The 54,670-nt window shown below is 71.7% G+C and carries 61 protein-coding genes (2 of these 61 cut by a window edge); 28 read left to right on the top strand and 33 right to left on the bottom strand.

The features are described from left to right. Both OG344_RS11365 and OG344_RS11360 read right to left on the bottom strand, forming a co-directional pair. Nucleotides 1-36, bottom strand: the 5' end (the start) of a protein-coding gene (locus tag OG344_RS11365) for a polyprenyl synthetase family protein (RefSeq protein WP_405088181.1). 954 nt of this gene lie to the left of the window's left edge; the window shows 36 of its 990 coding nt (coding positions 1-36); its start codon is at nt 34-36; its stop codon lies off the left edge, out of view. Further along, nucleotides 29-256 (bottom strand): hypothetical protein, encoded by a 228-nt coding sequence (locus tag OG344_RS11360; RefSeq protein ID WP_405088180.1) that lies wholly within the window; start codon nt 254-256, stop codon nt 29-31. Before OG344_RS11360 ends, OG344_RS11365 begins: the two co-directional genes overlap by 8 nt. Before the next feature lie 170 nt (nt 257-426). Between OG344_RS11360 and OG344_RS11355 the strand changes: the two genes are divergently transcribed. Then, complete coding sequence (locus tag OG344_RS11355) at nt 427-1,065, top strand: Uma2 family endonuclease (protein WP_405088179.1); 639 nt, start codon at nt 427-429, stop codon at nt 1,063-1,065. Nucleotides 1,066-1,097: 32 nt separating this feature from the next. Continuing rightward, nucleotides 1,098-1,709 (top strand): phosphotransferase, encoded by a 612-nt coding sequence (locus OG344_RS11350; RefSeq protein ID WP_405088178.1) that lies wholly within the window; start codon nt 1,098-1,100, stop codon nt 1,707-1,709. Here OG344_RS11350 and OG344_RS11345 read toward each other — a convergent pair. The 3 genes from OG344_RS11345 to tnpA all read right to left on the bottom strand — a co-directional run bounded on the left by OG344_RS11345 (nt 1,679) and on the right by tnpA (nt 3,591). After that, nucleotides 1,679-1,930 carry a hypothetical protein gene (locus OG344_RS11345; protein WP_405088177.1) on the bottom strand — a complete coding sequence of 84 codons (252 nt, stop codon included), beginning with the start codon at nt 1,928-1,930 and terminating at the stop codon, nt 1,679-1,681. The genes OG344_RS11350 and OG344_RS11345 overlap by 31 nt on opposite strands. A gap of 22 nt (nt 1,931-1,952) precedes the next feature. Then, complete coding sequence (gene hemL, locus OG344_RS11340; RefSeq protein ID WP_405088176.1) at nt 1,953-3,248, bottom strand: glutamate-1-semialdehyde 2,1-aminomutase; 1,296 nt, start codon at nt 3,246-3,248, stop codon at nt 1,953-1,955. Between the two features lie 130 nt (nt 3,249-3,378). Continuing rightward, nucleotides 3,379-3,591, bottom strand: a complete 213-nt coding sequence (gene tnpA / locus OG344_RS11335) for an IS200/IS605 family transposase (protein ID WP_405088175.1) — start codon at nt 3,589-3,591, stop codon at nt 3,379-3,381. 245 nt (nt 3,592-3,836) lie between these two features. Here tnpA and OG344_RS11330 point away from each other — a divergent pair, with 245 nt between their 5' ends. After that, complete coding sequence (locus tag OG344_RS11330) at nt 3,837-5,033, top strand: RNA-guided endonuclease InsQ/TnpB family protein (protein WP_405088174.1); 1,197 nt, start codon at nt 3,837-3,839, stop codon at nt 5,031-5,033. 43 nt (nt 5,034-5,076) lie between these two features. Here OG344_RS11330 and OG344_RS11325 read toward each other — a convergent pair whose 3' ends face one another. From OG344_RS11325 to OG344_RS11300, 6 genes are all read right to left on the bottom strand, one after another. Further along, nucleotides 5,077-5,721 carry a bifunctional DNA primase/polymerase gene (locus OG344_RS11325; RefSeq protein WP_405088173.1) on the bottom strand — a complete coding sequence of 215 codons (645 nt, stop codon included), beginning with the start codon at nt 5,719-5,721 and terminating at the stop codon, nt 5,077-5,079. 204 nt (nt 5,722-5,925) lie between these two features. Further along, the gene (gene hemB, locus OG344_RS11320) at nt 5,926-6,912 is read right to left on the bottom strand and encodes a porphobilinogen synthase (RefSeq protein WP_405088172.1); all 987 of its coding nucleotides are present in this window, start codon (nt 6,910-6,912) and stop codon (nt 5,926-5,928) included. Nucleotides 6,913-7,002: 90 nt separating this feature from the next. Then, nucleotides 7,003-8,592: a uroporphyrinogen-III synthase gene (locus tag OG344_RS11315; protein ID WP_405088171.1), complete on the bottom strand. Its 1,590-nt coding sequence runs from the start codon at nt 8,590-8,592 to the stop codon at nt 7,003-7,005. Beyond that, nucleotides 8,589-9,500: a hydroxymethylbilane synthase gene (hemC, locus tag OG344_RS11310; RefSeq protein ID WP_405088170.1), complete on the bottom strand. Its 912-nt coding sequence runs from the start codon at nt 9,498-9,500 to the stop codon at nt 8,589-8,591. The genes OG344_RS11315 and hemC overlap by 4 nt, the downstream gene beginning before the upstream one ends. Then, nucleotides 9,497-10,876 (bottom strand): glutamyl-tRNA reductase, encoded by a 1,380-nt coding sequence (locus OG344_RS11305; RefSeq protein WP_405088169.1) that lies wholly within the window; start codon nt 10,874-10,876, stop codon nt 9,497-9,499. The genes hemC and OG344_RS11305 overlap by 4 nt, the downstream gene beginning before the upstream one ends. A 25-nt stretch (nt 10,877-10,901) precedes the next feature. Next, complete coding sequence (locus tag OG344_RS11300) at nt 10,902-11,600, bottom strand: redox-sensing transcriptional repressor Rex (RefSeq protein ID WP_327049186.1); 699 nt, start codon at nt 11,598-11,600, stop codon at nt 10,902-10,904. Nucleotides 11,601-11,830: 230 nt separating this feature from the next. On the opposite strand from OG344_RS11300, the gene OG344_RS11295 reads away from it, so the two are divergent. Next, nucleotides 11,831-12,079 (top strand): glutaredoxin family protein, encoded by a 249-nt coding sequence (locus tag OG344_RS11295; RefSeq protein ID WP_327049185.1) that lies wholly within the window; start codon nt 11,831-11,833, stop codon nt 12,077-12,079. A gap of 65 nt (nt 12,080-12,144) precedes the next feature. Here OG344_RS11295 and OG344_RS11290 read toward each other — a convergent pair whose 3' ends face one another. Next, nucleotides 12,145-13,779, bottom strand: coding sequence for a putative quinol monooxygenase (locus OG344_RS11290; RefSeq protein WP_405088168.1), 1,635 nt, complete (start codon nt 13,777-13,779; stop codon nt 12,145-12,147). A gap of 316 nt (nt 13,780-14,095) precedes the next feature. Here OG344_RS11290 and OG344_RS11285 point away from each other — a divergent pair, with 316 nt between their 5' ends. From OG344_RS11285 to OG344_RS11275, 3 genes are all read left to right on the top strand, one after another. After that, on the top strand, nt 14,096-14,782 hold the full coding sequence (locus OG344_RS11285) for a sigma-70 family RNA polymerase sigma factor (RefSeq protein ID WP_405088167.1): 687 nt from the start codon (nt 14,096-14,098) through the stop codon (nt 14,780-14,782). Between the two features lie 110 nt (nt 14,783-14,892). Next, nucleotides 14,893-15,594 (top strand): DUF5667 domain-containing protein, encoded by a 702-nt coding sequence (locus tag OG344_RS11280; protein WP_405088166.1) that lies wholly within the window; start codon nt 14,893-14,895, stop codon nt 15,592-15,594. A 55-nt stretch (nt 15,595-15,649) separates the two neighbouring features. Further along, entirely contained in the window at nt 15,650-16,519 is an 870-nt protein-coding gene (locus tag OG344_RS11275) for an HAD family hydrolase (protein ID WP_405088165.1), read from the top strand. A 29-nt stretch (nt 16,520-16,548) separates the two neighbouring features. On the opposite strand, the gene OG344_RS11270 is transcribed toward OG344_RS11275, so the two are convergent. The 7 genes from OG344_RS11270 to proC all read right to left on the bottom strand — a co-directional run bounded on the left by OG344_RS11270 (nt 16,549) and on the right by proC (nt 22,255). Then, nucleotides 16,549-17,451 carry a lysophospholipid acyltransferase family protein gene (locus OG344_RS11270; RefSeq protein WP_405088164.1) on the bottom strand — a complete coding sequence of 301 codons (903 nt, stop codon included), beginning with the start codon at nt 17,449-17,451 and terminating at the stop codon, nt 16,549-16,551. Nucleotides 17,452-17,456: 5 nt separating this feature from the next. Beyond that, nucleotides 17,457-18,518 (bottom strand): NAD-dependent epimerase/dehydratase family protein, encoded by a 1,062-nt coding sequence (locus OG344_RS11265; RefSeq protein ID WP_405088163.1) that lies wholly within the window; start codon nt 18,516-18,518, stop codon nt 17,457-17,459. Nucleotides 18,519-18,590: 72 nt separating this feature from the next. Then, the gene (locus OG344_RS11260) at nt 18,591-18,689 is read right to left on the bottom strand and encodes a 30S ribosomal protein bS22 (protein ID WP_018654693.1); all 99 of its coding nucleotides are present in this window, start codon (nt 18,687-18,689) and stop codon (nt 18,591-18,593) included. Between the two features lie 157 nt (nt 18,690-18,846). Further along, nucleotides 18,847-19,050 carry a helix-turn-helix domain-containing protein gene (locus OG344_RS11255; protein ID WP_030456159.1) on the bottom strand — a complete coding sequence of 68 codons (204 nt, stop codon included), beginning with the start codon at nt 19,048-19,050 and terminating at the stop codon, nt 18,847-18,849. 310 nt (nt 19,051-19,360) lie between these two features. After that, nucleotides 19,361-20,197 (bottom strand): phosphatase, encoded by an 837-nt coding sequence (locus tag OG344_RS11250; protein WP_405088162.1) that lies wholly within the window; start codon nt 20,195-20,197, stop codon nt 19,361-19,363. Between the two features lie 42 nt (nt 20,198-20,239). Further along, nucleotides 20,240-21,403: an acetoin utilization protein AcuC gene (locus OG344_RS11245; RefSeq protein ID WP_405088161.1), complete on the bottom strand. Its 1,164-nt coding sequence runs from the start codon at nt 21,401-21,403 to the stop codon at nt 20,240-20,242. Nucleotides 21,404-21,460: 57 nt separating this feature from the next. Further along, nucleotides 21,461-22,255 (bottom strand): pyrroline-5-carboxylate reductase, encoded by a 795-nt coding sequence (proC, locus tag OG344_RS11240; protein ID WP_405088160.1) that lies wholly within the window; start codon nt 22,253-22,255, stop codon nt 21,461-21,463. Nucleotides 22,256-22,492: 237 nt separating this feature from the next. Between proC and OG344_RS11235 the strand changes: the two genes are divergently transcribed. Then, nucleotides 22,493-24,064 (top strand): alpha/beta hydrolase, encoded by a 1,572-nt coding sequence (locus tag OG344_RS11235; RefSeq protein WP_405088159.1) that lies wholly within the window; start codon nt 22,493-22,495, stop codon nt 24,062-24,064. Nucleotides 24,065-24,152: 88 nt separating this feature from the next. Here OG344_RS11235 and OG344_RS11230 read toward each other — a convergent pair whose 3' ends face one another. From OG344_RS11230 to OG344_RS11215, 4 genes are all read right to left on the bottom strand, one after another. Beyond that, the gene (locus tag OG344_RS11230) at nt 24,153-24,887 is read right to left on the bottom strand and encodes an ABC transporter permease (RefSeq protein WP_405088158.1); all 735 of its coding nucleotides are present in this window, start codon (nt 24,885-24,887) and stop codon (nt 24,153-24,155) included. After that, nucleotides 24,884-25,612 carry an ABC transporter ATP-binding protein gene (locus tag OG344_RS11225; RefSeq protein ID WP_405088157.1) on the bottom strand — a complete coding sequence of 243 codons (729 nt, stop codon included), beginning with the start codon at nt 25,610-25,612 and terminating at the stop codon, nt 24,884-24,886. The genes OG344_RS11230 and OG344_RS11225 overlap by 4 nt, the downstream gene beginning before the upstream one ends. A 117-nt stretch (nt 25,613-25,729) precedes the next feature. Further along, complete coding sequence (locus OG344_RS11220) at nt 25,730-26,272, bottom strand: GNAT family N-acetyltransferase (RefSeq protein ID WP_405088156.1); 543 nt, start codon at nt 26,270-26,272, stop codon at nt 25,730-25,732. A gap of 11 nt (nt 26,273-26,283) precedes the next feature. Beyond that, on the bottom strand, nt 26,284-27,621 hold the full coding sequence (locus OG344_RS11215; protein ID WP_405088155.1) for a helix-turn-helix domain-containing protein: 1,338 nt from the start codon (nt 27,619-27,621) through the stop codon (nt 26,284-26,286). 186 nt (nt 27,622-27,807) lie between these two features. Between OG344_RS11215 and OG344_RS11210 the strand changes: the two genes are divergently transcribed. The 12 genes from OG344_RS11210 (at nt 27,808) to OG344_RS11155 (ending at nt 40,474) form a co-directional block, all read left to right on the top strand. After that, nucleotides 27,808-28,059, top strand: a complete 252-nt coding sequence (locus OG344_RS11210; RefSeq protein WP_405088154.1) for a hypothetical protein — start codon at nt 27,808-27,810, stop codon at nt 28,057-28,059. A 119-nt stretch (nt 28,060-28,178) separates the two neighbouring features. Next, the gene (gene amcB / locus OG344_RS11205; protein ID WP_405088153.1) at nt 28,179-29,312 is read left to right on the top strand and encodes a cyclophane-forming radical SAM peptide maturase AmcB; all 1,134 of its coding nucleotides are present in this window, start codon (nt 28,179-28,181) and stop codon (nt 29,310-29,312) included. Beyond that, on the top strand, nt 29,309-29,485 hold the full coding sequence (gene amcA, locus OG344_RS11200) for a multiple cyclophane-containing RiPP AmcA (protein WP_405088152.1): 177 nt from the start codon (nt 29,309-29,311) through the stop codon (nt 29,483-29,485). The genes amcB and amcA overlap by 4 nt, the downstream gene beginning before the upstream one ends. A gap of 70 nt (nt 29,486-29,555) precedes the next feature. After that, complete coding sequence (locus OG344_RS11195; protein WP_405088151.1) at nt 29,556-30,233, top strand: pentapeptide repeat-containing protein; 678 nt, start codon at nt 29,556-29,558, stop codon at nt 30,231-30,233. 15 nt (nt 30,234-30,248) lie between these two features. After that, nucleotides 30,249-30,980, top strand: a complete 732-nt coding sequence (locus tag OG344_RS11190) for a hypothetical protein (RefSeq protein WP_405088150.1) — start codon at nt 30,249-30,251, stop codon at nt 30,978-30,980. Between the two features lie 115 nt (nt 30,981-31,095). Then, complete coding sequence (locus OG344_RS11185) at nt 31,096-31,575, top strand: hypothetical protein (RefSeq protein ID WP_327049167.1); 480 nt, start codon at nt 31,096-31,098, stop codon at nt 31,573-31,575. Nucleotides 31,576-31,765: 190 nt separating this feature from the next. Next, on the top strand, nt 31,766-33,640 hold the full coding sequence (gene dnaK, locus OG344_RS11180) for a molecular chaperone DnaK (protein ID WP_405088149.1): 1,875 nt from the start codon (nt 31,766-31,768) through the stop codon (nt 33,638-33,640). Further along, on the top strand, nt 33,637-34,287 hold the full coding sequence (gene grpE, locus OG344_RS11175) for a nucleotide exchange factor GrpE (RefSeq protein WP_405088148.1): 651 nt from the start codon (nt 33,637-33,639) through the stop codon (nt 34,285-34,287). The genes dnaK and grpE overlap by 4 nt, the downstream gene beginning before the upstream one ends. A 78-nt stretch (nt 34,288-34,365) precedes the next feature. Next, nucleotides 34,366-35,541: a molecular chaperone DnaJ gene (dnaJ, locus tag OG344_RS11170; RefSeq protein WP_204285751.1), complete on the top strand. Its 1,176-nt coding sequence runs from the start codon at nt 34,366-34,368 to the stop codon at nt 35,539-35,541. Nucleotides 35,542-35,545: 4 nt separating this feature from the next. Beyond that, on the top strand, nt 35,546-35,893 hold the full coding sequence (locus tag OG344_RS11165) for a heat shock protein transcriptional repressor HspR (protein ID WP_117409136.1): 348 nt from the start codon (nt 35,546-35,548) through the stop codon (nt 35,891-35,893). Between the two features lie 89 nt (nt 35,894-35,982). Next, entirely contained in the window at nt 35,983-38,574 is a 2,592-nt protein-coding gene (gene clpB / locus OG344_RS11160) for an ATP-dependent chaperone ClpB (RefSeq protein WP_405088147.1), read from the top strand. 97 nt (nt 38,575-38,671) lie between these two features. Further along, nucleotides 38,672-40,474 (top strand): hypothetical protein, encoded by a 1,803-nt coding sequence (locus tag OG344_RS11155; protein WP_405088146.1) that lies wholly within the window; start codon nt 38,672-38,674, stop codon nt 40,472-40,474. Nucleotides 40,475-40,792: 318 nt separating this feature from the next. Here the strand turns inward: OG344_RS11155 and OG344_RS11150 are convergent, their stop codons facing one another. Further along, the gene (locus tag OG344_RS11150) at nt 40,793-41,332 is read right to left on the bottom strand and encodes a hypothetical protein (RefSeq protein ID WP_405088145.1); all 540 of its coding nucleotides are present in this window, start codon (nt 41,330-41,332) and stop codon (nt 40,793-40,795) included. 161 nt (nt 41,333-41,493) lie between these two features. Between OG344_RS11150 and OG344_RS11145 the strand changes: the two genes are divergently transcribed. Further along, nucleotides 41,494-42,012, top strand: a complete 519-nt coding sequence (locus OG344_RS11145; protein WP_405088144.1) for a hypothetical protein — start codon at nt 41,494-41,496, stop codon at nt 42,010-42,012. Between the two features lies 1 nt (nt 42,013). Here the strand turns inward: OG344_RS11145 and OG344_RS11140 are convergent, their stop codons facing one another. The 4 genes from OG344_RS11140 to OG344_RS11125 all read right to left on the bottom strand — a co-directional run bounded on the left by OG344_RS11140 (nt 42,014) and on the right by OG344_RS11125 (nt 45,278). Continuing rightward, nucleotides 42,014-42,667, bottom strand: coding sequence for a TetR family transcriptional regulator (locus OG344_RS11140; protein ID WP_405089072.1), 654 nt, complete (start codon nt 42,665-42,667; stop codon nt 42,014-42,016). Nucleotides 42,668-42,822: 155 nt separating this feature from the next. Continuing rightward, a complete protein-coding gene (locus OG344_RS11135; RefSeq protein WP_405088143.1) occupies nt 42,823-43,923 on the bottom strand; it encodes a CapA family protein in 1,101 nt (366 codons plus the stop codon). A gap of 230 nt (nt 43,924-44,153) precedes the next feature. Continuing rightward, nucleotides 44,154-44,360: a DUF397 domain-containing protein gene (locus OG344_RS11130; protein WP_405088142.1), complete on the bottom strand. Its 207-nt coding sequence runs from the start codon at nt 44,358-44,360 to the stop codon at nt 44,154-44,156. A gap of 60 nt (nt 44,361-44,420) precedes the next feature. Then, nucleotides 44,421-45,278, bottom strand: coding sequence for a helix-turn-helix domain-containing protein (locus tag OG344_RS11125; RefSeq protein ID WP_405088141.1), 858 nt, complete (start codon nt 45,276-45,278; stop codon nt 44,421-44,423). Nucleotides 45,279-45,768: 490 nt separating this feature from the next. Between OG344_RS11125 and OG344_RS11120 the strand changes: the two genes are divergently transcribed. The 3 genes from OG344_RS11120 to OG344_RS11110 all read left to right on the top strand — a co-directional run bounded on the left by OG344_RS11120 (nt 45,769) and on the right by OG344_RS11110 (nt 47,689). Next, nucleotides 45,769-45,930, top strand: a complete 162-nt coding sequence (locus OG344_RS11120) for a hypothetical protein (protein WP_165900842.1) — start codon at nt 45,769-45,771, stop codon at nt 45,928-45,930. Between the two features lie 125 nt (nt 45,931-46,055). Continuing rightward, the gene (locus OG344_RS11115; RefSeq protein WP_405088140.1) at nt 46,056-46,658 is read left to right on the top strand and encodes an HD family hydrolase; all 603 of its coding nucleotides are present in this window, start codon (nt 46,056-46,058) and stop codon (nt 46,656-46,658) included. Between the two features lie 119 nt (nt 46,659-46,777). Continuing rightward, complete coding sequence (locus tag OG344_RS11110; RefSeq protein ID WP_327049157.1) at nt 46,778-47,689, top strand: Rieske (2Fe-2S) protein; 912 nt, start codon at nt 46,778-46,780, stop codon at nt 47,687-47,689. Between the two features lie 33 nt (nt 47,690-47,722). Here OG344_RS11110 and OG344_RS11105 read toward each other — a convergent pair whose 3' ends face one another. The 3 genes from OG344_RS11105 to OG344_RS11095 all read right to left on the bottom strand — a co-directional run bounded on the left by OG344_RS11105 (nt 47,723) and on the right by OG344_RS11095 (nt 49,608). After that, nucleotides 47,723-47,968, bottom strand: a complete 246-nt coding sequence (locus tag OG344_RS11105) for a hypothetical protein (protein ID WP_220499935.1) — start codon at nt 47,966-47,968, stop codon at nt 47,723-47,725. A gap of 6 nt (nt 47,969-47,974) precedes the next feature. After that, nucleotides 47,975-48,724: a sulfite exporter TauE/SafE family protein gene (locus OG344_RS11100; RefSeq protein WP_405088139.1), complete on the bottom strand. Its 750-nt coding sequence runs from the start codon at nt 48,722-48,724 to the stop codon at nt 47,975-47,977. 95 nt (nt 48,725-48,819) lie between these two features. Continuing rightward, nucleotides 48,820-49,608 (bottom strand): ABC transporter ATP-binding protein, encoded by a 789-nt coding sequence (locus OG344_RS11095; RefSeq protein WP_405088138.1) that lies wholly within the window; start codon nt 49,606-49,608, stop codon nt 48,820-48,822. A 66-nt stretch (nt 49,609-49,674) separates the two neighbouring features. On the opposite strand from OG344_RS11095, the gene OG344_RS11090 reads away from it, so the two are divergent. Continuing rightward, nucleotides 49,675-50,406, top strand: a complete 732-nt coding sequence (locus OG344_RS11090; protein WP_327049154.1) for a hypothetical protein — start codon at nt 49,675-49,677, stop codon at nt 50,404-50,406. Nucleotides 50,407-50,421: 15 nt separating this feature from the next. On the opposite strand, the gene OG344_RS11085 is transcribed toward OG344_RS11090, so the two are convergent. Both OG344_RS11085 and OG344_RS11080 read right to left on the bottom strand, forming a co-directional pair. Then, nucleotides 50,422-51,039 (bottom strand): response regulator transcription factor, encoded by a 618-nt coding sequence (locus OG344_RS11085; RefSeq protein ID WP_327049153.1) that lies wholly within the window; start codon nt 51,037-51,039, stop codon nt 50,422-50,424. Next, nucleotides 51,036-52,247 carry a GAF domain-containing sensor histidine kinase gene (locus tag OG344_RS11080; protein WP_327049152.1) on the bottom strand — a complete coding sequence of 404 codons (1,212 nt, stop codon included), beginning with the start codon at nt 52,245-52,247 and terminating at the stop codon, nt 51,036-51,038. Before OG344_RS11080 ends, OG344_RS11085 begins: the two co-directional genes overlap by 4 nt. A gap of 124 nt (nt 52,248-52,371) precedes the next feature. On the opposite strand from OG344_RS11080, the gene OG344_RS11075 reads away from it, so the two are divergent. The 3 genes in view from OG344_RS11075 to OG344_RS11065 are tightly spaced (at most 41 nt apart) and all read left to right on the top strand, a layout consistent with a single transcriptional unit that may run on beyond the window. Beyond that, nucleotides 52,372-53,034, top strand: coding sequence for an SDR family NAD(P)-dependent oxidoreductase (locus OG344_RS11075; RefSeq protein WP_327049151.1), 663 nt, complete (start codon nt 52,372-52,374; stop codon nt 53,032-53,034). Next, a complete protein-coding gene (locus OG344_RS11070; protein ID WP_405088137.1) occupies nt 53,031-54,191 on the top strand; it encodes an S-adenosylmethionine:tRNA ribosyltransferase-isomerase in 1,161 nt (386 codons plus the stop codon). The genes OG344_RS11075 and OG344_RS11070 overlap by 4 nt, the downstream gene beginning before the upstream one ends. Nucleotides 54,192-54,232: 41 nt before the next feature. Next, a protein-coding gene (locus tag OG344_RS11065; RefSeq protein WP_405088136.1) for a hypothetical protein crosses the window boundary here: on the top strand, nt 54,233-54,670 show its 5' portion. It continues 165 nt past the right edge of the window; 438 of the gene's 603 nt are visible here — the first part of the coding sequence; it begins with the start codon at nt 54,233-54,235; the stop codon falls past the right edge of the window.

Genomic DNA, 54,670 nt, shown 5'->3' with positions numbered 1-54,670 from the left:
CAGCGCCTCCTCCACGCGGGCCCGGAGGTCACCCACGAGAGTGCCGCTCGACGGCCCGTCTGGCCAGGATCTCCATGTGCGCCTCGGACGCCGGGGCGGCCCGCTTGAGCGCCAGCTCGCCGCGTGCTCGCAATTCCTCCCTGACCTCCGTCAGGGCGGGGAGCAGCCGGGCCGCACCGCGCAACCTCTCGGCGATCAGATCGGCCGCCCCGGCCACCAGGTGGAGCACCTCGTCCTGCCGCTTCACCCTGCTCACCTCACCTTCGGCACGCTCAGTTGATAACTCGACACCGAAAGTGATATCAGCCGAACCGTCACCCCGTCCGGCGAATGCCCCACCGCTCGACACGGCCGCACACACGTACTGGCGCTCCCCTCGCCGTCCGGATCGGGAGACGATGGGGAAGGGTCACGAGAATGAGTGGAATGACTACCGTGAGCGATGGAGAAGACGCCAAGGTGCACGACGTGAGCAGCGCACTCGAGTATTGGCCCGCACCGCCGCCCTGGGGCTGGACCGCGGACGACCTTGATCACCTGCCGTCCGAGGGCCTGGACGGAGAGCCCGACCTCTTCACCCACGTCGAGCTGATCGACGGAGCGCTCGTTTTCGCGGCACCTCAGCGACGGCTCCACCAGCTCCTGGTACGGGGGCTGACCGAACGTCTGGACGCGCAGGCTCCCGCGGCCATGACCGCAGTCCACCGGATGGACGTCAAGCTGGGGGACCGTACGCGGCCGTGCCCGGATGTGATGCTCATCGACGCCGAGGCCGGGGCGGACATGAGCCGCACGTTCTACGCCGCGCGGGAGGTCCATCTCGTGGTCGAGATCGTCTCGCCGGAGTCGGTCGAACGCGACCGCAAGCTCAAGCCCGGGCGGTACGCCGAGGCGGGTATCCCGCATTTCTGGCGGGTTGAGGAACATGACGGCAGACCGGTCGTGTACGTGTATGAGCGCGACCCGGCCACGGGCGCGTACACGCCGACCGGGATCCACCATGGGCGCCTGGCGGTGCAGGTGCCCTTCCCGATCGAGGTGGATCTCGATCAGCTGGTGAAGTGAGGCGGTCCGGCGTCCGCGAGGGATTACGAGACGTGACTCATGAGGCCGCAGGCGTGCGGGGCGGAATCGCTGATAACGATCTCGCTAAGATCGTAGCCGCATACGGCCTGGGGAAAGCCCGTGCGGTGGTGTTCCTCCCCGCGGGGATGATGAACCGCAACTGGCGTATCGAGACTGAGCGGGGAGTATTCGCGCTCGTCGATGTACCGGTGCCGAAGGCCCGTCGCAGTCTGGACGTCCTGCGGTCCCTCGCGGCCGGTGGCCTCTCTGTGTGCCCACCGCTCCTCACGGCCCAGAAAGAGCCGGTGCTTGAGATCGACGGGCGCGCCTACTGTCTGCTGCCCTGGGCTCGGGGCGTCCACCGCGAGGGCTCCCGTCTGACCATAGGAGAGGCCAACCGACTCGGCCGACTGCTTGGGAGAACCCACCAGGCTCTGGCTGCCGAAGGCAGTGGACTGGAGCCTGCGACCGGACGGCCGCAGACGAAGGTGACCACACCGGAGGCGGCGGCTGCCGATCGGTTCCTGAAGATGATCGCCGCCCTGGACGAGCCACAGGCGTTCGACCTCGCCGCCGCCCGCGCCTTGCGGCAGCGCAAGGATCTGCTTGCCGTCTACGCCGCCGACCGGCCGGGGGATGAGTAAGGGCACCTGCACCGCCAGGTGCCCGTGGGCTGGTGAAGTGAGGCGGGCCGGCTCGCCACGACGACGTGGAGGACCGTCACACGCAGGTCGCCGGTTCTCAGCGGCAGCCGGGTGACGACCGCGTCGACCCGCCGGTCGAGCAGCGCCGCACGCGGCTCGTTCCAATCGAGGTGCGGCGTGCGTACGTCGGCGTCGGGATGCCTGTGCCGCAGGTCCCGCACCGCCCGGTGAGCCTGAGCCGTTTCAGGCCTCGGCGGCCTGGGCGGCGGCCTTGGCGGCCACGGGCAGGGCCTCGGCGATCCGGGTGAGCGCCTCGTCGTCGTGGGCGGCCGACAGGAACCACGCCTCGTACGCCGAAGGCGGCAGGTAGACGCCCTGGTCCAGCATGCTGTGGAAGAACGCCCGGTAGGCGTCGGTGTTCTGGGTGCGGGCCGACTCGAAGTCGGTGACCGGGGTGTCGGTGAAGAAGATCGAGAAGAGGTTGCCCGCCCGCTGGAGGCGGTGCGGCACTCCGGCGGCGGCCAGCGCGTCGGAGGCCGCCCGCCCGATGACCAGGGCGGAGGCGTCGATGCGGTCGTAGGCGTCGTCGTCGCAGGCGCGCAGCGTGGCCAGCCCGGCCGCGCAGGCGAGCGGGTTGCCCGACAGCGTCCCGGCCTGGTAGACGGGCCCCTCGGGGGCGAGCGCGGCCATGACCTCCGCCCGTCCGCCGAAGGCCGCGGCGGGCAGCCCGCCGCCCATGACCTTCCCGAACGTCATGAGGTCGGCCTCCACGGGCTCGACGCCGTACCAGCCGGAGGCGGAGACGCGGAAGCCGGTGAGCACCTCGTCGACGATCAGCAGCGCGCCGTGCTCGGTGCACAGCTCGCGCAGGCGCGCGTTGAAGCCGTCGGCGGGGGGCACGACGCCCATGTTCGCCGGGCACGCCTCGGTGATCACGCAGGCGATCTCGAACGTGCGGAACGCCTCCTCGACCGCCTCGGCCGAGTTGTACGGCAGGACGATCGTGTCGGCGGCCGAGGCGCCGGTGACGCCCGGGGTGTCCGGCAGGCCGAAGGTGACGACTCCCGAGCCTGCGGAGGCCAGCAGCGCGTCGACGTGGCCGTGGTAGCAGCCGGCGAACTTCACGACCTTCGCCCGGCCGGTGAAGCCGCGGGCGAGCCGTACGGCGGACATGGTGGCCTCGGTGCCCGAGCTGACCAGGCGGACCTTCTCGACGGGGGCGACCCGGGAGACGATCTCCTCGGCGAGCAGGACCTCGCCCTCGGTCGCGGTGCCGAACGACAAGCCGCGCGAAAGAGCCTCCTCCAGGGCCTCCACGACGGCGGGGTGGCGGTGGCCCAGGATCATCGGGCCCCAGGAGCACACCAGGTCGACGTAGCGGTTGCCGTCCACGTCGGTGATGTACGGCCCCTCGCCGGAGGCCATGAAACGGGGTGTGCCGCCCACGGCGCCGAAGGCGCGCACCGGCGAGTTCACCCCGCCCGGGACGATCCGGCGGGCGCGGTCGAACAGGTCCTCGGAGGTCTGCGTACGTGTCACGCCCTCCAGGTTACGGGCCGGCCGGCGCGCGGGCCGTATCGGGAACCACCCGCGGAAGCTACCCGCGAAAACTACCAGATTCGTCCGCAGTGCTCCGGCTTTCAGGCCGGGGGTGACGCGTCCTGGCGGATCAGACGGGATGGTTTTGCTGCTCGATGTATTGGTGTAGGACGCTGATCGAAGCGCCGCCGACGCTCCCGGCGAAGTAGGAGCCCGACCACAGCTTGTTCGCCCGGTGGTAGTGGCGGACCAGCTCGGGGAACTCGGTCCGCATCCTGCGGGAGGGCACCCCTTTCAGGGAGTTGACGAGCCGGGACAGGGTGACCGTGGGCGGGATGTTCACCAGCAGGTGTACATGGCTGGCCTCGCGTGAACTCGGCCAGGTTCGCACTCGAAGTGCGCGCAGGCGTCCCGCGTGATCTGCTCCATGCGCTCTAGGCGCTCTATGCGTTCCGGTTGGGCGCCGGTGAACACCTGGTGCCGGAACGTGGTCACGGCAACCAGATGAGCGTGCAGGACGAAAACGCAGTGCCTGCCGGTTCTGGTATCTCGCTGTGATCGGCCGTGCGCCGTCGGTAAAATCATGGGGTGCGGCTCCGGTACAACTACCGCCTCCACCCGACGCCGGGTCAGCGTCAAGCGCTGGCCCGGGCGTTCGGGTGCGCGCGGGTGGTGTTCAACGACGGGCTGCGCGCACGGATCGACGCCCACGACGCCGGGCTGTCGTACATCGGCGACGGCGAGTTGTCCAAGCGGGTCATCACCGAGGCGAAGAAGAACCCGGAACGCTCCTGGCTGGGCGAGGTCTCAGCCGTGGTCCTGCAGCAGGCGCTGGCGGACCTGAACATCGCGTACCGGAACTTCTTCAACTCGATCACCGGTAGACGCAAGGGGCCGAAAGTGGCCCCGCCCCGGTTCCGGTCCCGCAAAGACAACCGGCAGGCGATCCGCTTCACCCGCAACGCCCGCTTCGCCATCACGGCAGGCCGGAAGCTGCGCTTACCGAAGATCGGAGACGTTGCGGTGCGCTGGTCACGGGACCTGCCCGCCGAACCGTCCTCGGTCACGGTGGTCAAGGACGCGGCCGGGCGGTACTTCGCCTCGTTTGTCATCGACGTCGCCGAACAGCCCCTGCCACCCGTCGAGCCCGAGACCGGGATCGACCTCGGGCTGGGGCACTTCGCCGTGTTGTCCAACGGGCGGAAGATCGACGCCCCGCGTTTCCTGCGCCGGGCCGAGAAGAAACTCCGCACGCTCCAGCGGGCGCTGTCCCGCAAGCAGAAGGGGTCGAGCAACCGGGCCAAAGCCCGGTCGGCGGTGGCCCGCCGGCATGCGAAGGTCGCCGATGCGCGCCGCGAGTTCCACCACCAGGAATCCACAAAGATCATTCGTGAGAATCAAACGGTGATCGTGGAAGACCTGGCCGTGAAGGGACTGGCGCGCACGAGGCTGGCCAAGAGCGTGCACGACGCGGGCTGGTCGGCGTTCGTCGGCATGCTGGAGTACAAGGCCGCCCTGTACGGGCGTGTCTTCCACCGGATCAACCGGTGGTTCCCCAGTTCGAAGCTGTGCTCCGCGTGCGGGACCGTCACTGGCACGATGCCGCTTTCCGTCCGGGAGTGGACCTGCCCCTGCGGGGCGGTCCACGATCGGGACGTCAACGCCGCACGTAACATCCTGGCCGCCGGACGGGCGGACAGGCTAAACGCCTGTCGAGGGCCGGTAAGACCGCCGCTCGCGGTGGCACAGCCCGATGAAGCAGGAAGCCACAGAGGTGCCGCATGACGCGGCACGGGCTGAATCCCCGGCCTTCAGACCGGGGAGCGCGTCAATCGCAGAAGTCGGCCAGCAGGTCGAGGACGCGCAGCGGATCTGGCAGGGGACGCCCGTCGGGAGGCCTGATCCAGCTCACGACGCCGCCGGTCGGCGTGGTGGACGGCGGCGCGAGCACGTAGCTCTCCCGGCAGTGCCAGCGCAGCCCCGGTGTGCTGGCGATGGCCTCCGGGCCCGCGTCGAGGTGGCAGGACCACCACTCGTCCTCGTCCTCGGGGGCGCCGCGCGTGGCCACGAAAAAAAGCACCCGGTCGCCGTTCTCGGCGACCGGGCCGGTGTCGAAGCCCGCGGCGTCCATGGCCGTCAGCGTGGGGCGGCCCGCCTCGGCCGCCACGTCGAACACGTCGAACACCCTGCCGGTGGGCAGGATCACGTTCGCGTCCGGTTCCTGCTTCCACCACCGCGTCAGCAGCGCGGTGTCCGTCGTGGCCTGCATCTGCCAGGCGGGCGACAGCGGGTGCATGCCGGGGTCGGGACAACCCACCCGGTCACAGGAGCACGCCCTGCCTCCCTCGGCCAGCGGATGGGCTCCCATACAGCTCGCCCAGCCCAGCTGGGCGTACTCGAGCACCGACGTCATCTTCGGTGGCGCGTGATGCGCGCGCCGTTTCGCGCGACGGGTCAGCGGTACTCCGACCATGGCGCTCCTCCCCACAAGCGACCCAAGCGGTCTCCGACGAGACACGCCCTGCCGCGCGGCCCCGGCGGCGCCTCGCCACGCTGCCCCGGCCACGCCCGACTCCGGCGGCGTGCGCCGGACATTCCGTCGCCGCCACCGCCCTGCGATAGGCACGATGGTACGTACCTGCTGATTTCCCTCGCCTGGCAGGGCCCTGATGAGAGGTCAGGATAGTGCCCGGGCGACCTCCGTGGCCCAGTACGTGAGGATCATGTCGGCCCCGGCGCGGCGGATCGCGACCAGCGATTCCATGATCACCCGCTCCCGGTCGATCCAGCCGTTGGCCGCCGCGGCCTCGACCATCGCGTACTCACCGCTGACCTGGTAGGCCGCGACGGGCACCTCGACGAGGTCGCGCACCTGGCGCAGGATGTCCAGGTAGGCCAGGGCGGGCTTGACCATGACGGCGTCCGCGCCCTCGGCCAGGTCGAGACGCACCTCGCGCAGCGCCTCACCGACCGGGCCGGCCGGGTCCTGCTGGTAGGCGCTGCGGTCGCCGAACCGCGGCGCGCACTCGGCGGCGTCGCGGAACGGCCCGTAGAACCCGGAGGCGTACTTGGCCGCGTAGGCCAGGATCGGGATCTCGGCGAAGCCATTGCCGTCGAGGGCGGCGCGGATGGCCTCCACCTGGCCGTCCATCATGCCGCTCGGCGCGATCATCGCGCTGCCGGCCGCCGCCTGGGCGACCGCCGCCGACGCGTACCGCTCCAGCGTCGCGTCGTTGTCCACCTCGCCGTCGGCGGTCAGCAGGCCGCAGTGGCCGTGGTCGGTGTACTCGTCCAGGCAGGTGTCGGTCATCAGGACCAGCGCGTCACCCAGGTCGGCGGCCAGGTCGCGCAGGGCCAGCTGGACGATTCCGTCGGGGTCGTCGGCGCCCGAGCCCCGGGCGTCCTTGTGCACCGGGACGCCGAACAGCATGATCCCGCCGACACCGGCCTCCGCCGCCTCGTGGGCGGCCTTGCGCAGCGACTCGCGGGTGTGCTGGACGACCCCCGGCATGGAGCCCACCGGCTGCGGCTCGGCGATGCCCTCCTTGACGAACACGGGCAGGATGAACTCGGCCGGATGCAGCCGCGTCCCCGCGACCATCCGCCGCATCGCGGCGGTGCGGCGCAGCCGCCGGGGCCGCGCCACCGGGTATCGGGCGTTCACAGCGATCTCCCCGCTCCAGATCGCGCCGGCCCGCGGGGTCGCCCCCGCGGGCCGCGCGGATCAGTCCACTCGCGCTTCTACTTCACGTGTCTACTTCACCCTGCGCCGCGCGCCCCGGCGCATCTGGGAGGGGCGGCGGGGCACCTCGCCCGCTGACACCGCGGCGTGGCGCATCTTCGCACCGTAGTCCGCCAGCGCCGCGGCGAGGGCCGATGCGGACGGCTTGTCGGCCATCACATCGACCCGCAGGCCGAACTCCTCGGCCGTCTTGGCCGTCTGCGGCCCGATGACCGCGATCACCGTGACGTTGTGCGGCTTGCCGGCGATGCCGACGAGGTTCCGTACGGTCGACGACGACGTGAACAACACGGCGTCGAACCCGCCGCCCTTGATCGCCTCGCGGATCGGGGCGGGCGGCGGCGCGGCCCGCACGGTGCGGTAGGCCGTGACGTCGTCGCACTCCCAGCCGAGCTCGGTCAGCCCCGCGACCAGCGACTCGGTGGCGATGTCGGCCCGCGGCAGCAGCACCCGGTTGATCGGGTCGAGCATCGAGTCGTACGGCGGCCACTCGGTCAGCAGGCCCTCGGACGACTGCTCGCCCGTCGGCATGAGGTCGGGTTTCACGCCGAACTCCACCAGCGCCCGCGAGGTGGCGTCGCCGACCGCGGCGACCTTCAGGCCGGCGAACGCGCGGGCGTCCAGGCCGTACTCCTCGAACTTCTCGCGGACGGCCTTGACGGCGTTGGCGCTGGTGAAGGCGACCCACTCGTAGCGTCCGGTGACCAGGCCCTTGATGGCGCGGTCCATCTGCTGCGGGGTGCGGGGCGGCTCGACGGAGATCGTCGGCACCTCCTCGGGCACCGCGCCGTACGAGCGGAGCTGCTCCGACAGGCCCTTGGACTGCTCCTTGGTGCGCGGCACCAGGACCCGCCAGCCGAACAGCGACTTGGTCTCGAACCACGACAGGCGGTCGCGCATGCCGACGGCGTCGCCGACGACGATCAGCGCGGGCTCGGTCATCCCGGCGTGTTTGAGGTCGGGGCCGAGCCGTCCGAGCGTGGAGACCACCGTGTACTGCTCGGTGGTGGTGCCGTCGCTGGTGACCGCCACCGGCGTCGAGTCGGGCTTGCCGCCCGCGATCAGCGCCTTGCTGATCGGGACCGCGTCCGCGACGCCGTTGTAGATCACGAGGGTGCCCGCGCAGTCGGCGTGCCGCGCCCAGTCGTCCACCTGCGCGGCGTCCACGATCCGGAACTCCGGCGCCGACGCCGCGGGCGGGATGCCGGCGTACGTCAGGACAGCCGTGGCCGGCGGCACGCCGGGCACGATCTCGAAGTCGACGTCCGCCTTGGCGCAGGCGGCCACCTCGTCGGTGACGGAGGAGAAGAAGGACGGGTCGCCCGAGCACAGCCGCACCACGGTGCGGCCCGCCTTGGCGGCCTGGATGGTCTTCAGCGACACCGGGCTCTCCGCCGCGTCGGCGGCGATGTCGACGACCTCGACGTCCTCGCGGCAGTGGCGCAGCAGCGGTCCGTACGCCCGGCAGTCGAGGACGGCGACGTCGGCCCTGCTCAGCAGGTCGGCGCCGCGCAGTGTGAGCAGGTTCTCGTCACCGGGACCGGCGCCCACGAAGGCGACGAACCCGGATCGGGCCTGGGTGCTGTGATCGGCGGGGCTCAACGGGCCTGCTCCCCCATCAACGTGTCGGCCCCTTCGGCGATCATGGCTGCCGCGAGTTCACGGCCGAGCTCCACTGCCGCCGGAGAAGGTCCGGAGGTGGACTTGCGCACCGACCGTGCGCCGTCGACGGCGACGACGGTGGCGGTCAGATTGAGAATGTGCCCGTCACCGGAGGCGAAAGCACCTAGCGGGGCCGAGCAACCGGCCTCGAGGGCGGCGAGCACCGAACGTTCGGCGTCCACGGCGGCCCGCGTCAGCGGGTCGTCGACGGCGCTCAGCAGTTCGATGAGATCGTCATGGTCGGTCAGGCACTCGACGGCGAGGGCGCCCTGCCCGGGGGCGGGCAGCATCTCGCCGGCCTCGAACACCTGGGCGATCTCCCCGTCCCGACGGATCCTGACCAGCCCGGCGGCGGCCAGCACGACGGCGTCGAGCTCGCCCGACGTCACCTTGCCGATGCGGGTCTCCGCGTTTCCCCTGATGGGGACGTATTCGAGATCCGGCCGGAGCAGGCGCAACTGGGCCACCCGGCGCGGCGAGCCGGTGCCGACGCGCGCTCCGGCGGGCAAGTCGTACAACCTCACCGGGCCGACGAGCGCGTCGCGGGGGTCGTCACGCTCCGGGATGGCCGCGAGCGCGATGCGCTCGTCCTGCTTGGTCGGCAGGTCCTTGAGCGAGTGCACCGCGAAGTCGACCTCGCCGGCGAGCAGCCGGCCGCGCAGGTCGTTCACGAAGACGCCGGTGCCGCCGAGCTGGGTCAGGTGGGCCCGGGAGACGTCGCCGAACGTCGTGACGCCGACGAGCTCGACCTCCCGGCCGGTCAGGGCGGTCAGCCGGTCGGCGACGATCCTCGACTGGGTGGTCGCCATCAGGCTCCTGCGGGTGCCGAGACGAAGAGGCGTGCTCATCGGTCCACCTCCGGGTTGTTCGGGCTCCGCATGCCGTCGAGGCTCCTCAGGCTGTCCAGGTTCTCCAAGGTCTCCAGGCCGTCCAGGCTGTCGAGACACGACACGGCGTCGGGGGCGTTCGGGTCGAGGCCGAACAGCTCGCGCAGCGCCTCGGCGTACTGGTCGCCGCCCGGCGCCGCGGCCAGCCGCTTCACCCGTACGGTCGGCTCGTGGAGCAGTTTGTCCACGACCCGCCGTACGGTCTGGGTGACCTCGTCGCGGGTCCGCCCGTCGAGGCCGGGCAGGCGGGACATCAGCCGGCCCATCTCGGCCTCCACCACTCCGGCGGCCTTGCTGCGCAGGGCCACGACCGTGGGGGTGACCAGCGCGGCGCGCTCCGCGTGCAGGTAGGCCGTGACCTCCTCGGTCACGATGCGCCCGACCTCCCGGATCGCCTCGGCCCGGCCGCCGTCGGCGACGTCGTCGCCCACGCCGTCCTGCTGCATCGACTCCAGGTCGACCAGCGTCACGCCGGGCAGGTCCCGTACGCCGGGGTCCACGTCGTGGGGCAGCGCGAGGTCGAGCAGGAACAGCGGCCGCGCGCGGTCGCCGATCATGCCGGGGTCGATCGTGCGGGTCCCGGCGCCGACGCAGGAGATCACGAGGTCGGCCGCGGCCAGTTCGGCGGGGACGCCGGCCAGGTCCGCGGCGCGCCCGCCGACCGTCTCGGCGAGCCGCTCGGCCCGCTCCCGGGTGCGGTTGGCGATGACGATGTCGGTCACGCCCGCGCGGGAGAGGGTCGCGGCGGACAGCGCGCTCATCGAGCCCGCGCCGACCACCAGGGCGCGCCTGCCGGCGATCGGCCCGAGGACCCGCTCGGCGAGCGTCAGGCCGACCCCGACCAGCGAGGCGCCGGCCCGGTCGATGCCGGTGTCGGCGTGCGCCCGCTTGCCGGCCCGCAGCGCGTGCTGGGCCAGTTCGTTGAGGGTCGTCCCGGCCGTGCCCTCCTCCTGCGCCAGGCGGAGCGCGGTCCTGATCTGGCCGAGGATCTGCCCCTCGCCGACGACCATGGAGTCGAGCCCGCAGGCGACCGTGAACAGGTGCTGGACCGCCCGGTCCTCGTAGTGCACGTAGAGGTGCGGCGCGAGCCGCTCGTGCGGCAGGCCGGAGTGCGCGGCGAGCAGGTTCGTCACGGCGCCGAGGCCGCCGTGGAAGCGGTCGACCGCGGCGTAGACCTCGACGCGGTTGCAGGTGGAGACGACCAGCGCCTCGGACACGTTCTCGTCGGCCTGCAGGTCGTGCAGCAGCTTGACGAGTGCGTCACCACTGACCGTCACGCGTTCGAGCAGGGCGACCGGGGTGGTCCGGTGGCTCAGGCCGACGACGAGGATACTCATGAGCTCGCTCCCACTGATGGCTCACTCACATGACCACCCCGTCCGGCCACTCCTCGGCCATGATGGGTCCTCCATTAGCCTTGCGCTGCTCGTGGAACGCAAGTATCTGCAGTTCGATGGATAAATCGACTTTACGGACATCTACGCCGTCAGGCACAGCCAGGACGACGGGGGCGAAGTTCAAAATACTGGTGACGCCGGCCGCGATGACACGGTCGCAGACCTGCTGGGCCGGCGCGGCGGGGGTGGCGATCACGACGATCGACACGCCGCGCTGCCCGATCACCGTCTCCAGCTCGTCGGCGTGCTCGACGACGAGACCGGCGATTCGGTCGCCGACCACGTGCGGGTCGGCGTCGAGCAGGCCCGCGATGCGGAACCCGCGGGAGGCGAACCCGCCGTAGTTGGCCAGCGCCCGGCCGAGATTTCCGACGCCCACGATCGCCACCGCCCAGTCCTGGGTGAGACCAAGCTCACGCGAGATCTGGTAGATGAGGTACTGCACGTCGTAGCCGACGCCGCGGGTGCCGTACGACCCGAGATGGGACAGGTCCTTGCGGAGCTTGGCCGAGTTGACGCCCGCCGCCACCGCCAGGTCCTCCGAGCTCACCGTCGGCGTGCCCCGCTCGGCCATCCCGTTCAGGGCACGCAGATAGAGCGGCAGCCTCGCCACGGTGGCGTCGGGGATACCGCGATCGCGTGCCTGCGGGATACGGCGGATCACTTGCCGGAACTCCTGGGGACGGACGGCCGGTGCGCCCCCGGCCGCAAGGGTGGATGCGACGGAATGAATCCAGGTTAGTGCCTTTGTGAAGCTATGCACAAAGTCGATCGTGCTCTCCAGCGTCCCAGGAGGGTGCGCCGGTCGCCGATCCGGGTCCGCCGGGGTCGTGGCGCCCATGATCGCGACGCCCGGGATCGTGGGGGCGCCGGGAGCGTGACTACGCTGACGGCATGGCTCCTGCGGATCACCGGATCACCCTGCTCGGCAAGCCCGGCTGTCATCTCTGCGACGACGCCCGGGCGGTCGTCGAGCGGGTGGCGGGCGAGCTCGGCGTCCCGTGGGAGGAACGCGACATCACCGCCTCGCCGGAGGACCAGGCCGAATACTGGGAGATGATCCCGGTCGTCCTGGTCGACGGCGTCCAGCACACCTACTGGAGGGTCGACGAGACCCGCCTCCGCGCCGCCCTCGCCCGCTGACGTCGGCTCCCCGATCACATCCGGGCCTCGGTCACATCCGGCCCTCGGTCACATCCGGGCCTCGGTCACATCCGGGTGGGGAGCGGGACGACCTTGGCGGCGTTGACGGCGAGTTCGATGACGTTGGCGGCCAGCACGTACTTCACCCGCTCGGTGGTGAACCGCTCCATGTGCGGCTGCCGCTGGTGCTCGCCGTAGCCGACCTCGTCGCGGTAGAGCTCGTAGACGATGCGCTGGAGCGGGGCCGACTTCACCGCGTGGCAGACGAACAGCAGCGTGTCGGGCTCGTTGCGCTGCACGGCCTCCACCGTCTCCTCCGCCAGCTTGTCGAACGCCTCACCCGAGCCGTCCAGCAGCGTGAACACGGTCAGCAGGCCGTAGATGCCGGGGGACGGCTTCACCGAGCCCCCCTGCCGGGCCGGGCGGCCCGCCTGCTGCGCTCCCTCCGGGCTCGCGCCCTGCCGGGACCGGCCGAAGCCCACGCCGAAGCTCGCCGCGAGGTCGGCCGGGCTGGGCAGCTCCGCCCCGCCCACCGGGGTGGCGCCGGCCGGCGCCCCCGGGTAGACCACCCCCGTCGCGGGCATCGCGCGGTCCGGCGCGGCCGCCGGGCCCGCGGGCATGGCGTAGTCGGGCCGGAGCGGCTGGCCGTACTGGTCGGCGGCCAGAAGCTGGCCGGTCGCGGGCCCGCCGAAGTCGTCGGCGAGCGGGCGTCCGTCCGGGCGGAGATCGGGGCGGCCGTCGGGGTGGCCGCCCGGAGGGCGCATGCGGGCCGCGTAGTCGACCTCGCCCTGCTCGCCCGCGCGGTATTCGGCCACCAGGTCGCCCAGCCCCGAGCGGCGCGGCGCGGCACCGGGCGGGACCGCCCCCGCCCCCACCGCCGCGCCCCGGGCGCCCGGGCCTCCCGGCGCGACGGCCGGACCCGAGGGCGCGGAGGGCACCCGGCTCTCGGCGCGCAGGGCGGCGTCGGCCCGCCCGCCGCGCGGGCCCTGCCACTCGTCCTCGGGCGCGTCGTCCTCCTCGTCCTCGTCGTCGTACGGCGCGAGTGGACGGGCCACGGCGTACCAGACGCCCCCGGCGGCGGCGGCCATGAGCGGGACGACGATCAGCCCCGGGAGCCCGAACTCCAGCGCGCCCGCGACGGCCATGCCCGCGGGCGCGAGCACCACGGTCGCGTTCATGTTGTCGGCGTCGTAGTCGTCGCCGTCGCGCCAGCTCATCAACGCGATGCCGAGGGCGAGGAGGAGCAGGAACACCACCAGGCCGTGGACGCCCCGCAGGAGCCACTCGGGCCACAGGTCCCAGTGGGTGGGACCGTCCGGCAGCGCCTTGGCGAACCCCGAGACCACGATGGGGTCCAGCACCATGATGACCGTGCCCACGACCGTGAGAGCGGCGCCGAGCAACCACCCGGCGAAGCGGGCCGCCGCCTTCTCCGCGAGAAGCTGGAGCACGCCGACGGCCAGCCAGAGCGGGGCCAGCAGCGACCCGGTGATCTGGTATGCCCGGAACGTCACGGGCCCGAAGCCGGTCAGGTGGCCGACGGCGACGGCGCCGAGCGACACCGCGAGCGCGCCCGTGGCGATGCTCCACGCGATCAGCCACCCGGCCGGCTCGTCACGGAGACGTCTGACGAGGACGCCGGTGGTGATGCCGGCGAGCAGGGCGCCGGCGAACGCGAGGAGAGCGACGAGGACTTCCATGGTGGCACCCATGCTGCCTGACAACGCCTCCGCACGGGTAGCCGGTCGCCCTGTACGGGTGCGTGATCCGGCGCCGCGGCGGGTCTCCGGCTCCGGCGGATTTCCTTCCGTCCCGTCCCCGACCGGCGACCCGATCGGCGCCCCGACCAGCACTCCCACCAACGCCCGAACACCGTACGAGCACCGTCGGCGCCGCGTTTCGGGGCGGGGCCCGTCCTCCGGCACCGAGTTCTTCCACTCGAACGGATTGTGTTATCTCCCGTTGATTTCTAGAGTGTTGCCGCACGCCGACTCCCCTTCCCCCATGGGATAACGGATGCCGAACCTGTGGCCGTTGGCCGGGCTGTCGCCTCCGGCGGCCGCCGTATCCGCGCAGCCCGCGCGCTCCGCGGATCTCACCGAGCGCGGCCGGCAACACGGCCGCGAGCACAGCCACGACCATGAACACGACGAGATGCGCGGCCTCGTGCTGCGCGCCAAGACCGGCGACAGCGAGGCGTTCGGCCTTCTCTACGATCATTACCTCGACCTGGTCTACCGGTATGTCTACTTCCGGGTGGGCAGCCACGCGCTGGCCGAGGACCTGACGAGCGACACGTTCCTGCGCGCGCTGCGGGGCATCGCCGACTTCACCTGGCAGGGCCGCGACTTCGGCGCCTGGCTGGTCACCATCGCCCGCAACCTCCTCACCGATCACTACAAGTCGGGACGCAACCGGCTTGAGGTCACCACCGCGGTGATTCTCGACACACCTCTGGACGGCCCGCACATCCCCGAGAACGCGGTCGTCACGAACATGGTGAACGAGCGCCTCATGCAGGCGCTCAAGCAGCTCGGCCCGGAGCAGCAGGAATGCGTGATCCTGCGGTTCGTGGAGGGCATGTCGCTCGCGGAGACGGCGACGATCATGGGCAAGAAGGCCGGAGCCATCAAGGCCCTGCAGTTCCGGGCGATCAGGGCGCTCGCCCGGGCGCTCCCGGACGATTTCGCTGACAGCCCGTAACCATTCCCACACCCTGTCGTTGGGCATGTCGCAGGTCCAATCTTCGCAGTACGGCCGATCCGGCCGGGAGCACAGTCGCCGACGTCGAGCGGGGGATGGCGGGAACCGTGATGGCCTGGTGGCGACCCTCGCGCCGGAAGGGCGGCCGGAGCGCGGCCCGCACCCGGCGGATCGCCGCGCGGATGACGGCCCTGCGGTCCCTGGTGAACGGCGGCCCGAACCCCGACTTCCGCGAGAGGCTGCGGGCCGATCTCATGCGCGCCCACGCCGCCGAACGCGCCGCCGGGAGGCACGCGGCGCCCCCCGCCGCCCACTCCGGGAGCCGGCGTTCCCGTCCCCACCGGTCCCTTCACGTCAGGCTGCGTCCCGTCCTGGTCTTCGGCGCCGCGCTGGCCGGGATGTTCGCCACCGGCGTGCACACCTACCACGCGGTGCCCGGCCAGGTGCTGTATCCGCTGAAGCGGCTGGCCGAGTCGACCGTGCTCGTCCTGGCGTACGACGAGAGGGACCGGGCCGAGCGGGAGATGGCCGCGGCCCGGCTGCGGGCGGCGGAGGCCGCCTCGCTGATCGGCGAGGCCGCCCCCGACCGGCGCCGGTTGATCGCCCAGGCGCTCGACGACATGGAGACCAAGACGAGGGCCGCGCTGACCCGGGTGGCGCGGCGCGACCGGACCGACGGCGAGGCGCGGCGGTTCGCGCGTCAGCAGCACACGATGGTGGAGCCGATGCTGCCGAAACTCGATGGAGAGAACCGCGACAAGGCCACGCAGTACCTGCATTACATCGACACTTTTACGGCTTCCGGACGCTGACACGTCATGTCCCGCTCACGTTCGGGACCGTGCCCGGCGGTTAAGCTGAGGAGCCATGAGGCGGCTATTGCGACGGAGGGAAGCGGCGGAGATCGCCGGTGAGGTGGCCGCCGCCGCGGCGGTGTCCGCCCCCGAGGTCGTGCCGGATCTGACCGCGGCGGCGTTTTTCGACGTCGACAACACCATGATGCGCGGCGCCTCCATCTACCACTTCGCTCGCGGGCTCGCCTCGCGCGGCCTGTTCACCACCCGCGACCTGGCGAAGTTCGCGGTCGGGCAGGCCTGGTTTCGCGTCCGGGGCAACGAGAACGCCGACCACATCGCCAGGGCCAAGGAGATGGCCCTCGCCTTCGTCGCGGGGCTCAAGGTGGACGAGGTCGTCCGGCTGGGCGAGGAGATCTACGACGACGTGATGGCCGACCGCGTCTGGGCGGGCACCCGCGCGCTGGCCCAGGCGCATCTCGACGCCGGGCAGCGGGTGTGGCTGGTCACCGCGACCCCGGTGGAGCTGGCCCGGGTCATCGCGCAGCGGCTCGGGCTGACCGGCGCGCTCGGCACGGTCGCCGAGACCTCCGACGGCGCCTACACCGGGCGGCTGGTCGGCGACCTTCTGCACGGCCCGGCCAAGGCCGAGGCCGTACGGGCGCTGGCCCGGCGTGAGGGCCTCGACCTCGGCCGGTGCTCGGCCTACAGCGACTCGTCCAACGACCTGCCGATGCTCTCGATCGTGGGCCATCCGTACGCCATCAACCCCGACAGCGAGCTGCGCGAGCACGCCAGGGACAGCGGCTGGGAGACCCGCGACTTCCGTACGGGCCGGAAGGCGACGATGATCGGGCTGCCGATCGCGGCGACGGCGGGGGCCATAGCGGGCGGCGTCGCCGCCGGCATCGCCCTGCGCCGCCACTACCGCTCCACCCTCTGAACCGCCCTCTGATCCCTGGAGCCGGGACCTCAGATCGGGGGGAACGCGGCCCCGCGGCGCAGCCGCAGGGCGTCGAGCCGCCGCTGCAGGGTCTCCCGGACGTGGTCGGTGAGGTCGAAGACCACCGCGGGGTCGTCGGCCTCCTCCGGGTCGTAGGCGTCGGTGCGGACCGGCTCGCCGAACTCGATCAGCCACTTCGACGGCAGCGGGACCAGGCCGAGCGGCCCGAGCCAGGGGAACAGCGGCGTGATCGGCAGGTACGGCAGGCCGAGCAGGCGCGCGACCGAGGGGACATCCCCGATCTTGGGGTAGATCTCCTCCGCCCCCACGATGGCGCACGGGACGATCGGCACACCGGCCCTGATCGCCGAGGCGACGAACCCGCCCCGGCCGAACCTCTGCAGCCGGTAGCGCTCGGAGAACGGCTTGCCGATGCCCTTGAAGCCCTCGGGGAAGACGCCGACGACCTCGCCCCCGCGCAGCAGGCGGTCGGCGTCCTCGGGGCAGGCGAGCGTGTGCCCCGACTTGCGGGCCAGATGCCCGAGCACGGGAAGCTGGTAGACCAGATGGGCGCCGAGGAGGCGCAGCGGCCGGCCCAGCTCGTCGTTGACCGCGACCTGGAGCATCAGCGCGTCCACGGGCAGCGTGCCGGAGTGGTTGGCCACGATCAGGGCCCCTGCGTCGGCCGGCACGTTGTCCAGGCCGAGGGTCTCGGTCCTGAACCAGTGCCGGTAGAGCGGGCGCAGCGCCTCCAGCAGCACCCGGTCGTTCAGCTCGGGGTCGAAGCCGAACTCGTCGACCTCGTAGTCACCGGTGATCCTGCGGCGCAGGAAGGCGAACAGCTCCGCGAGCCGTTCACCGGAGCCGTCGCCGTCCACGGGTCCGGCCGAAGGGCCGTTCCCGGCCGCGTGCCGGTCCCGGAAGTCGTCCATGGGGGTCACCGCTTCGTCAGGAGATCGGCCAGCCAGTCGACCGCGGCGAGGGGCAGGTGGCCGGGACCGCCCGGGACCGCCCGGGACCGCAGGAAGTCGTCGAACGCCGCCGCCGTGCCGTATTTCGGGCGCCAGCCCAGCTCGGCGGTGATCCTGGCGGTGTCCACCGCGCGGCCGTGGCTCATCAGCGTGAGCTGCTCGGGCGAGAAGTCGACCAGCCGGGCGCCCCTGGCCAGCCCGCCGGCCAGGCGGAAGGCCGGGGACGGCAGCGGAACCACCGGGCGGCCCGTGCGCCGCGCGCACTGCGAGAGCAGCAGGACGCCGTCGCCCGCCACGTTGAACACGCCGGGATGGTCCGCCCCGGCCGTACGGCACAGCACCTCGACGGCGTCGTCCTCATGGACGAACTGCAGCCGCGGATCGAAGCCGAGCACGGTGGGCAGCACGGGCTGCGAGAAGTAGCGCGTGAGCGGCGAGTCGACGCCGGGCCCCATGAGGTTGGCGAACCGCAGCGTGGTCGTCGTCACGTCGGGCCGCCGCCGGGCGAAGCCCCGGACGTACGTCTCGACCTCCGTGGCGTCCCTGGCGTACCCGTGGTGCGCGACCTCGACGGGCTCGGTGTCCTCCGTGAACACGGCGGGAGCGTGCGGCGACGAGCCGTACACGGCCGTGGTGGAGCGCACGACCACGCGGCGCACCGTGGCGGAGCGCTGGCAGGCCGCGAGCAACTGCATCGTGCCGATGACGTTGTGCTCTTTCATGGCCGGCCGGCCACCGCCCGTCCCACCGGCCCGGCCGCTGCCGCTGACCAGGCTGAGATGCACGACCGTGTCGACGTCGGCGTCCCGGATGACCCGGGTCAGGTCCGGGCCGCGCAGCGCGACACGGACGAACTCGGTGCGGCCGGGCACCGGGCCGTCCTGCTCGCCGCCCCGCCCACGAGGGGCCGGCGGCGGCGCGGTGTCCACGCCGATGACGCGGTCGATCTCCGGATCGCCCGCGAGCGCGGCCGCCACACGGGCGCCGACGTGACCGCGGACACCCGTGACCAGCACGGTACGAGTCATCGACGCCTCGCCGGGGGTGTGCGTGTTCGACGGTCGCCCGGTCCCTCGGGACCGGTGCGCGCTCCGTCTCGGCTACTTCTTGTTACGCCGCTGGATGCGGGTCTTCTTCAGCAGCTTGCGGTGCTTCTTCTTGGCCATGCGCTTGCGGCGCTTCTTGATCACAGAGCCCACGGGACCCCCAGGTGAAGGTGGTGACTGTCGAACCGGCGCGCGAGCGCACACCGGCACAACAGACTACCGGCGATCCACGGTAGATCGCTCCCCCGGGGGACCCCGCGTCGGGCGGGGGCCGACCACGCCGCCGTCAAGCGTGGTCGTCCGAAGGCGTTCAACCCGCTTCTATGAACGCGTCCCGCAAGTAGTCGTGCACCGCCTGCTCCGGCACCCTGAAGGACCGGCCGACACGGATGGCCGGTAACTCGCCCGAGTGCACGAGCCGGTACACCGTCATCTTGGACACCCGCATGACGGTCGCCACCTCGGCCACCGTCAAGAACTTCACCTCGCTGAGAGGTCTTTCGCCTGCACCCATCGGACGCCTCTTCCGCACGTGTTTCCGGGTTATCCCCACTGGTGCCATCGCTCACGCACGTGTACTGCCGTCAGCGTAAGTCCGGACTCCGAGTAGGCAAACCCCCCATTCCATCATCAGCGGAGCCGTGTGCCGTCAAAATCGGGAAAGCCGCTGGCAGCAGCAGGGCCGTGCCCCTCGCCTCAATCTTGGAACGGACCAACTTCTCTCACATAAGAGTCGCCCAGGATCAGAAAAAAGTTGGCAACCGTCCGACACACCGGTGCAAAAGCGGGCGCGAAATGACCGATTTGGGAGGTCCGTAAGGGTGTCAGAGGCTGCGGGCGATGCGCGCGACCAGATATGAGGTCAACGGTGCGTAGTGCCGGGGAAGCACGTTGTCGTCGAGCGGGACGCTGACGGCGATCTTGCCCTCCGCCTCACCCACGAACAGCGCGGGGTCGTTGCTGTCGGCGAAGCCCACCGTCTCGATCCCGGCCTCGCCCGCCGCCCCCGCCCAGCCGTGATCGGCGATCACCAGGTCGGGGCGTTCCTCGGCCAGCATCGCCCGCATCGGGTGCGGGTCGTGGGTGTGCACGAACGTGCCGCGGTCCTCCAGCATCGCCACGCCGTCGAGGTAGCGGATCCGCCTGCGGCGGCCGAGCTTGCCGACGTACGCCCACCCCTCCGCGGGGGACAGCAGGGTCGCCCCGTTGCCGGCCGCGAACCTGGCCAGGGCGAGGTGGACGGTGAGCAGGCCGGTGGGGTGGCCGGTGGCCAGCACGATCCGGGCCGAGCCGCGCCGCAGGACCTTGGCGACCCGGTCTCCCATCTCCTCCACCGCGTCGATGGTCCGCTCGGGGTCGATGGTGTCCTGGCCCTCGCGGTGGCCGGGATCGGCCGCCACCCCGGCCCGGTCGGCCATCAGCCGCAGCACGTCGTCGTAGGACCACTCGCCCTCGAACGTGAGCCCGAAAAGGTAGTGCGGGTCGCGCAGCGCGAGCGACCGATAGTGATCGAGGTTGTTCTCCCGGCTGGTCGCGACGTCGCCGGCGATGGCGGTCCGTACGAGGTGTTCGCGCAGTTCGGCCCGGGAGGGCGGGGATGCCGGGGACGGCGGGGAGGACGGGGACGGCGGGGAGGAGGGAGGGGAGAACGGTCGGGTCACGACTGGTACAGCGCTCCTCGGCTCGGCGCAATTCCGGACATGTCAGGGCATGGGATCCAGACCGTGGAAGGGGAACACCGCCTTCCTGGTCGCGATGACGGCCCGGTCGACGGCGTCGGCTGGATCGTACCCCTCGGAGAAGTCACGCCACTGTGGGTGCCGCCCGTCGGTCATCCGCAACGGCGGGATCTCTCCGGTCCGTTCCGTCACGTACGTCCGCCAGGCCGCCGGCGTGGCGGCACCGGGGTCGACGGGATGCCCGGCGGCCTCGGCGATCAGGTGCGTCCACGCCCTCGGCACGACCTGGACGAGCTCGTAGCCCCCGCCGCCCAGGGCGATCCAGCGTCCGTCCGCGGTCTCGTGGGCCAGCCGGTGCAGCGCGGCGTACGCCGTGCGCTGCCCGTCGAGGCTGAGCATGAGATGCGCCAGCGGATCGAGGGCGTGGCTGTCGCACCCCTGCTGGGTGACCAGGACCTGCGGCCGGAAGTGCCGCAGCAGCGGCGGGACGACCGCGTGGAAGGCCCGCAGCCACCCGGTGTCACCGCAGCCCGCCGGCAGCGCGACGTTGACCGCGGTGCCCTCGGCGCCCGTCTCGTGCGGGAACCCGGTGCCGGGGAAGAGCGTGCGCGGGCTCTCGTGCAGGCTGATCGTGAGCACCCGGGGATCGTCGTGGAACGCCGCCTGCACGCCGTCGCCGTGGTGCACGTCCACGTCCACGTACGCGACGCGGGACGCGCCGTGGGACAGCAGCCACGCGATCGCGACCGCCGGGTCGTTGTAGATGCAGAAGCCGCTGGCGGCGCCGGGCATGGCGTGGTGCAGGCCCCCCGCGACGTTGACCGCGTGCTCGGCCGCGCCGTCCCACACGGCCCTGGCGGCGGCCAGCGTGGCCCCGGTGACCAGCGCGGACGCCTCGTGCACGCCCGCGAAGGCGGGATTGTCCTCGGTGCCGAGCCCGTACCGCAGGTCGGGCCGGCCGTCCCGGGAGACGGTCTTGACCGCCTCGATGTAGTCCCGCTTGTGGACCAGCGCGATCTCGTCGTCGGTGGCGGGGACGCAGCCGGTCGTCTCGACCACGTCCAGCACGCCCATCTCCCGGGCGAGCGCCATGGTGAGCTCGACGCGCACGGGCGCGAGAGGGTGGCCGGGACCGAAGTCGTACGTGACCAGAGCGTCGTCCCAGACGACCCGCACCGCCCGGCTCATGCGGCGACGCAATCGCGGTGACTCATACCAGAACGGTATCGTCCGGGCTCGCGGGCGTCAGCCGGAGGCGAGGCGGCGGCTGCGCTCGCAGGCGGCCTCGATCGCGTCGAGGAACGCGGCCCTGACCTTGTGCCGTTCCAGCTCGGCGATGGCGGCGATCGTGGTGCCTCCGGGCGAGGTCACGGCCTCGCGCAGGATCACCGGGTGCTCCCCCGAGTCGCGCAGCATGATCGCGGCGCCGACGATCGACTGGGTGACCATGTCGAGGGCGGCGGCGCGCGGCATGCCCAGCAGGATCCCGGCGTCGACCATCGCCTCGACGAGGTAGAAGAAGTAGGCCGGGCCGCTGCCGGACAGCGCGGTGGCGGCGTCCTGCTGCGCCTCCGGGATCCGCAGCACCTTGCCCACCGGGCTGAGCAGCGCCTCGGTGCGCCTGAGGTGCTCCTCCGAGGCGTGCGCCCCGGCCGAGATGACGCTCATCGCCTCGTCGACCAGGACGGGCGTGTTCGACATGACGCGGACGACCGCCACGCCGTCCCCGAGCCTGGCCTCCACGAAGGCGGTCGTGATGCCGGCGGCGACGGAGATCACCAGCCGGTCGGCGGGCACGTGCGGGGCGATCTCGGCCAGCAGCGCGCCCATGTCCTGCGGCTTGACGGCGAGGATGAGCGTCTCGGCCAGCTTGGCGGCCTCGGCGTTGCCCGCCACCCGCACGCCGTACCGCTCGCGCAGCGCCTCGGCCCGCTCGGGCCTGCGGGCCGTCGCCACGATCTCGTCCGGCCGCCGACCGGCGCGCACCAGCCCGGAGAGCAGGGCCTCGCCCATCTTTCCGGTCCCGAGAATCGCGATCATTCCTGTGCCTTCCTGAACTCGCCGGGATCTCCGCGCAGCTTACCGATCCCGCCGGAGGGGCGTGCCGCGGCCCGGCGGCCTCCGACACGTCATGTCATTCCATGCCCACCGTGAATGTTGCGGTTTTGCATCCAAGTGACGGCGAGTGTCGCTTTACTACTCTTTTGCCCGGATGATCGGCCGAAGGTGTCATAACTCGGCTCCATCGACGGGGCCGCCGGCGCCGAAGGGGTGCCCGTGAAGAAGATCCTCGTTGCGCTGGCCGCCGCCGGCCTGGGTCTGAGCGGCGTGCTGGCCGCGTCACCCGCCGCCGGCGCACCCCCCGGTTCCGAGCACGCGCCGCCGGCGCCGGCGCCGCAGTGGACCCAGTGCGAGGGCCTGCCCACGGGTGTCGAGTGCACGAAGATCGAGGTGCCACTGGACTACCGCCGTCCCAAGGGCGAGAAGATCAAGATCGCGGTCTCCCGCAGGAAGGCGACCGACACGGCCCACTACCAGGGCGTGATCCTGTTCAACCCCGGCGGGCCCGGCGGCAGCGGCCTCGCGTACCCGGCGGTCATGCAGACCCGGCTGGGTCCCGCGCTCGCCGCGCAGTACGACCTGATCGGCTTCGACCCGCGCGGCGTCGGCTCCAGCGAGCCCTCGCTGAGCTGCGACCCGAACTTCGCCGACCCGGTGCGGCCCGACTACGTGCCCGCGAACATCACCGAGGAGCTGGCCTGGGCCCAGCGCTCCCAGAAGTACGCGCAGGCGTGCGGCCGGATCTACGGCGACCTGCTCAGGAACATGACCACGGCCGACGCGGCCAACGACATGGACCAGATCCGCAGGGCCCTCGGCCAGGAGCAGATCAGCTACGTCGGCTACTCCTACGGCACCTACCTCGGCGCGACGTACGCGACGCTGTTCCCGAACCGGGTCCGCCGGCTCGTGCTGGACAGCATCGTCAATCCGTCGCGGGTGTGGTACGAGGCCAACATCGACCAGAACCACGCGTTCGAGGGCCGCGCCAAGGACTTCTTCGCCTGGATCGCGACGTACGACTCGACCTACCACCTCGGCACCACCGGCGACGAGGTGGAGAAGACGTACTACGCGGCCCGCGCCAAGCTGAAGGACACCCCGGCGGAGGGCCGGGTCGGGCCGGACGAGTTCGACGACACCTACCTCGCGGGCGGCTACCTCAAGAGCCGCTGGCCGCTGCTCGCGAACGCGCTCTCCAGGTATCTGACCGCCGGTGAGGCCGCTCCGCTCCTCGCCGCCTACGGCACGTACGGCGACTCCAGCGGCGACGACAACTCGTTCGCCGTCTACTCCGCCGTCGAGTGCTCCGACGCGGCCTGGCCGCGCGACTGGCCCAGGTGGCACCGCGACATGTGGCAGTCGTACCGCGCCGCGCCCTTCCTGAGCTGGGGCAACGCCTGGTTCAACGCGCAGTGCGCCTTCTGGCCGGTGCGGGCGGCGCACGAGCAGCGCATCGACGGCCGGCTCGTCAAGAACGCGCTGTTCTTCCAGGACACCAAGGACGCCGCCACGCCGTACGAGGGCGGGGTCGAGATGCACCGGCGCTTCCCGAACTCGCGTCTCGTCGTCATGGACGGCGGCGGCAACCACGGCCTGACCGGGCGCGGCGACGCCTGCGTCGACGACGCCTGGAAGGCCTACCTGACCGACGGCACGCTGCCCGCGAGCCGTCCGGGGCCGGACCTGCACTGCGCGCCGTTCGCCGACCCGGTTCCGCCGGCCCGGGCCGCCGCGCTGAACGCGGCGCCCACCCAGATCGACGACTGGGTGCCCGGCGAACGCTGACCTCCCCTTCAAGCCACCCCGATACACCCCCCACGGACGGGCCCCCGGTCTTCGACAGGCCGGGGGCCCGTCCGTTCCCTGGCGCCGCTCACGGCGTACGGCGGCGCAGCGTCGCGGCGCCGAGGAGAAGCGCGAGCACGGCCGACCCGGCCACCAGAGCCACGTCGCGCCAGAACTCGCCGCCCGGGGCCGGATCCGCGGCGGCGTGCGCCATGGCCTCGATCGCGTACGACATGGGCAGGACGTCGGAGACCCATTCGAGCACGGGCGTCATCCGGCCGCGCGGCACGAGGATCCCCCCGAGCAGGAGCTGGGGGATCATGACGACCGGCATCAGCTGCACGGCCTGGAACTCCGTACGGGCGAACGCGCTGCACAGCAGGCCGAGCGCGGTGCCGAGCAGGGCGTCGAGCAGCGCGACGAGCACCAGCGGCCACAGCGGGCCCGGGACGTCCAGGCCGAGCCAGGTGAGGGAGACCGCCAGCGCCAGCGCCACCTGCGCGCAGGCCGCGAGGCCGAAGGCGAGGCCGTACCCGAGCAGGAGGTCGAGCCGCCCGAGCGGCATCGCCATGAGCCGCTCCAGCGTCCCCGACGTACGCTCGCGCAGGGTGGCGATCGAGGTGACGAGGAACATCACCAGGAACGGGAACACGCACAGCAGGACCGGAGCGAACCGGCCGAAGGTCCGTTCGTCGTCGATCACGTAGTAGAGGAGGATCATCACCAGCGTCGGCACGAGCACCATCAGCGCGACGGTGCGCCTGTCGTGGCGGAGCTGGGTCAGGATGCGGCGCGCGGTGGCGAGAGTGATCACGAGGCTCATGCCGCGGCCCTCTCGGCGATCAGGCGCAGGAACGCCTCCTCCAGATCGGACGTGCGGGTGCGCCCGCGCAGGCCGTCGGGGGTGTCGTCGGCGAGGATCTCCCCCTGGCGCAGCACGATCAGCCGCTCACAGCGCGCGGCCTCGTCCATGACGTGGCTGGAGACGAGGAGCGTCGCGCCGCGCCCGGCGAGGCGGTGGAACAGCGCCCACAGCTCCTGCCGCAGCACCGGGTCGAGCCCGACGGTCGGCTCGTCGAGCACGAGCAGTTCGGGCCGGCCGAGCATGGCCACCGCGAGCCCGGCCCGGTTGAGCTGACCACCGGAGAGGGTGGCGCCGAGTTGGTGGGCGGCGTCCGCGAGCCCGACCTCGGTCAGCACCCGCTCGGGGTCGTCCTTCGGCGCCCCGAGCACGGCGGCGAAGTAGCGGAGGTTCTCCAGCACCGTCAGGTCGCGGTAGACGGCCGGGCTCTGCGTCGAGTAGCCGATCCTGCGCCGCAGGCCCGCGCTCCCGGCCGGCTCGCCGAGCACGGTCACCTCCCCGCCGGAGACGACCTGGACCCCGACGACCGCCCGCATCAGCGTCGTCTTGCCGCAGCCGCTCGGCCCGAGCAGCCCGGTGACCTGCCCGCGCGGCACTTCGAAGGTCAGCCCGTGCAGCACTTCGGCCCCGCCTCTGGACACCCGCAGACCGCGTACGGCCACCGCGGGGCCGGATGAATTCATCATGTGATGAAATTAAGCCCACCAGCCCCGCGCGTCAATGAACCACCGGAGCGTGAAACGTCATGTGCTCACCAGACCAGCCGAGATCGCCACGCCGATCCGCCCTTGCGGCGGCGACTGTCAACAGGAGCTCACGTGCTCCAACACCATGGCGTCCATCAGCGGCGCGTCCGGCGCTGACCGCACGGTTCCCGCGACCTGCCACCCCCACCGCTCGTACATGGCGTGTGCCGGTGCGGCGGGGTCGGAGGTGAGCACGGCGTACGGCTCGTCCCTGCCGGACAGGAGCTCGCCGAGGAGCCGCTTCCCGTAACCGTGCCCCCGGTAGGGGCTCCGCAGGATCAGCTCGATGACGGCTACCTTCGGTGCGGCCACGACTTCGGCGGGCGGCTCGGTGGCCTCTCCCGCCCACCACCGCCCGGCGGGAAAATGCAGGCCGAAGCAGAAGCCCGCCAGCTTTCCGGAGTCCCGATCGATCGCTGACACCAGCTCGAACCCGTCGGAGGCGACCTGTCTGCGGGTGCGGTCCAAGAACCGCTCCGCGCTGAACAGCGGCCCCGAGTTGTAGGGCGGCTCGGCGTACACCTCCGTGTAGACCGTCGCGTACTCCTCGGTCAGGGCCTTGGCGGCGTCGTCGCCGGCGGAACGGGCGTACTCAAGCACAGTGGGACTCCTTACTGCGCGGGGGCGGAGGGGAGCGCGAGCAGTTGCCGGTAGGCGGCCACCGGGGGCCGGTTGGCTTCGCCGAGGGGGACGGCGCGCGCGACGTCGGCCGCGGTGACCCGGACGAACATCGTCCAGTCGTGCTCGGGGAGGCGTTCCAGAACCGCGCGGGCGTGGCCGATGCCGTGGGTGATGTCGCCGTCGCGGACCGCGGTTACCGCGCGGTGCATCTCCACCTGGCTGATGTGCCGGACCTCCCAGGCGGGATAGGCGGCCAGAGCCTCGTCGCTGGCCGCCGAGGCGGCGTGGAGATCGCCGACCCGGGACAGCACGTACGAACGAGTGTGCAGCAGCCGTGTGACAGGCCAGCCGAACGCCGTTTCGGCGTCGCCGACGACTGCGTCCGGCAGGTGGTCGACGAGGCCTTCCAGCGCGTAGAGCTCCCGGAGGGCCACGTCGCTACTGCCGGCGACGGCCGCGGCCTGGGCGCGCATCGCGAGTGCCTCGGCCGCGCCGGCGCAGGCGCGACCTTCTGCCACGTGGAGGGCGTCGTCAGCGCGTTGCAGGACGACGACGTCTGGCCGTCCCGCATACAGGGCCTGCGTCGCGTCGAAGCCGCGGGCGGCGGCCTGCAGGTCCACGTCTGCGGCGAGGTCCGCCGCGCGCCGGGCGGCCTGCCACCAGTGGCGCGCCTCCCTCGGTTGTCCGCAGAACCCGAGGGTGCGGGCCATGAGGAACGCCATGGCGGCGTTGACCCGCGCCCACCCACGCTCATCGCCCGGCGGGCGGCGCACGATGGCCTGCTGGAGAGCGTGCGCATCCAGCGTCAGGTCGGTCAGTACCGCCGCCGGGGGCTGCCGGAGCACGGTATGGCCGTACTCCCAGACCGTCTCCTCCCAGTCGGCGAGCTGGTCACCGCCCATGCTCGCTGCCATCGCGTGGCGGGTCTGCTCGACGGCGTCCAGTGGGAGTGCGCCTGCGACGCCCACCGCGGCGATGGAGGCGAGTAGGCGGCGGCGAGTGAGGTCCATGTCGTCAGCATGCGGTGGGACGGCGCCTTGTGACGAGTCCCCGGCGGGCTTTCTGGCCGTCACCATGGCGTGCAGCGCGGTCAGGACGCCGCCCGCCTTGAGCTGGTCGTCGAGGCGGCGCACCACTTCGGCTGATGGTGCTCTCTTGGCCTTCTCGTACTTGCCGAGGATCGAGGCGTCCATGTGGAGCACGTTGGCCAGGCTCTCCAAGGTTTCGTGGCCCCGGAACCTGCGCCAGTTGCGCAGCTCCGCGCCGAGCAGGTGCCACGGCGACTCGTGCGGGTCGACCGGATCGGCGGGCCGTCCAGTAGAGGCCATATGCCAGCTCCTGGTTCTGGTTCCGGACCGTTCCGGCCACTGCGGCTGGCCGGAACGAAGGCCTTGGTTTCCCCCGGGATCGATGGCGACTATGGCACAGCAAAGCACGTGGCGCACTCTTCCCATCGCAGACAGTCACCATCGGGAAGGGAGCCTTACCACCTGACGTCACTCAGGAGATCCCCTATGGACCGGCTCGTCGCCGCACCCCTGCCTCCCCCGCTGCCCCCTACGGATGCGGCCGTACGCGCCTTGGAAGGGCTCCGGCACGACCTGGGCGTACGGCACGGCATCCCCGGCGGCAGGATCACCGCGAACCGGGGGACCGCCGTCCTGGTCCTGGGCGACCTCACCGTCTGGCGCTACCACGGCGAGCGGTTCCGCAGCTGCTGGGCTACGAGCCGCCCCGAACCGACAGCGCCAGTGGACGGGCAATGATGAACGATTCAGCGGCGCGAGCGTCCTCTACCGCCGGGTGCACCACCCCGGCCCAGGCTCTCCCTCAGCTCGGACGCCTGGACCGAACCCCATCCCTGATCTCAGCAAGGGAGAACGAAGTGGACGAACGCTCGGAGTTCGACCGGTGGTTCGGCCCGCCGGCGACGCTCGTCCTCCAGCCGACGACGTTGTGCAACCTGGACTGCTCCTACTGCTACCTGCCGCAGCGGCGGCGCCTCCACCAAATGGCGCCCGCCACCGTTCACGCGGTGGCCACCTCCGCAGCCGACCTGAGCTTCGGCGGTGGCACGCTCGACGTGGTGTGGCATGCGGGGGAACCCCTCACCGTCGGAACGCAGGCCTTCGCGCAGATGCTGGCGCCATTCGACGCCCTGCGCCGGGACGGTCGGGTCCAGCACTTCGTGCAGACCAACGCGACCCTGCTCACCCCGGCCTGGTGCGACCTGCTCGCACGCCACCAGGTGCGGGTCGGCGTTAGCATCGACGGCCCTGCCGCTCTGACCGGCCGACGCGTGGACTATCGGGGCAAGCCCGCCACCGACCGGATCCTGGCCGGTATCTCGCTGCTCCGCGACCACGGCATCCCCTTCTCGATTATCGCCGTCGTCGGTCCGGAGAGCATCGACCGCCCCGAGGAGATGTTGGACTTCCTCGCCGCCCTCGAACCCGGCTCCATCGGGCTGAACATCGAGGAGATGGAGGGCACCAACACTGCGGCCGTGCCGATCAGCGTCGAGCAGGCGGAGCGGTTCTGGCGGCGCGTGCTGGACTGGTCGGCTGCGCCCGGCCACCTGCCGCTGCTGCGGGACATCCACCGCCTCGCCGAGTACCTGCGCCTCGTACGCGGCGGGCACCGCGACGCGTGGGAGTCCCGCCGTATCGACCCCATCCCCACCGTCGCCTGGAACGGCGACGTAGCCCTGATATCTCCCGAACTCGCCGGCATCACCGCCCCCGCGTACGGCGACTTCGTCGCTGGGAACATCCACCACCGGTCGCTGGCCGAAATCCTGGCCACCGCGCACCGGCTGCGCTACGTCCGCGAGTTCATGACCGGCCTGAACGCCTGCCGGCAGACCTGCAGCTTCTGGGACTTCTGCCGCGGCGGGCAGGCAGGCAACCGGTACTTCGAGAACGGCACCTTCACCAGCACCGAGACGGCGTTCTGCCGCCTCACCCGGCAAGCCCTGATCACCGCACTGGACACCGCCACGAAGGAGTACGCGGCATGACCCCTCTCCAGCATCTGACCAGCACGACCGCGCCCCTCGTCGATGACCTGGTCGGCCGCTACGACGGCCAGGCCACGCGCGGGACGCACGCCGCGCACGACAACCGCGCGTCCTGGGACAACCAGGGCGGTACGTTCGACAACCGCGCCTCCTGGGACAACTGGAGCAAGTGACCACCCCAGGGTTGCGGGCGTGATCCCTTCACGCCCGCGGCCCGGCCCCACCCTGGTAGGAAACGCATTCATGGACACCATCTCGACCGTGCGCGGCACCCACATCACGCTCCCGTGCCTGGAGGTCGGCGACCTGACCGAGGTCGGCTCGCTGGACGGCGACAAGGTCATCGAGTTCAGCTACGGTCCCGCGCGCCTGCGGGAGCTGTCGCTGGCGGGGACGCATCTGATCGACGGCCGCGTCACCGGCCTGACCACGCAGCGCGCCACGTGGCGCGGAACACGGTTGCACACCGTGGAGTTCTCCGGCTGCGACCTGTCCGGCCTGGACTGGTCCGGCAGCACGCTCACCCGAGTCGTGTTCATCGACTGCAAGCTCATGGGCGCCGCCCTGGACGGCCTGGTCCTGGAGGATGTGCTCTTCGAGCGGTGCCGCCTGGACTACGCCACCCTCATCCGCCTGCGCACGTCCGGGCCGGTAATCGTCTCGGATTGCTCGTTGCGGGAGGCGACCGTCACCGCCTGCGACCTGACCCGTGCGGCGTTCACCGGGTGCGACCTGCACCAGACCACGTTCGACGGCGGCACCTACCGCGGCTGCGACCTGCGCGGCAACGACCTGTCCGGCGTCCGCGGCGCCACCTCGCTCACGAAGGTCACCATCGACCGGTCCCAGATGCCCGGCCTCGCGCAGGCGGTCGCAGCCGAGCTGGGCGTGGTCTTCGGCGAGGACCTCAACGAATCCTGACCCCCGGAGGCGGCCATGCGGCTGCTGTTCGACGACTTCGGCACCATCGCCCACCGGGTCGAGATCGGCTCGGTCACCCTGGCGGGTGACGCACCCGGCTATGACCACCCTTGCGCGGTCGTCCCTGCCGGGGACTGGCAACCGCTCACCGAGCGGGAAGCGAAACGCCTGCGGCCGGACCCGGCGACCCCGCCCGGCGTGGTGGTCGAACTGGTCGCCCGCCGCCTGCCTGAGTTCGACCCCGGCGACCTGGACGGCCGCCGACGCCACGCGGCTGCGCTGGACCCGCTGGAGGGGCGCTGGCCCCGCGAGCTGCTCGCCTGCGCCGACAGCCTCCATGGGCAGGCGACGACCACCTGCGACGTCCACAACGGCGGCCGGAGGATCGGGCTACACGTCGACAACTTCGACCGCCTGCCCTACCCGGGCCGGCTGCGCTCCCGGCGGCGGCTGTGCCTCAACCTCGGCCCGGGAACCCGCTGGCTGCTCGTATGCGACTGCACGATCACCGGCATCTGCCGCGCGCTGGGCCGCGATCAGGCCGGGCACCTGCCGCACACCGACGACGTCCGCGCCTACGTCACGGGCGGGCACCCACTGCGGTGCCTGCGGATCCGACTGGAGCCAGGCGAAGGCTACATCGCGCCGACCGAGGTCCTGCCGCACGACGGCTCGACCGCCGACGCCGACACGTGGTCGTGCGCCGCCTTCTGGCTCGGTTACCCATCACGTAAGGCGACCGCATGACGGCAACACCGAACGGCGGGGGTCGGGCAGGTTGTGCTGTTCGGTCACGCGATCAAGGTGAGTCCCGGCGGTGGGCGCTGGTGAACCACCGGTGCTTGACAGCCGTGTAAAGGGCATGAGAAAGCTCTGGCTCATGGTCCTCCTGTTCCTGGCCGTCCTCCTGGCGGCCGCCTGCGGAGGGGGTTCCTCCACCTCGGCCCACCCCGAGCAGCCGGAGGGCTCCCCCGCCGGCGCCGAAACGGGTCCTCAGTCGGCTCCGCCGGGGCCGGGGATGGTCGTGCCCGCCGGCTCCCCGTCTCCCGTGACCCCGGCCGGGCCCACCCTGAACACGCGCGCGGTCCCGTGGGAGAGCGCCACGGCCGCGGGCGGCGGCCGCTCCCTCGACGTCGTGTGGTGGTCGGGGGTGGAGCCCTGCCAGGTGCTCGATCACGTCGACGTGAAGGAGACCGCGCGCGAGGTGACGGTCACCGTGTACGAGGGGCAGGACCGGCGCTCGCCCGACGCCGTCTGCATCGCGATCGCCATCCAGAAGACCACGCAGGTGCGGCTCGAGTCCCCTCTCGGCGACCGGAAGGTCGTGGACGGCGCCAAGTAGGCCGAAGGCGGGCCGTGAGCTTCGCCCTGGATGGGGCAAGGCGCGGGCGGGGTACGGAATCGCGCATGCGGGGGACTAAATCCGCGCGCCCCAGGGTTGAGCCTCGTAGACTCAAGACGTTTGACAGGATCCCGGATCGGGTCCAATATTTGAGTCTGACCGACTCAACTTTGACTACAAGGACGTACTCATGGCACGTGCGGTAGGTATCGACCTGGGGACGACCAACTCCGTCGTCTCGATTCTCGAGGGCGGCGAGCCCACGGTCATCGCGAACGCGCAGGGCTCGCGGACCACGCCGTCCGTGGTCGCGTTCGCGAAGAACGGAGAGGTCCTCGTCGGCGAGGTGGCCAAGCGGCAGGCGGTGACCAACGTCGACCGCACCATCCGCTCGGTCAAGCGTGAGATGGGCACGAACTGGACCGTCGAGATCGACGGCAAGAAGTTCACGCCCCAGCAGATCAGCGCGTTCGTCCTGCAGAAGCTCAAGCAGGACGCGGAGGCGTACCTGGGCGAGAAGATCACCGATGCGGTGATCACCGTTCCCGCGTACTTCAACGACTCGCAGCGGCAGGCCACCAAGGAGGCCGGCCAGATCGCGGGCCTCAACGTGCTGCGCATCATCAACGAGCCCACCTCCGCGGCCCTGGCCTACGGCCTGGACAAGGAGAAGGACCAGACCATCCTGGTCTTCGACCTCGGCGGCGGCACCTTCGACGTGTCCCTGCTCGACGTCGGCCAGGAGGACGGGCACGGGTTCGTCGAGGTCAAGGCCACCAGCGGCGACAACCACCTCGGCGGCGACGACTGGGACCAGCGCGTCGTCGACGAACTGGTGACGCGCTTCAAGAACGCGCACGGGGTGGACCTGGCCAAGGACAAGATGGCCCTCCAGCGCCTGCGCGAGGCGGCCGAGAAGGCGAAGATCGAGCTGTCGGCCCAGACCGAGACCACGATCAACCTGCCCTACATCACCGCCTCCTCCGAGGGCCCGCTGCACCTGGAGGAGAAGCTGACCCGGGCGGAGTTCCAGCGGATCACCGCCGACCTGCTCGAACGCTGCAAGGGCCCCTTCAACCAGGTCATCAAGGACGCGGGCGTCAAGGTCTCCGACATCGCCCACGTGGTGCTGGTCGGCGGCTCGACCCGCATGCCGGCCGTCTCCGAGCTGGTCAAGGAGCTGACCGGCGGCAAGGAGCCGAACAAGGGCGTGAACCCGGACGAGGTCGTCGCCATCGGCGCCGCGCTCCAGGCCGGTGTCCTCAAGGGCGAGGTCAAGGACGTCCTGCTGCTCGACGTGACCCCGCTGAGCCTCGGCATCGAGACCAAGGGCGGGATCTTCACCAAGATCATCGAGCGGAACACGACGATCCCGACCAAGCGCTCGGAGGTCTTCACCACGGCCGAGGACAACCAGCCGTCGGTGCAGATCCAGGTCTACCAGGGCGAGCGCGAGATCGCGGCCTACAACAAGAAGCTGGCCACCTTCGAGCTGACCGGCATCGCCCCGGCCCCGCGCGGCATCCCGCAGATCGAGGTCACCTTCGACATCGACGCCAACGGCATCGTGAACGTGTCCGCGAAGGACCTCGGCACGGGCAAGGAGCAGTCGATGACCATCACCGGCGGCTCGGCCCTGGGCAAGGACGACATCGAGCGCATGATGCGCGAGGCGGAGTCCTACGCCGAGGACGACCGGCAGCGCCGTGAGGACGCCGAGGTCCGCAACAACGCGGACGGGCTGGCCTACCAGACGGAGAAGTTCCTCCGCGAGAACGACGACAAGGTCCCGGCCGACGTGAAGACCGAGGTCAACGACTCTCTCGCCGAGCTCAAGAAGGCGCTGGAGGGCACCGACACGGCCGTCATCCGCGACTCCGCCGAGAAGCTCGCCACCGTCAGCCAGAAGATGGGCTCGGCGATCTACGCTCAGTCCCAGGCGGCCGGAGCCGAGGGCGCCGCGCCCGGCGCGGACGCCGGCGCGACCGGCCAGCAGGCGAAGGCCGACGACGACGTCGTCGAGGCCGAGATCGTCGACGACGAGCGGGAGGGCGGCAGCAAGTGAGCCCGCGTGAGAACGGTTCCCAGGAGGAGCCGGTGATCCGCGACAACCGCAAGATCGACCCGGAGACCGGCAGGGCCCGCGAGGCCACCACGGCGGACGACGGCGTGGCGCAGGCGGAGTCCGCCTCCGTCGCCGAGGAGCCGGAGGTCGCGGCGGCCGAGGGGTCCGCGGCGGACCTGCTCGCGGAGCGCACCGGGGATCTCCAGCGGCTGCAGGCGGAGTTCAGCAACTACCGCAAGCGGGTCGAGCGCGACCGGATCACCGTCAAGGAGCAGGCCGTCGCGAGCGTGCTCGCCGAGTTGCTGCCGGTGTTGGACGACATCGGGCGCGCCCGCGACCACGGTGAGCTCACCGGCGGCTTCGCGAAGGTGAGCGAGTCGCTGGAGGCGGCCGTCGGCAAGCTGGGCCTGACCGCGTACGGCACGAAGGGCGACCCCTTCGACCCGACCGTGCACGAGGCCCTGCTGCACAGCTACTCGGCGGAGGTGACCGAGCCGACGTGCGTCGAGATCCTCCAGCCGGGCTACCGGATCAACGACCGGATCCTGCGCCCGGCCCGGGTGTCCGTCGCCGAGCCGAGCGAGGAGGAGGCGCCGAGCGACGCGGCGGACGACTCCGGCGCCGCCGATGGATCCGACGAGAACTGAACAGCCGGGGGTCTCTCCCGATCGGGAAGGATCGGGAGAGACCTCAGTCACTCCCCTTTCGTGTGAAGGAAGCGATAGATGAGCACCAAGGACTACTTGGAAAAGGACTACTACGCCGTCCTTGGTGTGCCCAAGACCGCGAGCGCCGAGGAAATCAAGAAGGCGTACCGCAAGCTCGCCCGGCAGTACCACCCCGACGCGAACCCCGGCAACAAGCAGACCGAGGAGAAGTTCAAGGAGGTCTCCGCGGCCTACGACGTGCTCTCCGACGCCAAGCGGCGCAAGGAGTACGACGAGGCGCGCACGCTGTTCGGGTCCGGCGTGGGCGGGTTCACCGGCGCGGGGGGTCAGCGGCCCGGCGGCGGCAGCTTCAACTTCGACCTCGGCGACCTGTTCGGGGGCTCCGGTTCGGGCGAACGGATAGGGGACCTGTTCGGCGGCCTGTTCAACCGGGGCGGCGGCCCGCGCACGACCACCACGACCGGCCGGCCACGGCGCGGCCAGGACGTCGAGTCCGAGGTCACGCTCGCCTTCGGCGAGGCGGTCGACGGCACCACGGTGTCGCTCCGGCTCACCAGTTCGTCCGCCTGTGCGGCCTGCGGCGGCACGGGGGCGAAGGCCGGCACCACGCCGAGGGTCTGCCCGACCTGCGAGGGAACCGGGGCGGCCAGCCGCAACCTCGGCAACTTCGCCTTCTCCGAGCCGTGCCGCGACTGCCGCGGCCGGGGCCTGGTGGTCGACGACCCCTGCCCCGTCTGCGAGGGCAGCGGGCGCGGCAAGAGCACCCGCACGATCCAGGCCCGCATTCCCGCCGGGGTTGGCGACGGCCAGCGCATCAGGATCAAGGGCAAGGGCGCACCGGGTGAGAACGGCGGCCCGGCGGGCGACCTCTACGTGCTGGTCCACGTGAAGCCGCACCCGGTGTTCGGCCGCAGCGGGGAGAACCTGACCGTCTCGGTCCCCGTCACCTTCCCCGAGGCCGCGCTCGGCGCCGAGATCAAGGTGCCGACGCTGAAGGGCATGCCGGTGACCCTCCGAATCCCCGAGGGGACGCCGAACGGGCGGACCTTCCGGGTGCGGGGGCGCGGGGCCCCGCGCAAGGACGGCACCAAGGCCGATCTGCTGGTCACCGTCCAGGTGATGGTGCCGCAGAACCTGGACGACAAGGCCCGCGCGGCCCTTGAGGAGTTCAGGAACGCGACCGAGGGGCCGGACCTCCGCGAAGAGCTGATCAAGCAGGCCAGAAGCGAGTGAGCCGATGGATGCCAGGTTTTTCGACATCTCCGACGACACCCCTGTCTATGTGATCTCCGTGGCCGCCCAGCTCTCCGGGCTGCATCCGCAGACGCTCCGCCAGTACGACCGGCTCGGCCTCGTCAGCCCCGGCCGTACGGCGGGGCGGGGACGGCTGTACTCCACCCGGGACATCGTGCTGCTGCGCGAGGTCCAGCGGCTCTCCCAGGAGCACGGCATCAACCTCGCCGGCATCAAGCGGATTCTCGAACTGGAGACCGAGAATCTGCGCCTGCGTGAGGAGGTCACGCGGCTGCGGGGTGAGCTCACCATGGTGCGGGCACTGGTCCGCTACGAACTGCCGCCCGCCTGAACTGCCGCCCGCCTGAACTGCCACCCGCCTGAACTGCCACCTGCCTGCAACCTGCCATCTGCCTTAACGGGGAATCGAGGCATCGACATATGGACTACAAGTTCACCCAGAAGAGCCAGGAGGCCCTGTCCGCGGCCGTGCGCCGCGCCGCGGCCGACGGCAACCCCGAGGTCGCGCCCGCCCACCTCCTGACCACTTTGCTTGCGCAGAACGGCGGCATCGCCGCGTCGCTGCTGCGGGCCGTCGGCGCGGACCCGGCGAGGCTGCGCGCCCAGGCCGAGGAGCTGCTCGGCCGGCTGCCCAAGGCGCAGGGCTCCACCGTGAGCGCGCCGTCCAGCTCACGCCAGCTGCTGACCGTGATCAACACGGCGGCGCAGCGGGCCAAGCAGCTCGAAGACGAGTACGTCTCGACCGAGCACCTGCTGGTCGGGCTGGCGACCGACGGGGGGCAGGTCGCCGACCTGCTCAGGGGCGTGGGCGCCACCCCCGACGCGCTGCTGGAGGCGTTCGAGAAGGTCCGCGGGCACGCGCGGGTGACCAGCGAGACGCCGGAGGACACCTACCAGGCGCTGGAGAAGTACGGCGTCGACCTCACCGAGGCGGCGCGGGCGGGCAAGCTCGACCCGGTCATCGGCCGCGACAGCGAGATCCGCCGGGTCGTCCAGGTGCTGTCGCGCCGCACCAAGAACAACCCCGTGCTGATCGGCGAGCCCGGCGTCGGCAAGACCGCCGTGGTGGAGGGCCTCGCCCAGCGGATCGTCGCGGGCGACGTGCCCGAGAGCCTGCGCAACAAGCGTCTCGTGGCGCTCGATCTCGGCGCCATGGTCGCGGGCGCGAAGTACCGCGGCGAGTTCGAGGAGCGCCTCAAGGCCGTGCTCACCGAGATCAAGGAGAGCAACGGCCAGATCGTGACGTTCATCGACGAACTGCACACGATGGTCGGCGCGGGCGCGGCCGAGGGCGCGATGGACGCGGGCAACATGCTCAAGCCCATGCTGGCCCGCGGTGAGCTGCGGATGATCGGCGCCACCACGCTCGACGAGTACCGCGAGCGTATCGAGAAGGACCCCGCGCTGGAGCGGCGCTTCCAGCAGGTCTACGTCGGCGAGCCGACCGTCGAGGACACGATCGCGATCCTGCGCGGGCTCAAGGGCCGCTACGAGGCCCACCACAAGGTGCAGATCTCCGACAGCGCCCTGGTCGCCGCCGCTACGCTCTCCGACCGCTACATCACCGCGCGCTACCTGCCCGACAAGGCCATCGACCTGGTGGACGAGTCGATGTCGCGGCTGCGCATGGAGATCGACTCGCGGCCCGTGGAGATCGACCAGCTCCAGCGGAGCGTGGACCGCCTGAAGATGGAGGAGCTCGCGCTCGCGAAGGAGACCGACGAGGCCAGCCGCCAGCGCCTGGAGAAGCTCCGCGAGGAGCTGGCCAACCGCCAGGAGGACCTCAACGCGCTGGTCGGCCGGTGGGAGCGGGAGAAGGCGGGCCTCAACAAGGTCGGCGAGCTGAAGAAGCAGCTCGACGAGGCGCGCGGCGCGGCCGAGCGGGCCCAGCGCGACGGCGACTTCGAGGCCGCGTCCCGGGTCATGTACGGCGACGTCCCCCGCCTGGAGAAGGAGCTCGCCGAGGCCACCAGGGCCGCCGAGTCGGCGGAGGCCGGGGCCGAACCGATGGTGAAGGAGGAGGTCGGCCCCGACGACATCGCCGAGGTCATCTCCTCGTGGACCGGCATCCCCGCCGGGCGGCTGCTGGAGGGTGAGACCGCCAAGCTGCTGCGAATGGAGGACGAGCTGGGCAGGCGCCTCATCGGCCAGCGTGAGGCCGTGCAGGCCGTCTCCGACGCCGTACGGCGTGCCCGGGCCGGCATCGCCGATCCCGACCGGCCGACCGGCTCCTTCCTGTTCCTCGGCCCGACCGGCGTCGGCAAGACCGAGCTGGCCAAGGCGCTCGCCGAGTTCCTGTTCGACGACGAGCGGGCGATGACCCGCATCGACATGAGCGAGTACGGCGAGAAGCACAGCGTCGCCCGCCTGGTCGGCGCACCGCCCGGATACGTCGGATACGAGGAGGGCGGCCAGCTCACCGAGGCCGTACGCCGCAGGCCGTACACGGTGGTGCTGCTGGACGAGATCGAGAAGGCCCACCCCGAGGTCTTCGACATCCTGCTCCAGGTGCTCGACGACGGCCGGCTCACCGACGGGCAGGGCCGCACGGTCGACTTCCGCAACACGATCCTGATCCTCACCTCGAACATCGGCTCGCAGTTCCTCGTCGATCCCACGATAGAGGCCGAGAGCAAGCGCGAGGCGGTGCTGAACGCGGTGCGGGCCTCGTTCAAGCCCGAGTTCCTCAACCGGCTCGACGACATCATCGTCTTCGACGCGCTGGGCACCGAGGAGCTGTCGCAGATCGTGGACCTGCAGATCGCCCGGCTCGCCAGGCGGCTGTCCGACCGGCGGCTGAGGCTGACGGTCACCCCCGCCGCCCGGGACTGGCTCGCGCTGACCGGCTACGACCCGTTGTACGGCGCGCGCCCGCTGCGCCGCCTGATCCAGTCGGCGATCGGCGACCGGCTCGCCAAGGAACTGCTGTCGGGATCCATCCGGGATGGTGACGAGGTAATCGTCGACTTCGACGAGGCGGGAGACACGCTGACGATCGGGCCTGCTCGGTAAGGTCTTCTCCACCATTGCGGCAAGCGCGCCCCGCTCTTTTCCCCCGCTGCTACGTTCGGCGTTCGTCGGACTACCGTACGCGATCAGGGGGACGTGGATGTCCAGGACATCACGAAGTATTCGAGGGCGGTGCGCGGCACTCGCGGCGGTCACCGCCGGAGTGAGCTGGCTGACCTGGGGCACGGCGATGGCGAAGGACGGCGCGTCGTCCGACACCTGCCGTCCCCAAAACCGCGACGTCACGGACCACGACGTCACGGACCACGGCGTCACCGGCCGCGACGTCGCGCGCCACGAGAGCGCGCGGCGCGAGGTCACCGACCGGGACGAGCGGGGCGTTCCGGCCACCCTGGCCCCGGCGGCGGGCGTGCTGAGCATCGCGGACGCCGCCGGATCCGCCGCCGGGCAGGGACACCGCTCGCTTCCCGGCAGGCCCGGCCCCGACCCCGCCGTTCCGGGGGCGGTGGCAAGTCCCGTCCTGCCGGCCCTGACGGCTCCTCGGGCGCTGCCGGGCACGTCGTCCGCCAGGACGCTGACGGGCCTGGTGCCGAGGGCCGCCAACGCGCCGGCGGCCGGGAGCGCGCCGGTCCGCGTGCCCGGCGCGGTCGGCGGCAGCGCTGCCGGTGTTCCCGGCGCGGCAGGCCTTCCCGGGGTGCCCGGCACGGTCGGCGGCGCGAAGTCTCTCCCCGTCGGCCTGGCCGCCGCTCCGTCACCGGCGAAGCCGATATCCCTCGGCACGTCCGCGCTCCCGTCGGCCACGAAGCCTCTCGCCACGGGCGCCTCGGCTCTCTCGTCGCCCGCGAGGTCGCTCATGGCGCCGGCGGCGGCCTTGGTGGGGTCGAGGGTGCCGGCCGCCGCGCCCCTCGCGAACTCCGGCACGCTGCTCCCCGCCAGGAGCGCCGTTCCGCTCCTCGCCGTCGCGCCCGCCAGGCCCGGCGCCCCGGACGCGGCCTGCCCGCCGCAGGCGGCGCAGGGGCTACCCGGCGAGCCGGCCGCGCAGGAGGGGATGCGTCCCCTCACCGAGGGACGGCCGCGCGCGCACCGGCACCCGAGGCCGGAGGGAGAGGCGGGCAACGCCGCCCAGGGCGTGGAGTCGCGGGGCCGCTCCCCTCAGGACCGATCGGAGCAGGACCGGGCCGGGCAGGAGCAGGCCGGGCTGGACCGGGCCGGGCAGAAGCGCGGAGCGCACAACCTCGGCACCCAGGGCCTCACCGGGCAGAACGCCGGTGGGCAGAGCCACCCCGCTCACAACCACCCCGCTCACAATCCCGCCGCTCACAATCCCGCCGCGAACAACCCGGTCGCGAACAACCCGGCCGCGAACAACTCTGCGGGGCGGAACCCCGCTGGTCCGGGGTCCGCCGCCCGCCCCGCCGGGCAGGCCGGGCTGACGCCGCGGACCAGCTCCGTCAGCACCAGTTCCCAGAGCGGCGCCTCCGGTCAGGAGCAGAGCACCGAGACCTTCCCGCGCGAGCACCGGCACCGCAGGCACCATCCGCACAAGCCGAACGGGGCCGGGACGCCGGAGAACCAGGCAGGACGGCCGGCGAACGCGGTTCAGGAGGACACCGGGACGGCGACCGAGCGGAAGAACGGGGCCGGGCACAGGCGTCAGCGCGACGACGCCGCCGCGCCGGCCCACGCCGGAAGGTCCCAGGCCGCCGGCCAGGGCGGAGCAGCACAGGGCAGGGCGGCACAGGGCAGGAACGTCGCACCGGCCGTCCAGCCCGAGTCGGTGGGCGGCAGGCGCATTCCGCGTCTCCAGCCGCGCGAGTATCCCCGGACCGCCGCGCATCCGCAGGGCGGCGACATCACCACCCCCGCCGCCCTCACCAGGGCGACGGGCACGCACGGGGTGACCGACTTCGCCGCCGCGACCGGGAACAAGATCCTGCCCTGACCCGGCATACGACAAAGGGGGCCGTGACACACGGCCCCTTTCTCGTTCCCGGGACCTTTGCGCCACCGATGCCGGCAGGCGACCGCTACCACCGCCGCCCTCGGCGCGCCGGCTCCAGGGATCGTGACACACGGCCCCCTTCCCGTTCCCGGGACCCTTGCGCCACCGATGCCCGCAGGCGACCGCTGTCGGCGGCCGTCCACAGCGTTCCACTGGGGTGGCCGTGCCACGTCGTCTCCGGGACGCCGACAACGCCGGAGCTCACAGGCGGCTGTCACCGGGTCGTTCGCGGCGCTCCGGAGTGAGGCGGCCGGCTGCTCAGCGGGTGATGTCGAGGAGGGCGTCGAGGTCGTCCTCGGGCAACCCGAGATCGACCCGGATGCGGTAACGGGTGCGCAGCAGTGAGTCGCGGATGCCCGACCCGGTGGGGCCGCAGGCGCGGATGCCTTCGGTGGCCCAGTCGTGCGCCGCCTCCGCGTCGCCGTACGCGACCAGGGTCTCGGCGATGGTGAGCGCGGTGGCCGGATTCCAGTCACCCGTCCGGATCGCGGCGATCAGCGCCCTGGCCTCGTCGGGCCGGTCCAGCTCGAACAGGGTGTCGGCGATGCCGGCGCGTGGATCCACCGGCACCTCTCCGCCGTCCTCGATGGCGCCCTGGTAGCGGTCGAGTGCGGCGGCCGGCTGGCCGGCCTGGCGCCACTCCTCCGCCGCGAGCATGAGGATCGCCGCCCTCGACATCTCGCCCGACTCGTACCCCTGGGCCAGCGCGTCGAGGCGACGGGCGAGGGCACCATGGTCATCGAGCAGCAGGGCCTGTTCGAGCAGACGGTCCACCTGCTCATTTGTCACATGTGCCACAGAGCCGAGGCTACCGACCCGAGCCTGGTTTCGCAGGGCAACGCGAGGCATTGACGAAGCAACGATTAGTAGACCTTCCGCTACTATGCGCTTTTCTCCGCAGATAGACGGGCATATCGCACCACGCCTGCGCATTCGAGCCCTGGCGAGGAGCGTCCAGCATGTCCAAGCGAGTGATCCTGACTCTCGCCTCCGCAACGGTGCTCGCCGCCGTAGTCCCGGGTGTCGCCGGATACCTCACGGCGCAGTACGAGGCGCTCGGGCAGGCTCGCGCCGAACTCGCCCGGCTGCAGGCGCAGTTGCGGATGATGGAGCTCACGATCGAGCCCGCCGCCCTGCGGTGCCGCACCGGTGAGTCCGGCCGGCGATCGTCGATTCAGGCCGAGGACGACGATGCGCGCCAGCTCATGATCCCCCCGCGCACCCATACCCGGTCATGGGAGAACACCGCGTACGTGCCGGTCAACACGCCGGGACTGTGGCCCTCCATCGAGGTGCCCGGCATCACCGGCGCCCGCGTGGGCAACCTCCGCGCCGCCACCCCCGGCGCCGCCGACCCTCCTGCGATCTACCCCCGAGCCGTCAACCCGCACGTCGTCAACCCGCGCGTCGTCAACCCGCGCGTCGTGACCGGGCCGCAGGCCCCGTCCTCGTCCGATCCCGCCCGTCCACGGGAGTGAGTCACCGCCGGCGCGACTCGGCGGCGGCGAGCTGCCGGGAGAGATATCCGCGTACGAGTTGCTTCGCCTCGGCCACGATCACCGGGTCGCCGTGCGGATCGTGACGGAAGGCGAGCTTGAGCACCGCGTCTCCCGCCTCGACCGCGACGAGAATGGCACGGTCCAAATCCTCGCCGTCGGCCAGCCCGAATTCCGTCAGGAGCAGCGCCCGTAGGCGTCCGGCGATCACGGTGTTGTTGTCCGCGACGGAGTCGAGCAGGTCGAGGTCGAAGACGTCGCCGAAGTGTAGTGAGCGGAAACCCGGCACGGTCCGGTGCATCTCGACGTACTCGTCGATGATGGCGTCGACCGCGTCCCACCAGCCGGTGTAGTCCTCGATCATGAAGCGGCGCCCGACCCGCGCGGCGAACGACTCCACGTTGCGCCGGGCCAGCGCCTGGCTGAGCGCCCGCTTGTCGGGGAAGAACTGATACACAGAGCCGATGGCCACTCCGGCCCGTTCGGCGACCCGGGTGGTCGTGAGTGCGTCGTACCCGCCCTCGTCGAGCAGCTCCGCGCAGGCGTCGAGCATCCGCTCCACCCTGCGGGCGCTGCGACGTTGTGAGGGCCGCCGCCGCAGCGGCTCTCCGGCATGCGACGAGCGCGGCGACATCATCTCACCACCCCTGGGACCCCGGCCTTCGACGACGGGATCGCCCATCTCCCACACCACTCGGCTGGACACCCACCCATCTTGCCTGTTTCACGGCCCGCGGTCAGGGCTTAGCGGTCACTCGCCGGAAATGCGGCGAGATTCCGGTGCCGTGGCGGTCACGAGTCCTGCGGCGCGGCCGACAGGCCGGTGCAGCCGCGCAGCGCCCGGTACGCGCCGACCGCCTGCTCCCCGGCGCCGCCGGTGACCGGAACGGGCACGCCGCCGTTGATCCGAGCGGGGGTCCACTGGTCCTTGAGGACCTTCCTCCCGTTGATGGTCAGGGTCAGCACGCCGGTCGTCCCGGTCTGCGGACCCCAGTTGTAGAAGGCGAAGTTGCCGAGGCCGTACTGCACGTACGCCTGGCCGGAGTAGCCGCCGCCCAGCAGGATGTGCGCGTGGCTACCCACCACCACGTCGGCTCCCGCCTCCACGAGCTTGTCCGCCAGGCCGCGCTGCACCGGTGTCGGGCACTTCACCAGTTCGGCGCCCCAGTGCAGGAACACGATGACGGTGTCGCTGTTCCTGCGGGCCTGCTGTACGGCGCGCAGGATGCGCGGCTCGTTCTTGGCGGAGGCGAGCCCGGCCTTGTCACCCGCGGCGGTCCAGGACTGGATGAACTGCTCGTCGAGCACCTGGGTGGCGCCGATGATCGACACGCGGTTGCCGTTGACCGTCCTGCGATAGGGCCGGTACGCCTCGGTCTCGTTCGCACCGATGCCGATGACCGGGAACTTCGACGACTTGATGGCGGCCAGCGTGTCGCGCAGGCCGCTCTCCATGTAGTCCATGCCGTGGTTGTTGGCCATCGTCACGACGTCGACTCCGGCGGCCTTGAGAGCGGTGAAGGCCGTCGCCGGGGCGCGGAAGGTGAACTGCTTGCCCGGGGCGGGAGTGCCGCCGGTGGTGATGGCGGTCTCGAGGTTGAGCGCGGTGAGGTTCGACCTGCGCAGCACGGCGGCGATCGGGCCGAGCGCGGTGCGCGGGTCGGCGTTCAGCCGGTTGCGGAGCACGCCTTCGAAGTGCACGTCCCCGGCGAAGGAGATCGTGTAGGGCCGCCGCTGCGGCTTGGGGGACGACGCGGAGGTGGTCGTCGTCTCCTGCCGATCCTGCCGCGACGCGCCGGGAACGGACTCGCTCTCCGCCGCGCTGCAACCGGCGGCGAGGAGGGCGGACGCGAGGAGGGTGAACAGGGCCGGGGCGAGGGGAAGACGTCTCACGGCACCTGAGCATGCCATCTCCCGCGGTCCCGCGGAGGACGGGTTCCCGTTCCGCCCGCGCCTCCCGCGGGTTCTCGCCCGGCCCCGCCACCCTGTGCGCGCGCCCTCGTACAGACCCCGAATAAGCCTGGACAAGCCCGGGTACGGCTCGCGCCCGCGTGGGACACGGGCCGTACACGGGGCCGTGACCGGGTCGGAGAACCGGTCAGAGAAGCGGCCGGAGAAACCGGTTAGAGGTCGAACTCGCCGTCCTTGACGCCGCCGACGAACGCGTCCCATTCGGCGGGCGTGAAAACGAGCGCCGGACCATCCTGGTTCTTGCTGTCGCGTACGCCGACGTGGCCGCCCGGCAGGACGGCCACCTCCACGCAGGCGCAGTTGTTAGAGCTCCGGCTGCTCTTCCACCAGGCTGCGCCGGACAGGTTAATCGAGTTCATGAAAGGTGTTCTCTCCCCCCGGAGATTCTCCGCGCGGATTTCCGGGGCGGTCTTGAGGCTCTATCGCCAATGACGGACAGTTTTTTCCAGGAGCCTGCGGGAGGCGTCCACGTCAAGGGCCTTCGTCTCCAGGTAGTCGAATGCCACCTCGTACCGGTAGACGATCGTCTCGTCCTCGACCAGGCGTCCGCCCAGGAGTGCCTCCAGGTACACGACGTCATGGAACTCGGGCAGTTTGAGGTGGCTGAACGCTCCGGTGTTGATCGGGTGGGCCGTGTCGAGCAGAAGGATCCGCAACTCGACGTTCGGCAGCTCAGACACCTCGATCAACCGCCCGAGCTGTTCCCGCATCACCTCGTCGCCGCCGAACCGGCGCAGCAGGACCGACTCCTCGACGACGGCCGAGATGGCCAGCGGATTGTCCACCCGCAGAACCGCCTGCTGGCGGGCCATCCGGACCTCGATCCGGCTGCGGACGCCGCCCGGCGCCTCAAGGGTGCTCCGCTGCCCGCTCTCCATCATGGCGCGGACGTACGCCTCGGTCTGAAACAGACCCGGCACCACCTGGGGTTCCCAGTCGCGTGCCGACGTGGCTTCGGCCTCCAGGCCAAGGAACGTCGTGTATTCCTTGGGCAGGGAGTCGCGATAGTCCTCCCACCAGCCCTTCCGGGTCGCGTCCCGGTGCAGGGCGAGCAGCTCTTGGCGTTGGCGCGAATCTACCATGTAGATCACCAGCAGCGCCTCAACGTCGCTCTCGCGAGGCGAGGTGCGTGCCGTCTCGATTCTGCTGATCTTCGCGGCCGACCAGCCGAGCCGGGTCGCGACCTGGTCGCCCGTCATGCCGGCGCGCTCACGCAGCCGGCGCAGCTCCTGCCCCAGCCGCCGCCGCCGGACGGTGGGACTGCCGTGCTCGGGCATCCCGGCCGACCTCCTTCGTCCGGTGGAGCGGGCCGCGCGGGTGCGGGGCGCCCTGTCCGAAGATACCTCGCCGGCCGATGTGAGTTGCAGTGAAAATTACGGTGAAAGTTGCACTGCATCGGCAGAAGATTGTTGCGGATTTCTTTTCGCCAAGTATTGCAGCGGAATGTGAACTGGGTCACGATCGATACGGGAAAGGTCTCCCGGACGGTGGGGACGCCGGCGGTCGCCGGCGGGATGTTTCCGGAGCCCGATTTCCCACCCGGGGCACGCGCCCGGCCCGTTCCTGAGGCATGGGCGCCGACCGCCTCGGGTGCGCGTGACACAACAGGGCCGTTCCGGGCGCGGAGCGCGCTCTCCGTTCGTTGACACCAGGAGACGAACGCAAGACGACGAACCCAGCACGACGAGATCTCCGCTTGGCACCCATCCGGAAGGAGTCTCCATGAATCCCCCCGGTGCCGCCTGGTTCTCATTGCTAAGAAGCCGGATGACGACGGCCGACCTCGCCCTGTGCGCCGAGCAGGACAGGTGGGCCCGCGAGCTCAGGTGGACCGTCAGCCGCACCGGCTTCGGTGCCCGGCAGTATCGCGATCCACGCTTCGACCTCGTCCAGGAGCTGGAGGAGGTCGGCCGCCTCTTCCGCGCGTGACGCGGTGACCGTCACACCGTGACGCCATGTCACCGTGACACCGGGTCACCACCGCCGCACGCCCCGGCGCGGCACGCGCTCGCGGATCAGGCGGAAGACGACGGCGACCGGTTAGGCTTGCGCGGGTGACGACCGCCCTCATCCACGAACGGCTGCAGTCCCAGCTCGCCTTCCACACCGAGATCGACAAGCTGAAGCGCGTCATCCGCCGGAACTCTCTCATCGACGGGTCGCGCCGGGAGAACGACGCCGAGCATTCCTGGCATCTGGGCGTGATGGCGATGACCCTGGCCGAGCACGCGTCTCCCGGCACCGACATGGCGAGGGTGGTCGCCATGCTGCTCGTCCACGACATCGTGGAGATCGACGCCGGCGACACCTTCATCTACGACGCCGTCGCGGTGGAGGGACAGGCCGCCCTCGAACTCGCGGCGGCCGACCGGATCTTCGGGCTGCTCCCCGAGGATCAGGGCTCGCGCCTGCGGGCCCTGTGGGACGAGTTCGAGGAGCGGCGTACGCCGGAGGCGAGGTTCGCCCGGGCGCTCGACCGGCTCGCACCGATCATCGCGAACCATCACAACGAGGGCGGCACCTGGTCGCTCTACAAGGTGACCGCCCGTCAGGTGATGGAGAAGGTGCGGCTCATCGAGGAGGGCTCGCCCACGCTCGGCGAGTACGCCGCCGGGCTCGTCGCCGCCTCCGTTGCCCGGGGCCATCTCGCGCCCTGACCCTTCCGCCGCCTGGAGGCTCGGGCTCGCGCGCCTGAAACCCGCGTATACCGTCTCATTCCTGTCCATGTTCACACCTGTGACGCGCGGGTACGTGATCCGGTGTTAGGGGGCGAGACATGGAAGAGACGACGAGTTCGCGGCGTACGGGCCGGATGGCGCGGAGAGTCCCCGCCGCCGAGGTCTTCGACGGGCTTGAGCGGGCCACCGTGCTCGACCGGCCGATCGCTGTCATCTCCAAACAGGTGCGCCGCAAGCTCGGCCCGGGCAAGACCCGGGACTTCCTGCACGGCGTAACCATCGGACATCCGCTGCACCCGGCGCTCGCGATGGTCAGCTTCGGCTGCTGGCTGTCGGCCGGGGTGGTCGACATGACGAAGACCGGGCCGCGGGCGGCCCGCACACTGATCCTGGCGGGGCTGGGCAGCGCCGTGCCCACGGTGGCGGCCGGCCTCACCGACTGGTCCACGCTCCACCGTGAGCAGCAGCGGGTGGGCCTGGTGCACGCGATGACCAACGCGGCGGCGGCCGTCTGCTACACCGGCTCTCTGCTGTTACGGATGCGGGGACGTGAGCGGGCCGGCCGGACCCTGGCGTACGCCGGGCTCGCGGCGGCCTCAGCGGGCGGCTTTCTCGGCGGGCACATGTCCTACCGCCAGGCGGCCGGGGCCAACCACGCGGAGTCGGTCGGCCATCTCGTGCCGCTCGGCTGGCACGACCTGTGCGCCCTGAAGGACCTGCCCAACGGGCGGCCGGTGCGGCGGCGGCTGGGCTACATCGACCTGTTCGTCATCCGTCTCGGCGACGACGTGAACGTGCTCGCGGACAACTGCTCCCACCTCGGCGGCCCCCTTCACCAAGGGCGTGTCGCGATGGAGAACGGCGAGCCCTGCATCGTCTGTCCCTGGCACGGCAGCGCCTTCCGCATCTCCGACGGCAGGGTCACGCACGGCCCCGCGACGTCGCGCCAGCCGGCCTTCCAGACCCGGTTGCGGCAGGACGGCGTGGTGCAGGTCCGTCCCGCCGAGTGACCGCGCGCGGTCACTCGACCGCGGCGACCGGCATCACTCGGTGTCGGGGCCGCGGTCGTCGGCGGGATGCTCGACCAGCGCGAGCACCCGGTTGGACATGAACCTCGCGGTGCGGACGGGCGTGCCCGACCGCGTCACCTCGGTTACCTCCACGACTCCCCGGCCCGTGGTGACCTCGATCCGGCGTCCCGCCCTGGTCGCGATCACCTCATACGTGCGCGGGGTGCCTCCGGCATCGATCACGATCTCCACCCGGTCGCCCTTCACAAGGGCATACATACCCTTTCAGAACACCAGCTTCACTATCGCCACGATTCCGACGACAACAATGAAGCCCCGGAGCAAGGGCGCGGGCAGTCTGCGGCCGAGGCGGGCGCCGAGGAAGCCGCCCGCGGCCGACCCCAGCGCCACCGTCAGCGCGGCGGTCCAGTCCACCGGCGCGATGAACGCGAACAGCACCGCCGCCGTGGCGTTGACCAGCAACGACAGCAGGTTCTTGGCCGCGTTGACCCGTTGCAGGTCCTCGTCGAGGAAGCTGCCCAGCAGACCGATCAGGACGATCCCCTGGGCCGCGCCGAAGTAGCCGCCGTACGTCCCGGCGCCGAGGACGCCCGCCCAGAGCCACGGCCCGCCGTGCGGGTGCGGCCGCCGCCGCGCGGCCAGCCACTCGTTGATCCTGGGCTGGAACACCACCATGAGGCAGGCCAGGCCGATGAGCACCGGGACGATGACCCGGAAGGCCTCCGCGGGCAGGCGCAGGAGCAGCAGCCCGCCGGCGAGCGAGCCGATCACCGAGGCGACGCCCAGCCGGACCAGGCGCTCGCGCTGGCCCCTGAGCTCCGCGCGGTAGCCGAGCACCCCGGTCACCCCGCCGGGGACGAGGCCGACGTTGTTCGACACGTTGGCGACGATCGGCGGGAACCCGACGGCCAGCATCGTGGGGAACGTGATCAGCGACCCCGATCCCACGACCGCGTTGATCGCCCCGGCCCCCACACCGGCCGCGAAGACCGCGACCGCCTCCCACGGCGTCACTCGTACCCGCTCCCTCGTACGGCTGTCGCCTCAGGGTAGGCGCCGCGCCCGCGCGGGCGGCCGGAGGGGGCCCGCGCGGGCCTCACCCCGGAGGGTCAGAGGGGCCGGGCGTACCAGCGGCCGGTCTGCCCCCGGTCGAGATGCAGCGGCACGCCGAACGTGGCCGACAGGTTCTCCGCCGTCATCGCCGTCTCGATCGGCCCCTCGTCGACGATCGCGCCGCCGCGCAGCAGCAGCACGTGGGTGAACCCGTCCGGGATCTCCTCGACGTGATGGGTGACCAGGACCATCGTCGGCGACGCCGGGTCCTGGGCCAGCGCGCCGAGGCGGCGTACCAGGTCCTCGCGGCCGGCCACGTCGAGCCCGGCGGCGGGCTCGTCGAGCAGGAGCAGCTCCGGGTCCGGCATGAGCGCGCGGGCGATCTGCACGCGCTTGCGCTCGCCCTCCGACAGCGTCGAGAAGCGCCGCCGGATCAGGTGCGCGCAGCCGAGCTGGTCGATCAGCTCGACGGCGCGGGTGACGTCGTTGGAGTCGTACTCCTCGTTCCAGCGGCCCAGGATGGCGTACGACGCGGTGAGCACGAGATCGATGACCTTCTCGTCCGGCGGGATGCGCTCCGACAGCGCCGCGCTGGCCAGCCCGATCCGGGGCCGCAGGTCGAACACGTCCGTCTGGCCGAGCCGCTCGCCGAGGATCTCCACCGACCCCTCGGTCGGGAACAGCAGCGAGGCGGCCACCTGGAGCAACGTCGTCTTGCCCGCGCCGTTGGGCCCGATGATCACCCAGCGCTCGTCCTCACGCACGCTCCAGTCGATGCCGCGCAGCAGGGTGGCGCCGTCCCTGCGGACGGCCACGTCCTGAAGCTGAAGCACCTGACCGCCCATCGTGGTCCCCCTCCTGTGGTCCTCTGGGATAAAACTATGGCAGTCCGACGACATATCGTGGATCGGGTGCACACCGATTCACCGATCTCGGCCACGCTCGTCGCCTGGGGCAACGCCTGGCTCCTTGGACATGTGAGTCTGGAGACCGCCCTGGACCGCGTCGAGCGCGAGGCGGGGCCCCAGGTGGTGGCGGCGGAGGGGATCGAGACCCCCCTGCTGGCCTTCCTCCTGGACCGCAGGATCGAGGGGCTGAGCGCGTTCCGCCTCGCCCTGCCGGTCTCCGGCGACCCGCTCGGGCTCACCGGCCCGCCCTCCTTCAACGGCGTCGCCATCGACGCCGGTCAGGCCGTCGTGGCCGTGCTGTCCGGCAGGTGCCTCGGCCTCGTGCCGTCCGCCGACCGGCGCGGCTCGTCGTACCGCGGCGTCCGCTGGCTCACGGCCGAGGCGTCGGCGGCGCCCCCCGACGTGCCCTCGCTGGCCGAGGCGGAGCAGTCCCTGCGGACCGCAATGGTCGCCGCCACCGAGGCGCTGCTCGGCATGGGCGGCCCGGCGCAGGGCTTCCCGGCGGCGGACGCACTCGACCGCGCGGGCGAGGCCCTCGCCCCCGGTTACCCAGGCAGGGCGCACCGGGTCGGCGCGCTCGCCGCCCGGCTCGCCGTCGCGCTCCGCCTGGCCGACGAGCGCGGGCTCACCTCCGGCCAGGTCGCCGTGCGCGGCGCCGTCCTGCGCGACCTCGACCGGGCCGTACGGCGGGCCAGGGTCGCCGCGCACAACGCCGTCGTCGAATCCCAGGTCTGACCACCGCCCAGGCCCTCAGGCCAGGCCGTGCCGTACGGCGTAGAGCGCGGCCTGGGTGCGGTCCTGCACACCGAGCTTCATGAGGACGTTGGAGACGTGGGTCTTCACCGTCTTCTCCGCCACCACCAGCGCACGGGCGATCTCCCGGTTCGACCGTCCCGCCGCGAGGTGCCGCAGCACCTCGCGCTCCCGGTCGGTCAGCGCGGCCGCCTGCTCCGGCCGCTCCCGCTCCGCCGACAGCATCGCCTCGGCCGCCTCCGGCGCGAGCAGGATCTGCCCGGCGTGCACGGCGTGGATCGCCCGCACGAGCGCGGCCGGGTCCACGTCCTTGTAGAGGAAGCCCGCCGCGCCCGCCCGCATGGCCGGGGCGACGTCGCCGCGGTCGCTCACCGACGTGAGGACGATCACCCGCACGTCCCGCCCGCTCAGCTCCGCCAGCGCGCCGAGGCCGTCGAGCACCGGCATCCTCAGATCGAGCAGCAGCACGTCGGGGGCGAGCGACTCGGTCAGCGCGACGGCCTCGGCGCCGTCGGCCGCCTCGCCGACGACGCCGATGTCCTCCTGGATCTCCAGGAACGTGCGCAGTCCCTGCCGTACGACGGGGTGGTCGTCGGCGATGAGCACGCGGATCACGCGGGCACCTCCAGTCGTACGGTCGTGCCGCGGCCGGGCGTGGAGGAGACCGACAGCGTGCCGCCGACGGCCTGGGCCCGGTCGCCCATCGAGGGCAGCCCCAGGCCGCGCGCCGCCGTCCCGCTCATGTCGTCGCTGTCGAAGCCCGCGCCGTCGTCGGACACCTCCAGCGCCAGGGTGGCCGCGGCGCGCGTGAGGCGTACGCCGATGCGGCCGGCCCCGGCGTGCCGTACGGCGTTGTGCAGCGCCTCCTGGGCGACCCGGAGCACGGCGACCTCGACCTCGGGCGGCAGGTCGCCGGGCTGCTCGCCCTCGGCCGCGAACGCGACGGTCGCGGGATGCAGGCGGTCGAGCAGGGCCACCTGCTCGCGCAGGCTCTCCACGAGGCCGTACCGGTCCAGCTCGGGCGGGCGCAGTTCCACGATCACGGCGCGCAACTCCGTCAGCGCCTCCCCCGCCATCCGCTCGACCCGCTCGATCGCCTCGGCCGCCCGCTCGGGTTCGGTGCGGGCCAGCGCCGCGGCGGCCCGCGCGGTCAGCCGCAGCGAGAACAGCTTCTGGCTGACGGCGTCGTGCAGCTCGCGGGCCATCCGCGTGCGTTCCTCTATCACCGTGAGCTCGCGCCCGCGCTCGTAGAGCCGGGCGTTGGTGAGCGCGATGGCGGCGTGCGCCGCGAACAACGTCAGCAGGTCCTCGTCGGCCTCGTCGAACCCGCCGGGCGTCCGTTTGTTGGACAGGAAGATGATCCCGAGCACGGTGTCGCCGTCCGTGATCGGCACGCCGAGGAAGTCCGTGAGCACCGGATGGGCCTTCGGCCACCACCCGTACCGCGGATCCTGGCGGATGTCGGGCAGCCGGACCGGCCTTCCCTCGCGCAGCAAAGCGCCCAGCATGCCGTGCTGGCGCGGGGTGGGGCCGATGGCCTTCCACTGCTCGTCGGAGATGCCCTCGGCCACGAACTCGGCGAACGCGCCGTCGTCGTCCGGCACGCCGAGCGCGGCGTAGCGGGCGTCCAGCAGCCGCCGCGCGGACCGCACGATGACCTGGAGGACCTCGCGGACCGACAGGTGGCGGGTCACCGCGAGCACGGCCGAACTGACCGCGTGCAGCACGGCGTCCCGATCCCGGTCGTCGCGATCCCGGGCGCACGTGTCCGGGCCCGGCCGGAGCGGCTCGGGCGGGGGGACGGTGTCGGCGGGCTCGGGCACGCACCCAGCGTAGGTCGCCCGGCGCCCGGCGCGCGTCGGCCGGTGGGCCTAGGGCCAACTGCCGAAACCGTACCGGGCCGTGGTCCGATGCCCGCCTGACCTGCCGCTTCCTAGCGTGAAGCGCATGAGACAGGCACTCATCACCGGAGCGTCGCGAGGGCTGGGACTGGCCCTCGCCAAAGCGCTCGCCGCCGACGGCTGGTCGCTCCTCCTCACCGCGCGGGGCGAGGAGGACCTGATGTCCGCGGCCTTCGACCTCGGCGCCCGGGCCATCCCCGGGGACGTCGCCGATCCCGCGCACGTGGCCCGGCTCGCCGAGGCCGTCCCCGAGCTGGACCTGCTCGTCAACAACGCGAGCGGGCTCGGCCCGGCCCCGCTGCCCAGGCTCGCCGACTATCCGCCGGCCGCCCTGCGGGCCCTGTTCGAGACGAACGTGATCGGGCCGCTGGCGCTGATCCAGGCCACGCTGCCCGCGTTGCGCAAGCGGCGGGGCGCGATCGTGAACATCTCCTCCGACGCCGCCGTGGGGGCGTACGAGGGCTGGGGCGGGTACGGCGCGACCAAGGCCGCCCTCGACCAGGTCTCCAACGTCCTCGCCGCCGAGGAGCCCGACGTCGCCGTGTGGTGGGTGGACCCGGGCGAGATGCGGACCCGCATGCTGGCGGAGGCGGTCGGCGAGGAGGAGGCCGGGACGGCGCCGCCTCCGGAGAGCGTGGCGCCGGCCCTGCTGCGCCTCGTCGCCGACCGCCCCGAGCCGGGCCGCTTCACCCGCGGAGACCTGCGATGACCGGCACCGGCGGGCCGGCGGGGGCCGACGGGCGGGCGGCGACCGGGGATGCGGCACTGCGTGGGAACCGGCCGGCGGGGGTGATCGGGGAGCCCGGCAGGCCGCGGGCGTCGGGCGATTCGCTGACGTTCGCGCTCGCGGCGCCGCTGGAGGCCCGTGAGCCGCCCGAGGCACGCGGGCTGCGCCGCGACGAGGTCAGACTGCTGGTCTCCCGCCGCGACACCGGTGAGATCACCCATCACGTCTTCGCCGACCTGCCGTCGCTGCTGGCCCCGGGCGACCTGCTCGTGGTGAACGACTCCGCCACCCTGCCCGCGGCCGTACGGCTCGACCGCCTGGCCGTGCACTTCTCGGGCCGGCTCGCGTCCGGCGACTGGCTGGTGGAGTTGCGCCGCCGTACGGCCACGGCGACGGAGCCCTATCTCGGCGCGGCACCGGGGGAATGGCTGCCGCTGCCGGGAGGGGCCACGCTGCGCCTGGCCGGGCGGGAGACGGCGCGGCTGTGGCGGGCCCGCCTGGACCGCGACGTGCTCTCCTACCTCGCCGCGCACGGCGTGCCGATCCGGTACGGCTACGTGCGGCGCGACTGGCCGCTCGCCGACTACCAGACGGTCTTCGGGGTCGAGCCCGGCAGCGCGGAGATGCCGAGCGCGGGCCGTCCGTTCACCCCGGAACTCGTGACCGCGCTGGTCAGCCGGGGCATCGGCGTCGCGCCGATCACGCTGCACACCGGCGTCGCGTCTCCGGAGAAGGACGAACCGCCCTATCCGGAGTGGTTCTCGGTCTCCGCGCGTACGGCCCTGCTGGCGAACCTCACCCGCGCGCACGGGGGCCGGGTGATCGCCGTCGGCACGACGGTCGTACGCGCTCTGGAGACGGCGGCGCGGCCTCCGGTCGCCGGGCCGCACCTGGGGGAGCCGGGGCCGGACGGCGGCGGGGTGCGGGCGCTCTCGGGGTGGACCTCCCATGTGGTCACCCCGGCGGAAGGCGTCCGCGCGGTGGACGGGCTCATCACCGGCCTGCACGAGCCGCGTTCGAGTCACCTGATGATGCTGTCGGCGATCACCGGGACCGGGGTGCTGGCCGGCGCGTACGAGGAGGCGTTGCGGGAGGGCTACCTGTGGCACGAGTTCGGCGACAGCCATCTCATTTTGTGATGCGTGACGAATCTGAGATTTTGTTGGTCAAGGCTGATCGCATGCGAACACTCATCCGTAAGTCGACGACGTCGCTGGTCGCATCACTGGCCGCCGGAGCACTGGTGGTCCCCGCCCCCGTCGCCGCGTCGGCGTCCGCTCCGTCCATGGCGCCCACGGTGGCGCGGGCGGCCGGCACCACGAGCACCAGCTCGGCCACCAGCTCGGCCACCACCGCGGCCGCCGCCGCCCCGGTCTCCATCAAGGTGAGCTATCCCTACCGGGTCAGGGCGGGCGGGGTGGTGTCCTTCAAGGTCACCCTCGTCAACAAGCTCAAGACCAGGACGGACGAGATCTTCCTGGCCGCGAAGTTCCCCAAGAACGTCACCAAGGCCCGAATTTACGTTCCGCAGGGTTCTCGCTACAACGAGCGGTGCACCCGGGAACGAATCCGGGCGCTCTGCGTGCTGCCCGGTCTGAAGAAGGGGAGGAGTTACACG

Origin of the sequence: Microbispora sp. NBC_01389, from assembly GCF_045040095.1 — a bacterium.
In the GTDB taxonomy this organism is placed as follows: Bacteria; Actinomycetota; Actinomycetes; order Streptosporangiales; family Streptosporangiaceae; genus Microbispora.
The sequence above is the reverse complement of the archived record's forward strand: the minus strand, read 5'-3'. Positions and strand labels throughout refer to the sequence as shown.

What these genes read in the sequence shown, in the direction of transcription:
- OG344_RS11295 (WP_327049185.1), top strand. Translation starts at nt 11,831, where the DNA reads ATGGCTCCTGCGGATCACCGGATCACCCTGCTCGGCAAGCCCGGCTGT.
- amcA (WP_405088152.1), top strand. Translation starts at nt 29,309, where the DNA reads ATGACCCCTCTCCAGCATCTGACCAGCACGACCGCGCCCCTCGTCGAT.
- OG344_RS11095 (WP_405088138.1), bottom strand. Translation starts at nt 49,608, where the DNA reads ATGGGCGGTCAGGTGCTTCAGCTTCAGGACGTGGCCGTCCGCAGGGAC.
- OG344_RS11245 (WP_405088161.1), bottom strand. Translation starts at nt 21,403, where the DNA reads ATGAGCCGGGCGGTGCGGGTCGTCTGGGACGACGCTCTGGTCACGTAC.
- OG344_RS11265 (WP_405088163.1), bottom strand. Translation starts at nt 18,518, where the DNA reads ATGACTCGTACCGTGCTGGTCACGGGTGTCCGCGGTCACGTCGGCGCC.
- dnaJ (WP_204285751.1), top strand. Translation starts at nt 34,366, where the DNA reads ATGAGCACCAAGGACTACTTGGAAAAGGACTACTACGCCGTCCTTGGT.
- OG344_RS11215 (WP_405088155.1), bottom strand. Translation starts at nt 27,621, where the DNA reads ATGGCCTCTACTGGACGGCCCGCCGATCCGGTCGACCCGCACGAGTCG.
- OG344_RS11305 (WP_405088169.1), bottom strand. Translation starts at nt 10,876, where the DNA reads ATGAGTATCCTCGTCGTCGGCCTGAGCCACCGGACCACCCCGGTCGCC.
- OG344_RS11280 (WP_405088166.1), top strand. Translation starts at nt 14,893, where the DNA reads ATGGCCTGGTGGCGACCCTCGCGCCGGAAGGGCGGCCGGAGCGCGGCC.
- OG344_RS11145 (WP_405088144.1), top strand. Translation starts at nt 41,494, where the DNA reads ATGTCCAAGCGAGTGATCCTGACTCTCGCCTCCGCAACGGTGCTCGCC.
- proC (WP_405088160.1), bottom strand. Translation starts at nt 22,255, where the DNA reads ATGATCGCGATTCTCGGGACCGGAAAGATGGGCGAGGCCCTGCTCTCC.
- OG344_RS11105 (WP_220499935.1), bottom strand. Translation starts at nt 47,968, where the DNA reads ATGTATGCCCTTGTGAAGGGCGACCGGGTGGAGATCGTGATCGATGCC.
- OG344_RS11230 (WP_405088158.1), bottom strand. Translation starts at nt 24,887, where the DNA reads ATGAGCCTCGTGATCACTCTCGCCACCGCGCGCCGCATCCTGACCCAG.
- OG344_RS11355 (WP_405088179.1), top strand. Translation starts at nt 427, where the DNA reads ATGACTACCGTGAGCGATGGAGAAGACGCCAAGGTGCACGACGTGAGC.
- OG344_RS11120 (WP_165900842.1), top strand. Translation starts at nt 45,769, where the DNA reads ATGACGACGGCCGACCTCGCCCTGTGCGCCGAGCAGGACAGGTGGGCC.
- OG344_RS11155 (WP_405088146.1), top strand. Translation starts at nt 38,672, where the DNA reads ATGTCCAGGACATCACGAAGTATTCGAGGGCGGTGCGCGGCACTCGCG.
- OG344_RS11190 (WP_405088150.1), top strand. Translation starts at nt 30,249, where the DNA reads ATGCGGCTGCTGTTCGACGACTTCGGCACCATCGCCCACCGGGTCGAG.
- OG344_RS11225 (WP_405088157.1), bottom strand. Translation starts at nt 25,612, where the DNA reads ATGATGAATTCATCCGGCCCCGCGGTGGCCGTACGCGGTCTGCGGGTG.
- clpB (WP_405088147.1), top strand. Translation starts at nt 35,983, where the DNA reads ATGGACTACAAGTTCACCCAGAAGAGCCAGGAGGCCCTGTCCGCGGCC.
- dnaK (WP_405088149.1), top strand. Translation starts at nt 31,766, where the DNA reads ATGGCACGTGCGGTAGGTATCGACCTGGGGACGACCAACTCCGTCGTC.
- OG344_RS11325 (WP_405088173.1), bottom strand. Translation starts at nt 5,721, where the DNA reads ATGGTCGGAGTACCGCTGACCCGTCGCGCGAAACGGCGCGCGCATCAC.
- OG344_RS11285 (WP_405088167.1), top strand. Translation starts at nt 14,096, where the DNA reads ATGCCGAACCTGTGGCCGTTGGCCGGGCTGTCGCCTCCGGCGGCCGCC.
- OG344_RS11165 (WP_117409136.1), top strand. Translation starts at nt 35,546, where the DNA reads ATGGATGCCAGGTTTTTCGACATCTCCGACGACACCCCTGTCTATGTG.
- hemC (WP_405088170.1), bottom strand. Translation starts at nt 9,500, where the DNA reads ATGAGCACGCCTCTTCGTCTCGGCACCCGCAGGAGCCTGATGGCGACC.
- OG344_RS11075 (WP_327049151.1), top strand. Translation starts at nt 52,372, where the DNA reads ATGAGACAGGCACTCATCACCGGAGCGTCGCGAGGGCTGGGACTGGCC.
- OG344_RS11130 (WP_405088142.1), bottom strand. Translation starts at nt 44,360, where the DNA reads ATGAACTCGATTAACCTGTCCGGCGCAGCCTGGTGGAAGAGCAGCCGG.
- OG344_RS11210 (WP_405088154.1), top strand. Translation starts at nt 27,808, where the DNA reads ATGGACCGGCTCGTCGCCGCACCCCTGCCTCCCCCGCTGCCCCCTACG.
- OG344_RS11270 (WP_405088164.1), bottom strand. Translation starts at nt 17,451, where the DNA reads ATGGACGACTTCCGGGACCGGCACGCGGCCGGGAACGGCCCTTCGGCC.
- OG344_RS11290 (WP_405088168.1), bottom strand. Translation starts at nt 13,779, where the DNA reads ATGGAAGTCCTCGTCGCTCTCCTCGCGTTCGCCGGCGCCCTGCTCGCC.
- OG344_RS11125 (WP_405088141.1), bottom strand. Translation starts at nt 45,278, where the DNA reads ATGCCCGAGCACGGCAGTCCCACCGTCCGGCGGCGGCGGCTGGGGCAG.
- OG344_RS11195 (WP_405088151.1), top strand. Translation starts at nt 29,556, where the DNA reads ATGGACACCATCTCGACCGTGCGCGGCACCCACATCACGCTCCCGTGC.
- OG344_RS11070 (WP_405088137.1), top strand. Translation starts at nt 53,031, where the DNA reads ATGACCGGCACCGGCGGGCCGGCGGGGGCCGACGGGCGGGCGGCGACC.
- OG344_RS11140 (WP_405089072.1), bottom strand. Translation starts at nt 42,667, where the DNA reads ATGATGTCGCCGCGCTCGTCGCATGCCGGAGAGCCGCTGCGGCGGCGG.
- OG344_RS11110 (WP_327049157.1), top strand. Translation starts at nt 46,778, where the DNA reads ATGGAAGAGACGACGAGTTCGCGGCGTACGGGCCGGATGGCGCGGAGA.
- OG344_RS11255 (WP_030456159.1), bottom strand. Translation starts at nt 19,050, where the DNA reads ATGGGTGCAGGCGAAAGACCTCTCAGCGAGGTGAAGTTCTTGACGGTG.
- OG344_RS11275 (WP_405088165.1), top strand. Translation starts at nt 15,650, where the DNA reads ATGAGGCGGCTATTGCGACGGAGGGAAGCGGCGGAGATCGCCGGTGAG.
- OG344_RS11185 (WP_327049167.1), top strand. Translation starts at nt 31,096, where the DNA reads ATGAGAAAGCTCTGGCTCATGGTCCTCCTGTTCCTGGCCGTCCTCCTG.